The 57,671-nt window shown below is 70.6% G+C and carries 42 protein-coding genes, 1 tRNA gene and 3 rRNA genes (1 of these 46 only partly in view); 26 read left to right on the forward strand and 20 right to left on the reverse strand.

From position 1 onward, the window contains the following. The first annotated feature begins 39 nt into the window (after window positions 1-39). The 9 genes from BS80_RS05700 to rrf all read left to right on the forward strand — a co-directional run bounded on the left by BS80_RS05700 (window position 40) and on the right by rrf (window position 12,071). Window positions 40-1,392: a M16 family metallopeptidase gene (locus tag BS80_RS05700; protein WP_232246374.1), complete on the forward strand. Its 1,353-nt coding sequence runs from the start codon at window positions 40-42 to the stop codon at window positions 1,390-1,392. Between the two features lie 11 nt (window positions 1,393-1,403). Next, window positions 1,404-2,150 carry a 4-hydroxy-tetrahydrodipicolinate reductase gene (dapB, locus tag BS80_RS05705; protein ID WP_035794067.1) on the forward strand — a complete coding sequence of 249 codons (747 nt, stop codon included), beginning with the start codon at window positions 1,404-1,406 and terminating at the stop codon, window positions 2,148-2,150. Continuing rightward, on the forward strand, window positions 2,150-2,620 hold the full coding sequence (locus BS80_RS05710) for a tetratricopeptide repeat protein (protein ID WP_035794068.1): 471 nt from the start codon (window positions 2,150-2,152) through the stop codon (window positions 2,618-2,620). Before dapB ends, BS80_RS05710 begins: the two co-directional genes overlap by 1 nt. Window positions 2,621-2,656: 36 nt before the next feature. Further along, complete coding sequence (gene thyX / locus BS80_RS05715; protein ID WP_051966133.1) at window positions 2,657-3,400, forward strand: FAD-dependent thymidylate synthase; 744 nt, start codon at window positions 2,657-2,659, stop codon at window positions 3,398-3,400. A 228-nt stretch (window positions 3,401-3,628) separates the two neighbouring features. Beyond that, on the forward strand, window positions 3,629-4,528 hold the full coding sequence (dapA, locus tag BS80_RS05720) for a 4-hydroxy-tetrahydrodipicolinate synthase (protein ID WP_035794069.1): 900 nt from the start codon (window positions 3,629-3,631) through the stop codon (window positions 4,526-4,528). Between the two features lie 205 nt (window positions 4,529-4,733). Continuing rightward, entirely contained in the window at window positions 4,734-6,419 is a 1,686-nt protein-coding gene (locus tag BS80_RS05725) for a ribonuclease J (RefSeq protein ID WP_035794070.1), read from the forward strand. A 524-nt stretch (window positions 6,420-6,943) separates the two neighbouring features. Continuing rightward, window positions 6,944-8,465, forward strand: a 16S ribosomal RNA gene (locus BS80_RS05730). A 284-nt stretch (window positions 8,466-8,749) separates the two neighbouring features. Further along, window positions 8,750-11,870, forward strand: a 23S ribosomal RNA gene (locus BS80_RS05735). 84 nt (window positions 11,871-11,954) lie between these two features. Further along, window positions 11,955-12,071 (forward strand): 5S ribosomal RNA (gene rrf / locus BS80_RS05740). The 16S, 23S and 5S rRNA genes sit together here, the layout of an rRNA operon. Before the next feature lie 83 nt (window positions 12,072-12,154). Here the strand turns inward: rrf and BS80_RS05745 are convergent. Continuing rightward, window positions 12,155-12,607: a GNAT family N-acetyltransferase gene (locus tag BS80_RS05745; RefSeq protein ID WP_035794071.1), complete on the reverse strand. Its 453-nt coding sequence runs from the start codon at window positions 12,605-12,607 to the stop codon at window positions 12,155-12,157. A gap of 27 nt (window positions 12,608-12,634) precedes the next feature. Next, window positions 12,635-13,426, reverse strand: coding sequence for a VOC family protein (locus BS80_RS05750; RefSeq protein ID WP_035794072.1), 792 nt, complete (start codon window positions 13,424-13,426; stop codon window positions 12,635-12,637). Between the two features lie 187 nt (window positions 13,427-13,613). Between BS80_RS05750 and recD2 the strand changes: the two genes are divergently transcribed. The 3 genes from recD2 to BS80_RS05765 all read left to right on the forward strand — a co-directional run bounded on the left by recD2 (window position 13,614) and on the right by BS80_RS05765 (window position 18,606). Beyond that, complete coding sequence (recD2, locus tag BS80_RS05755) at window positions 13,614-15,845, forward strand: SF1B family DNA helicase RecD2 (protein ID WP_051966134.1); 2,232 nt, start codon at window positions 13,614-13,616, stop codon at window positions 15,843-15,845. Window positions 15,846-16,087: 242 nt separating this feature from the next. Beyond that, window positions 16,088-17,392, forward strand: a complete 1,305-nt coding sequence (locus tag BS80_RS05760; protein ID WP_035794073.1) for a citrate synthase — start codon at window positions 16,088-16,090, stop codon at window positions 17,390-17,392. Window positions 17,393-17,886: 494 nt separating this feature from the next. Next, on the forward strand, window positions 17,887-18,606 hold the full coding sequence (locus tag BS80_RS05765; RefSeq protein ID WP_051966136.1) for an SDR family NAD(P)-dependent oxidoreductase: 720 nt from the start codon (window positions 17,887-17,889) through the stop codon (window positions 18,604-18,606). Between the two features lie 42 nt (window positions 18,607-18,648). Here the strand turns inward: BS80_RS05765 and BS80_RS05770 are convergent, their stop codons facing one another. Then, window positions 18,649-20,943: a heavy metal translocating P-type ATPase gene (locus tag BS80_RS05770; protein WP_035794075.1), complete on the reverse strand. Its 2,295-nt coding sequence runs from the start codon at window positions 20,941-20,943 to the stop codon at window positions 18,649-18,651. A 61-nt stretch (window positions 20,944-21,004) separates the two neighbouring features. After that, window positions 21,005-21,265 carry a heavy-metal-associated domain-containing protein gene (locus BS80_RS05775; protein WP_232246393.1) on the reverse strand — a complete coding sequence of 87 codons (261 nt, stop codon included), beginning with the start codon at window positions 21,263-21,265 and terminating at the stop codon, window positions 21,005-21,007. Between the two features lie 197 nt (window positions 21,266-21,462). Here BS80_RS05775 and BS80_RS05780 point away from each other — a divergent pair, with 197 nt between their 5' ends. Continuing rightward, entirely contained in the window at window positions 21,463-22,632 is a 1,170-nt protein-coding gene (locus BS80_RS05780; protein WP_051966138.1) for a PP2C family protein-serine/threonine phosphatase, read from the forward strand. A 13-nt stretch (window positions 22,633-22,645) separates the two neighbouring features. Here BS80_RS05780 and dhaL read toward each other — a convergent pair whose 3' ends face one another. Together dhaL and dhaK are read right to left on the reverse strand one after the other, a co-directional pair. Then, window positions 22,646-23,272 (reverse strand): dihydroxyacetone kinase subunit DhaL, encoded by a 627-nt coding sequence (dhaL, locus tag BS80_RS05785; protein ID WP_035794076.1) that lies wholly within the window; start codon window positions 23,270-23,272, stop codon window positions 22,646-22,648. Window positions 23,273-23,291: 19 nt separating this feature from the next. Next, entirely contained in the window at window positions 23,292-24,287 is a 996-nt protein-coding gene (gene dhaK, locus BS80_RS05790; RefSeq protein ID WP_035794077.1) for a dihydroxyacetone kinase subunit DhaK, read from the reverse strand. Window positions 24,288-24,407: 120 nt separating this feature from the next. On the opposite strand from dhaK, the gene dhaM reads away from it, so the two are divergent. Further along, a complete protein-coding gene (dhaM, locus tag BS80_RS05795) occupies window positions 24,408-24,800 on the forward strand; it encodes a dihydroxyacetone kinase phosphoryl donor subunit DhaM (RefSeq protein WP_035794078.1) in 393 nt (130 codons plus the stop codon). Between the two features lie 9 nt (window positions 24,801-24,809). Here the strand turns inward: dhaM and BS80_RS05800 are convergent, their stop codons facing one another. Continuing rightward, entirely contained in the window at window positions 24,810-26,522 is a 1,713-nt protein-coding gene (locus tag BS80_RS05800) for a bifunctional 3'-5' exonuclease/DNA polymerase (protein WP_051966140.1), read from the reverse strand. A 225-nt stretch (window positions 26,523-26,747) separates the two neighbouring features. Between BS80_RS05800 and BS80_RS05805 the strand changes: the two genes are divergently transcribed. Further along, entirely contained in the window at window positions 26,748-28,775 is a 2,028-nt protein-coding gene (locus BS80_RS05805) for a M3 family metallopeptidase (RefSeq protein ID WP_083974293.1), read from the forward strand. 94 nt (window positions 28,776-28,869) lie between these two features. On the opposite strand, the gene BS80_RS05810 is transcribed toward BS80_RS05805, so the two are convergent. Next, window positions 28,870-29,583: a G1 family glutamic endopeptidase gene (locus tag BS80_RS05810; protein ID WP_051966142.1), complete on the reverse strand. Its 714-nt coding sequence runs from the start codon at window positions 29,581-29,583 to the stop codon at window positions 28,870-28,872. 256 nt (window positions 29,584-29,839) lie between these two features. Here BS80_RS05810 and BS80_RS05815 point away from each other — a divergent pair, with 256 nt between their 5' ends. Then, window positions 29,840-30,808 (forward strand): LuxR C-terminal-related transcriptional regulator, encoded by a 969-nt coding sequence (locus BS80_RS05815; protein ID WP_035794080.1) that lies wholly within the window; start codon window positions 29,840-29,842, stop codon window positions 30,806-30,808. On the opposite strand, the gene BS80_RS05820 is transcribed toward BS80_RS05815, so the two are convergent. Both BS80_RS05820 and BS80_RS05825 read right to left on the reverse strand, forming a co-directional pair. After that, complete coding sequence (locus tag BS80_RS05820; RefSeq protein ID WP_035794668.1) at window positions 30,809-32,257, reverse strand: glycoside hydrolase family 5 protein; 1,449 nt, start codon at window positions 32,255-32,257, stop codon at window positions 30,809-30,811. It lies immediately after the preceding gene. Window positions 32,258-32,339: 82 nt separating this feature from the next. Next, window positions 32,340-32,993, reverse strand: a complete 654-nt coding sequence (locus tag BS80_RS05825) for a TetR family transcriptional regulator (RefSeq protein WP_051966144.1) — start codon at window positions 32,991-32,993, stop codon at window positions 32,340-32,342. 144 nt (window positions 32,994-33,137) lie between these two features. On the opposite strand from BS80_RS05825, the gene BS80_RS05830 reads away from it, so the two are divergent. Beyond that, the gene (locus BS80_RS05830) at window positions 33,138-34,376 is read left to right on the forward strand and encodes an acyl-CoA dehydrogenase family protein (RefSeq protein ID WP_035794081.1); all 1,239 of its coding nucleotides are present in this window, start codon (window positions 33,138-33,140) and stop codon (window positions 34,374-34,376) included. A 21-nt stretch (window positions 34,377-34,397) separates the two neighbouring features. Here BS80_RS05830 and BS80_RS05835 read toward each other — a convergent pair whose 3' ends face one another. Further along, window positions 34,398-34,592 (reverse strand): DUF1918 domain-containing protein, encoded by a 195-nt coding sequence (locus tag BS80_RS05835; protein WP_035794082.1) that lies wholly within the window; start codon window positions 34,590-34,592, stop codon window positions 34,398-34,400. A gap of 108 nt (window positions 34,593-34,700) precedes the next feature. Continuing rightward, entirely contained in the window at window positions 34,701-35,516 is an 816-nt protein-coding gene (locus tag BS80_RS05840; RefSeq protein ID WP_083974295.1) for an enoyl-CoA hydratase/isomerase family protein, read from the reverse strand. 118 nt (window positions 35,517-35,634) lie between these two features. On the opposite strand from BS80_RS05840, the gene BS80_RS05845 reads away from it, so the two are divergent. From BS80_RS05845 to BS80_RS05860, 4 genes are all read left to right on the forward strand, one after another. After that, entirely contained in the window at window positions 35,635-36,126 is a 492-nt protein-coding gene (locus BS80_RS05845; RefSeq protein WP_035794083.1) for an NUDIX domain-containing protein, read from the forward strand. 248 nt (window positions 36,127-36,374) lie between these two features. After that, window positions 36,375-37,217, forward strand: a complete 843-nt coding sequence (locus tag BS80_RS05850) for a nitrilase-related carbon-nitrogen hydrolase (protein ID WP_035794084.1) — start codon at window positions 36,375-36,377, stop codon at window positions 37,215-37,217. A 37-nt stretch (window positions 37,218-37,254) separates the two neighbouring features. Then, the gene (gene hydA / locus BS80_RS05855) at window positions 37,255-38,664 is read left to right on the forward strand and encodes a dihydropyrimidinase (RefSeq protein ID WP_035794085.1); all 1,410 of its coding nucleotides are present in this window, start codon (window positions 37,255-37,257) and stop codon (window positions 38,662-38,664) included. Window positions 38,665-38,693: 29 nt separating this feature from the next. Further along, entirely contained in the window at window positions 38,694-39,710 is a 1,017-nt protein-coding gene (locus tag BS80_RS05860) for a TIGR03842 family LLM class F420-dependent oxidoreductase (RefSeq protein WP_035794086.1), read from the forward strand. A gap of 744 nt (window positions 39,711-40,454) precedes the next feature. Here BS80_RS05860 and BS80_RS05865 read toward each other — a convergent pair. Further along, window positions 40,455-40,527 (reverse strand) — tRNA-Arg (locus BS80_RS05865). Window positions 40,528-41,146: 619 nt separating this feature from the next. Between BS80_RS05865 and BS80_RS43445 the strand changes: the two genes are divergently transcribed. The 5 genes from BS80_RS43445 to BS80_RS05890 all read left to right on the forward strand — a co-directional run bounded on the left by BS80_RS43445 (window position 41,147) and on the right by BS80_RS05890 (window position 47,147). Then, complete coding sequence (locus BS80_RS43445) at window positions 41,147-42,181, forward strand: single-stranded DNA-binding protein (protein WP_063771907.1); 1,035 nt, start codon at window positions 41,147-41,149, stop codon at window positions 42,179-42,181. Window positions 42,182-42,542: 361 nt separating this feature from the next. Next, a complete protein-coding gene (locus tag BS80_RS05875; protein WP_051966147.1) occupies window positions 42,543-43,760 on the forward strand; it encodes a thioester domain-containing protein in 1,218 nt (405 codons plus the stop codon). A 326-nt stretch (window positions 43,761-44,086) separates the two neighbouring features. Further along, complete coding sequence (gene ettA / locus BS80_RS05880) at window positions 44,087-45,751, forward strand: energy-dependent translational throttle protein EttA (RefSeq protein ID WP_035794087.1); 1,665 nt, start codon at window positions 44,087-44,089, stop codon at window positions 45,749-45,751. Between the two features lie 147 nt (window positions 45,752-45,898). Beyond that, window positions 45,899-46,342: an acyl-CoA thioesterase gene (locus BS80_RS05885; protein WP_035794088.1), complete on the forward strand. Its 444-nt coding sequence runs from the start codon at window positions 45,899-45,901 to the stop codon at window positions 46,340-46,342. 94 nt (window positions 46,343-46,436) lie between these two features. After that, window positions 46,437-47,147 carry a hypothetical protein gene (locus BS80_RS05890; RefSeq protein ID WP_035794089.1) on the forward strand — a complete coding sequence of 237 codons (711 nt, stop codon included), beginning with the start codon at window positions 46,437-46,439 and terminating at the stop codon, window positions 47,145-47,147. A 17-nt stretch (window positions 47,148-47,164) separates the two neighbouring features. Here BS80_RS05890 and BS80_RS05895 read toward each other — a convergent pair whose 3' ends face one another. The 7 genes from BS80_RS05895 to BS80_RS05925 all read right to left on the reverse strand — a co-directional run. After that, window positions 47,165-48,160: an ABC transporter ATP-binding protein gene (locus tag BS80_RS05895; protein WP_408607346.1), complete on the reverse strand. Its 996-nt coding sequence runs from the start codon at window positions 48,158-48,160 to the stop codon at window positions 47,165-47,167. After that, window positions 48,157-51,126: an FtsX-like permease family protein gene (locus BS80_RS05900; protein ID WP_035794090.1), complete on the reverse strand. Its 2,970-nt coding sequence runs from the start codon at window positions 51,124-51,126 to the stop codon at window positions 48,157-48,159. Before BS80_RS05900 ends, BS80_RS05895 begins: the two co-directional genes overlap by 4 nt. Continuing rightward, entirely contained in the window at window positions 51,123-54,467 is a 3,345-nt protein-coding gene (locus BS80_RS05905; RefSeq protein WP_035794091.1) for an FtsX-like permease family protein, read from the reverse strand. Before BS80_RS05905 ends, BS80_RS05900 begins: the two co-directional genes overlap by 4 nt. 194 nt (window positions 54,468-54,661) lie before the next feature. Continuing rightward, window positions 54,662-55,066: a globin gene (locus BS80_RS05910; protein WP_035794092.1), complete on the reverse strand. Its 405-nt coding sequence runs from the start codon at window positions 55,064-55,066 to the stop codon at window positions 54,662-54,664. Window positions 55,067-55,145: 79 nt separating this feature from the next. Continuing rightward, complete coding sequence (locus BS80_RS05915) at window positions 55,146-56,249, reverse strand: ABC transporter permease (protein ID WP_051966149.1); 1,104 nt, start codon at window positions 56,247-56,249, stop codon at window positions 55,146-55,148. Further along, the gene (locus tag BS80_RS05920) at window positions 56,246-57,097 is read right to left on the reverse strand and encodes an ABC transporter ATP-binding protein (RefSeq protein ID WP_332262157.1); all 852 of its coding nucleotides are present in this window, start codon (window positions 57,095-57,097) and stop codon (window positions 56,246-56,248) included. The genes BS80_RS05915 and BS80_RS05920 overlap by 4 nt, the downstream gene beginning before the upstream one ends. A gap of 96 nt (window positions 57,098-57,193) precedes the next feature. Continuing rightward, window positions 57,194-57,671, reverse strand: partial view of a magnesium transporter CorA family protein gene (locus BS80_RS05925; RefSeq protein WP_035794094.1) — the 3' portion only. 497 nt of this gene lie beyond the right edge of the window; 478 of the gene's 975 nt are visible here — the last part of the coding sequence; its start codon lies beyond the right edge, outside the window; it ends in the stop codon at window positions 57,194-57,196.

Raw genomic sequence — 57,671 nt, forward strand, 5'->3', positions numbered from 1 at the left:
GCCGCACCCTGTTGTGTCTTTGTTGTGAGAGGAACACTCGTGCCCCAGGCCTCGGCGGCGAAGCAGCGCCCCGGCACCACCCGGACCCTGCTCAAGGGCGTCGACGGCGCCGGCGTCGTGCGCCGCACCGTCCTCCCCGGCGGCCTTCGGGTCGTCACCGAGACCCTGCCGACGGTGCGCTCCGCGACCTTCGGCGTCTGGGTCGGCGTCGGCTCCCGGGACGAGACCCCGGTCCTGAACGGAGCGACCCACTACCTGGAGCACCTGCTCTTCAAGGGCACCGAGCGGCGCAGCGCGCTGGAGATCTCGGCCGCCCTGGACGCGGTCGGCGGCGAGATGAACGCCTTCACCGCCAAGGAGAACACCTGCTACTACGCGCGGGTGCTCGACACCGACCTGCCGCTGGCCATCGACGTGGTCTGCGACATGCTCACCGGCTCGCTGATCCGCACCGAGGACGTTGAGGCCGAGCGCGGCGTCATCCTCGAGGAGATGGCGATGGCCGAGGACGACCCGGGCGACGTGGTGCACGACCTCTTCGCCAAGGTGATCTACGGCTCCGCGCCGCTCGGCCGGCCGATCCTGGGCACCCAGGAGACCGTCAAGGGCCTGAGCCGTGAGCAGATCGCCGGCTTCTTCAAGCGCCGCTACAAGCCCGAGCACCTGGTGGTCGCGGCCGCGGGGAACCTGGACCACAAGAAGGTCGTCAAGCAGGTCGAGGAGGCCTTCGCGGCGGTCCTGGCCAAGTCCGAGGCCCTGCCCGTCGAACCCCGGCGGGGTGTCAAGGCGGTCCGCACGGCCGGCCAGGTCGAGGTGCTCAACCGTCAGACCGAGCAGGCCCACCTGGTCCTCGGCGTCCCGGGCGTGCCGCGGCACGACGAGCGGCGCTGGGCGCTGGGCGTGCTCAACGCGGCGCTCGGTGGCGGGATGAGCTCGCGGCTCTTCCAGGAGGTCCGGGAGAAGCGCGGGCTGGCCTACTCGGTCTACTCGTACTCCTCCTCGTACTCCGACAGCGGCCTGTTCGGCATCTACGCGGGCTGCCAGCCCAAGCGGGTCGAGGAGGTGCTGCGGATCTGCCGCGAGGAGCTCGCCAAGGTCGTCGCGGACGGCATCACCGAGGAGGAGCTGACCCGGGCGATCGGCCAGATCTCCGGTTCCACCGTGCTCGGCATGGAGGACACCGGCTCGCTGATGAACCGGATCGGCAAGGCCGAGCTCAGCTACGGCCACCACCTCTCGGTGGACGAGATGCTGGGGAAGATCGCCGGCGTCACCCTGGAGGACGTCCAGGCGGTCGCCCGTGATGTGCTGGGAGCCCACCGGCCCTCGCTCGCGCTGATCGGCCCGATCGCCGACAAGCGGGCTGCCAAGCTCGTCGACCTGCTGGCCTGAAAGGATCTTCCATGACTCTGCGCGTCGCCGTCATTGGCGCCTCCGGGCGGATCGGCTCCGAGGCGGTCAAGGCCGTCGAGGCCGCCCCCGACCTGGAACTGGTCGCGGCTCTCGGCCGGAACTCCGAGCTGTCGTCGCTGGTCGACTCCGGCGCCCAGGTGGTCGTCGAACTGACCCACCCCGACGCGGTGATGCGGAACCTGGAGTACTGCACCGCGAACGGCATCCACTCGGTGGTCGGCACCACCGGCTGGACGCCCGAGCGGCTGGAGCTGCTGAACGGCTGGCTGGCCGCGGCGCCCGGCGTCGGTGTGCTGATCGCGCCGAACTTCTCCATCGGCGCCGTGCTCACGATGCGCTTCGCCCAGCAGGCGGCCAGGTTCTTCGAGACCGTCGAGGTCGTCGAGCTGCACCACAACCGCAAGGCCGACGCCCCGTCCGGCACCGCGACGCGCACCGCGCAGCTGATCGCCGCCGCCCGTGACGCGGCCGGCCTGGGCCGCCAGGACGACCCGACCACGCACGGCCTGCCCGGCGCGCGCGGCGCGGACGTGGACGGGGTGCCGGTGCACTCGGTGCGGCTGCGCGGGCTGCTGGCCCACCAGGAGGTGCTCTTCGGCGACGCCGGGGAGACCCTGACGATCCGGCACGACTCGCTGCACCACAGCAGCTTCATGCCGGGCATCCTGCTCGGCGTGCGCACGGTCGGTCAGACCCCCGGCCTGACCTTCGGCCTCGAACACTTCCTGGACCTGTGATGACCTCCCGTACCGGGTTCTTCGTGCTGGCCGCTGTGCTGCTGCTGACCTCCCTGGTCTGCGTCGGCGAGGGGATCCAGCTGATCGCCACCGGCAAGCTGCTCGGCATCGGCATCGGGATCTGCGCGTTCGTCATCCCGGCCATCGGGGTGTGGTTCCTGCGCCAGACCGTCCGGTTCGGGCGGACCACGGAGGCGATGTCGCGCGAGCTGGAGGCCGAGGGCGGCCTGCCGGTGGACGAGTTGCGGCGCACCCAGGGCGGCCGGATCGACCGGGACTCGGCCGACGAGGTCTTCGCCCGTCGTCAGGCCGAGGCCGAGGAGCAGCCCGGCGACTGGCGGGTCTGGTTCCGGCTCGCGGTGGCCTACGCCGATGCGGGGGACACCCCGCGGGCCCGCAAGACCATGCACCACGCCATCAAGCTGCGCGCCGACGCGTCCCCGGCCGGGTCCCCGGTCCGGGTCCCCTAGGCTGTCCGCGCAGATGGTTCGAAAGAGGAGTAGCGAGTGACCGACGAAGTGGCACAGGCCCTGCAGCCTGCGACGTTCCGCAGCGATGTGACGGTGGAGCTGGTCCGCAGCGCCGCCGGCGACTCGGACGTGGTCTGGGCGGCCCGGGTCTCGACCGCGGGGGAGCTGTCCCTCGACGCGCTCCAGCAGGACCCGGAGAAGTCCAAGGGTCTGATCAACTTCCTGATGCGCGACCGGCACGGGACGCCCTTCGAGCACAACTCGATGACCTTCTTCATCAGCGCGCCGATCTTCGTCTTCCGCGAGTTCCAGCGCCACCGCGCCGGCTGGTCCTACAACGAGGAGAGCGGGCGCTACCGCGAGCTCGCACCGGTCTTCTACGTCCCCGGCGAGGAGCGCAAGCTCGTCCAGCAGGGCCGTCCGGGCAAGTACGAGTTCCACGCGGGCACACCCGAGCAGCACAAGGTCGTCTCGCAGGCGATGGAGCGTGCCTATCACCAGGCGTACCAGGCCTACCAGGAGATGCTGGCCGAGGGGGTCGCCCGCGAGGTCGCCCGCGCGGTGCTGCCGGTGGGGCTCTTCTCCTCCATGTACGCGACCTGCAACGCGCGTTCGCTGATGCACTTCCTCTCGCTGCGCACCAAGGACGAGCGCGCGACGACGCCGTCCTTCCCGCAGCGCGAGATCGAGATGGTGGCCGAGCAGATGGAGGCCCAGTGGGCCGAGCTCATGCCGCTCACCCATGCGGCCTTCAACGCCCATGGCCGGGTCGCACCCTGACCTGGGCTGATAGGCAGATGGACGTACCGGTCCGGCGGCTCTGGATTGCGGCCCTCAGGGGCGCTCCCTAGGCTCAGGACACGGATTCCGGTGCTGCTTGAACCCCCGAGCAGGTAGCACCGGAATCCTATGGCGCGTCCCGAGCCGGCCCCTGGTGCGGCAGGCCCACTGTCCGAACGGTGGACCGGCCCGACCTCCTCCCCGCCGCCTACGAGTATTTTTGGACCCATGGCTCCGACCAGCACCCCAGAAACCCCTTTCGGCCGGGTCCTGACCGCGATGGTGACCCCGTTCACCGTCGACGGCGGTCTCGACCTCGAAGGCGCGCAGCGCCTCGCCGCCCACCTCGTCGATGCCGGCAACGACGGCCTGGTGCTCAACGGCACCACCGGCGAGTCGCCGACCACCACTGACGCCGAGAAAGCGCAGCTGGTCCGAGCCGTGGTGGAGGCGGTCGGCGACCGCGCCCACGTCGTCGCCGGGGTCGGGACCAACGACACCGCGCACAGCACCGAGCTGGCCCGGCAGGCCGAGGCGGCCGGCGCACACGGCCTCCTGGTCGTCACGCCGTACTACAGCAAGCCCCCGCAGGAGGGCCTCTACCGGCACAGCGTCAGCATCGCGGACGCCACCGAGCTGCCCGTCATGCTGTACGACATCCCGGGGCGCAGCGGGGTGGCGCTCAGCCACGAGACGCTGGTCCGGCTCGGTGAGCACCCGCGGATCGTCGCCAACAAGGACGCCAAGGGCGACCTCGGCGCCGCCGCCTGGGCGATCGCCCGCTCGAACCTCGCCTGGTACTCCGGCGACGACATCCTGAACCTGCCGCTGCTCTCGGTCGGCGCTGCCGGTACCGTCAGCGTGGTCGCCCACGTGGTGGCCGGCGAGCTGCGCGCGATGGTCGAGGCCTTCGTCGCGGGCGACGTCGGCCGGGCGACCGCCATCCACCAGAGCCTCCTCCCGGTCTTCACCGGTATGTTCAGGACCCAGGGCCTTATCCTCACCAAGGCCGCGCTCGCCCTCCAGGGGCTGCCCGCCGGCCCGGTGCGGCTTCCGCTGGTCGACGCCACGGCTGAGGAGATTGCCCAATTGAAGGAGGATCTCGCCGCAGGCGGGGTACACCTGTAGCAGACACAAACGTGCGCGCCCCGGCTCGCCGGACCCCCTGTCCACCAGGGGGCCTGCCGCTGGACCGGACCAAAGGCGCGAGGCACAGCAGACCACCCGCTCGGTGACGAGCGGACCGACCTGGTAGGTACCTAGCGAAGCCGCACGCCATATGTCATCAGGGGAGGCTCCCCGGGCATATGGCGTGCTGCGTGAGGAGAGTCTTTTGAGCCACCCGCATCCCGAACTCGGCGCGCCCCCGGTCCTCGCGCCGAACGCCCTCCGTGTCACCCCGCTCGGCGGTCTCGGTGAGATCGGCCGCAACATGACGGTGCTCGAGTACGCCGGCCGGCTGCTCATCATCGACTGTGGCGTCCTCTTCCCCGAGGACGAGCAGCCCGGCGTCGACCTGATCCTGCCGGACTTCTCCTCGATCCGGGATCGCCTCGACAAGATCGACGGCATCATCCTGACCCACGGTCACGAGGACCACATCGGGGCCGTGCCGTACCTGCTCCGGGAGAACCCGGACATCCCGCTGATCGGCTCCAAGCTGACCCTGGCCCTGATCGAGGCCAAGCTCGCCGAGCACCGGATCCGGCCCTATGTCCTTGAGGTCGTGGAGGGCGAGCGGGAGCAGATCGGCCCGTTCAACTGCGAGTTCATCGCGGTCAACCACTCCATCCCGGACGCGCTCGCGGTCGCCGTGCGCACGCCCGCCGGCATGGTCGTGGCCACCGGTGACTTCAAGATGGACCAGCTGCCGCTGGACGGCCGGCTGACCGACCTGCCGGCCTTCGCCAGGCTGGCGGAGGAGGGCATCGACCTCCTGCTGGTGGACTCCACCAACGCCGAGGTCCCCGGCTTCATCCCGCACGAGCGGGACATCTCCGCCGCGCTGCGCACGGTCTTCGCCGGTGCGCAGAAGCGCATCATCGTGGCCTCGTTCGCCAGCCACGTGCACCGCATCCAGCAGGTGCTGGACGCCGCGCACGAGAACCGGCGCAAGGTCGCCTTCGTGGGCCGCTCGATGGTCCGCAACATGGGCATCGCGCGCGACCTGGGCTACCTCAAGGTGCCGGGCAACCTGATCGTCGACGTGAAGACGCTGGACGACCTGCCGGACAAGGACGTCGTCCTGGTCTGCACCGGCTCGCAGGGCGAGCCGATGGCGGCCCTGTCGCGGATGGCGAACCGGGACCACCAGATCCGGATCGTCGAGGGCGACACCGTGATCATGGCCTCCTCGCTGATCCCCGGCAACGAGACCGCGATCTACCGCGTCATCAACGGCCTGACCCGCTGGGGCGCCAACGTCGTCCACAAGGGCAACGCCAAGGTGCACGTCTCCGGGCACGCCTCGGCGGGCGAGCTGCTGTACTTCTTCAACATCTGCCGGCCGAAGAACCTGATGCCGGTGCACGGCGAGTGGCGCCACCTGCGGGCCTGCGCGGACCTGGGCATCAAGACCGGTGTCCCGAAGAACCGCACGGTGATCGCCGAGGACGGCGTGGTCGTCGACCTGGTCGACGGTGTCGCGAAGATCGTCGGCAAGGTCCAGGCCGGTTACGTGTACGTCGACGGCTCGTCCGTCGGCGACATCACCGAGGCCTCGCTGAAGGACCGTCGGATCCTCGGCGAGGAGGGCTTCATCTCGGTCTTCGTGGTCGTCGACTCGTCCAGCGGGAAGATCGTGAACGGGCCGACCATCCAGGCCCGTGGCTCCGGCATCGACGACAACGCCTTCGGGCCGGTCGTGCAGAAGCTGGAGGAGGCGCTGCGCAAGTCCGCCGACAACGGCGTGCTGGAGCCGCGCCAGGTGCAGCAGCTGGTGCGCCGTACGGTCGGCAAGTGGGTGGCGGACAACTACCGCCGCCGCCCGATGATCCTGCCGGTCGTCGTCGAGGTCTGACGGACCTGGTGAGCGGTGCCGCGTGGGCCCCGGGCTGTTGCCCGGGGCCCACCCGTTTGACTCCGGCCGTTCAGGTGCGTAGTGTTCTCCGAGTTGCCCCGACTGCCTGGAGCGGTGCGGCGACAAACCCCCGAATATCTGACGAGTGGTTCCGCATGCCCTTTTCGAAGGAATATGCGAAACACAAACTCTGCTAGAGTCTGGGACAGCGGAAAGCCGAAAGGCCGAAAGCAAAGCGAGTCGGAAAAGGTACTCAACCGGATCTGATAAGCTGGAAACACGAAAGAGCGAAACACTCGGAGAGCCTGCGAGAGCGGCTTGAAGACAGTGTCCGTTCCTTGAGAACTCAACAGCGTGCCAAAAGTCAACGCCAGATATGTTGACATCCCCGGCCTCGGTCTTTGATCGGGGTTGGAGATTCCTTTTGAAGTAAGACACAGCGAGGACGCAGTGCACGTAGCCACCCTATTCCGGTGGTTGTCGTGCCGCTCAACGCGGGTGTTGAGCCCGATTACGGGCAGACATTCACGGAGAGTTTGATCCTGGCTCAGGACGAACGCTGGCGGCGTGCTTAACACATGCAAGTCGAACGATGAAGCCTTCGGGTGGATTAGTGGCGAACGGGTGAGTAACACGTGGGAAATCTGCCCTGCACTCTGGGACAAGCCTTGGAAACGAGGTCTAATACCGGATATGACCTGTCCTCGCATGGGGGTGGGTGGAAAGCTCCGGCGGTGCAGGATGATCCCGCGGCCTATCAGCTTGTTGGTGGGGTAATGGCCTACCAAGGCGACGACGGGTAGCCGGCCTGAGAGGGCGACCGGCCACACTGGGACTGAGACACGGCCCAGACTCCTACGGGAGGCAGCAGTGGGGAATATTGCACAATGGGCGAAAGCCTGATGCAGCGACGCCGCGTGAGGGATGAAGGCCTTCGGGTCGTAAACCTCTTTCAGCAGGGAAGAAGCGCAAGTGACGGTACCTGCAGAAGAAGCACCGGCTAACTACGTGCCAGCAGCCGCGGTAATACGTAGGGTGCGAGCGTTGTCCGGAATTATTGGGCGTAAAGAGCTCGTAGGCGGCTTGTCACGTCGGATGTGAAAGCCCGGGGCTTAACCCCGGGTCTGCATTCGATACGGGCAGGCTAGAGTGTGGTAGGGGAGATCGGAATTCCTGGTGTAGCGGTGAAATGCGCAGATATCAGGAGGAACACCGGTGGCGAAGGCGGATCTCTGGGCCATTACTGACGCTGAGGAGCGAAAGCGTGGGGAGCGAACAGGATTAGATACCCTGGTAGTCCACGCCGTAAACGGTGGGAACTAGGTGTTGGCGACATTCCACGTCGTCGGTGCCGCAGCTAACGCATTAAGTTCCCCGCCTGGGGAGTACGGCCGCAAGGCTAAAACTCAAAGGAATTGACGGGGGCCCGCACAAGCAGCGGAGCATGTGGCTTAATTCGACGCAACGCGAAGAACCTTACCAAGGCTTGACATATACCGGAAACGGCCAGAGATGGTCGCCCCCTTGTGGTCGGTATACAGGTGGTGCATGGTTGTCGTCAGCTCGTGTCGTGAGATGTTGGGTTAAGTCCCGCAACGAGCGCAACCCTTGTTCTGTGTTGCCAGCATGCCTTTCGGGGTGATGGGGACTCACAGGAGACTGCCGGGGTCAACTCGGAGGAAGGTGGGGACGACGTCAAATCATCATGCCCCTTATGTCTTGGGCTGCACACGTGCTACAATGGTCGGTACAAAGGGCTGCGATGCCGCGAGGCGGAGCGAATCCCAAAAAGCCGGCCTCAGTTCGGATTGGGGTCTGCAACTCGACCCCATGAAGTTGGAGTTGCTAGTAATCGCAGATCAGCATGCTGCGGTGAATACGTTCCCGGGCCTTGTACACACCGCCCGTCACGTCACGAAAGTCGGTAACACCCGAAGCCGGTGGCCTAACCCGTAAGGGGAGGAGCCGTCGAAGGTGGGACCAGCGATTGGGACGAAGTCGTAACAAGGTAGCCGTACCGGAAGGTGCGGCTGGATCACCTCCTTTCTAAGGAGCACATAGCCAGACCTGGGCGAATGTCCCGGGTTGGTTGCTCATGGGTGGAACGTTGACTATTCGGCACACACGGTTGGTTGTTACCAGTACTGCACTTCGGTGCGTGGAACGTTTCAGCGGGTCGGGTGTGTCGGGCACGTTGTTGGGTCCTGAGGGAACGGCCGTATGGCTGGTACCTCTGGAGCCGGTCCCACGGACATTGCCTCATTCTTGGGGTTGTGTAGGTGGGTGTCTGGTCGTTGTTTGAGAACTGCACAGTGGACGCGAGCATCTGTGGCCAAGTTTTTAAGGGCGCACGGTGGATGCCTTGGCACTAGGAACCGATGAAGGACGTGGGAGGCCACGATAGTCCCCGGGGAGCCGTCAACCAGGCTTTGATCCGGGGGTTTCCGAATGGGGAAACCCGGCAGTCGTCATGGGCTGTCACCCATACCTGAACACATAGGGTATGTGGAGGGAACGAGGGGAAGTGAAACATCTCAGTACCCTCAGGAAGAGAAAACAACCGTGATTCCGGGAGTAGTGGCGAGCGAAACCGGATGAGGCTAAACCGTATTGGTGTGATACCCGGCAGGGGTTGCCAATGCGGGGTCGTGGGAAAGTTCTTCAGTCGTCTGCCGGCGGCTGGGTGAGTCAGAAACCGTATGGGTAGTCGAAGGACATGCGAAAGGTCCGGCGTAGAGGGTAAGACCCCCGTAGACGAAATCTGTACGGCTCACTTGAGCTTCTCCCAAGTAGCACGGAGCCCGAGAAATTCCGTGTGAATCTGGCGGGACCACCCGCTAAGCCTAAATATTCCCTAGTGACCGATAGCGGATAGTACCGTGAGGGAATGGTGAAAAGTACCGCGGGAGCGGAGTGAAATAGTACCTGAAACCGTGTGCCTACAAGCCGTGGGAGCGTCGGACACCAGCTTGCTGTGTGTCTCGTGACTGCGTGCCTTTTGAAGAATGAGCCTGCGAGTTTGCGGTGTGTAGCGAGGTTAACCCGTGTGGGGTAGCCGTAGCGAAAGCGAGTCCGAATAGGGCGGTTGAGTTGCATGCCCAAGACCCGAAGCGGAGTGATCTAGCCATGGGCAGGTTGAAGCGGAGGTAAGACTTCGTGGAGGACCGAACCCACCAGGGTTGAAAACCTGGGGGATGACCTGTGGTTAGGGGTGAAAGGCCAATCAAACTCCGTGATAGCTGGTTCTCCCCGAAATGCATTTAGGTGCAGCGTCACGTGTTTCTTGCCGGAGGTAGAGCACTGGATAGGCGATGGGCCTCACCGGGTTACTGACCTTAGCCAAACTCCGAATGCCGGTAAGTGAGAGCGTGGCAGTGAGACTGTGGGGGATAAGCTCCATGGTCGAGAGGGAAACAGCCCAGAACACCGACTAAGGTCCCTAAGCGTGTGCTAAGTGGGAAAGGATGTGGAGTCGCACAGACAACCAGGAGGTTGGCTTAGAAGCAGCCATCCTTGAAAGAGTGCGTAATAGCTCACTGGTCAAGTGATTCCGCGCCGACAATGTAGCGGGGCTCAAGCACACCACCGAAGTCGTGTCATTGCAGCAATACTCCCAACGGGGGCTGTGATGGGTAGGGGAGCGTCGTGTGCCGGGTGAAGCAGCGGAGGAATCCAGTTGTGGACGGTTCACGAGTGAGAATGCAGGCATGAGTAGCGATACAAGAGTGGGAAACTCTTGCGCCGATTGACCAAGGGTTCCTGGGTCAAGCTGATCTGCCCAGGGTAAGTCGGGACCTAAGGCGAGGCCGACAGGCGTAGTCGATGGACAACGGGTTGATATTCCCGTACCCGCTTTGAAGCGCCAACGTCGAACCTCTGAATGCTAAAGCCGCGAAGCCGGCCTGGAGTCTTCGGACGAAGGGACGTGGTGGAGCCGCTGACCCAACAGGGTAGTAGGTGAGCGATGGGGTGACGCAGGAAGGTAGTCCAGCCCGGGCGGTGGTTGTCCCGGGGTAAGGGTGTAGGCCGAGTGATAGGCAAATCCGTCACTCATTGAGGCTGAGACCTGATGCCGAGCCGATTGTGGTGAAGTGGATGATCCTATGCTGTCGAGAAAAGCCTCTAGCGAGTTTCATGGCGGCCCGTACCCCAAACCGACTCAGGTGGTCAGGTAGAGAATACCGAGGCGTTCGGGTGAACTATGGTTAAGGAACTCGGCAAAATGCCCCCGTAACTTCGGGAGAAGGGGGGCCACGCCTGGTGATGGAATTTACTTCCTGAGCTGGGGGTGGCCGCAGAGACCAGCGAGAAGCGACTGTTTACTAAAAACACAGGTCCGTGCGAAGCCGTAAGGCGATGTATACGGACTGACGCCTGCCCGGTGCTGGAACGTTAAGGGGACCGGTTAGTCTAGTTTCGACTAGGCGAAGCTGAGAACTTAAGCGCCAGTAAACGGCGGTGGTAACTATAACCATCCTAAGGTAGCGAAATTCCTTGTCGGGTAAGTTCCGACCTGCACGAATGGCGTAACGACTTCTCGACTGTCTCAACCATAGGCCCGGTGAAATTGCATTACGAGTAAAGATGCTCGTTTCGCGCAGCAGGACGGAAAGACCCCGGGACCTTTACTATAGCTTGATATTGGTGTTCGGTTCGGCTTGTGTAGGATAGGTGGGAGACTTTGAAGCGGCAACGCCAGTTGTCGTGGAGTCGACGTTGAAATACCACTCTGGTCGTGCTGGATGTCTAACCTAGGTCCGTGATCCGGATCAGGGACAGTGTCTGGTGGGTAGTTTAACTGGGGCGGTTGCCTCCTAAAGAGTAACGGAGGCGCCCAAAGGTTCCCTCAGCCTGGTTGGCAATCAGGTGTTGAGTGTAAGTGCACAAGGGAGCTTGACTGTGAGACCGACGGGTCGAGCAGGTGCGAAAGCAGGGACTAGTGATCCGGCGGTGGCTTGTGGAAGCGCCGTCGCTCAACGGATAAAAGGTACCCCGGGGATAACAGGCTGATCTTCCCCAAGAGTCCATATCGACGGGATGGTTTGGCACCTCGATGTCGGCTCGTCGCATCCTGGGGCTGGAGTAGGTCCCAAGGGTTGGGCTGTTCGCCCATTAAAGCGGTACGCGAGCTGGGTTTAGAACGTCGTGAGACAGTTCGGTCCCTATCCGCTGTGCGCGTAGGAATATTGAGAAGGGCTGTCCCTAGTACGAGAGGACCGGGACGGACGAACCTCTGGTGTGCCAGTTGTCCTGCCAAGGGCATGGCTGGTTGGCTACGTTCGGGAGGGATAACCGCTGAAAGCATCTAAGCGGGAAGCCTGCTTCGAGATGAGTATTCCCACCTCCTTGAGAGGGTAAGGCTCCCAGTAGACGACTGGGTTGATAGGCCGGATGTGGAAGCCCAGTAATGGGTGGAGCTGACCGGTACTAATAGGCCGAGGGCTTGTCCTCAGTTGCTCGCGTCCACTGTGTTGTTCTGAAACAACGACCCCACCCCGTGGCCATGGGGTGGTGCGGTTGACAGTTTCATAGTGTTTCGGTGGTCATAGCGTGAGGGAAACGCCCGGTTACATTCCGAACCCGGAAGCTAAGCCTCACAGCGCCGATGGTACTGCAGGGGGGACCCTGTGGGAGAGTAGGACGCCGCCGAACAATCATTCCAGATAACCCCCATCCGAGAAATCGGATGGGGGTTATCTGCGTTTCCGGCTGGGTTTGGAGCAGTGTGAAGCAGCTCAGAGCTGGAGCTTGAAGCCGATGTGCGATCCGGTGAAGCCCAGTCGCTCGTAGAAGCGGTGGGCGTCGACCCGGCTCGCGTCCGAGGTCAGCTGCACCAGGTCGGCTCCCAGGGAGCGGGACTCCTCGACGGCCCAGGTGATGAGCCGGCTGCCCAGGCCGTTGCCGCGCTCGTCGCTGTGGATGCGGACCGCCTCGATGATCGTCCGGGTCGCACCGCGGCGGGAGAGCCCGTGGATGACGCTGAGTTGGAGGGTGCCGACCACCCGGCCGTCCCGGACTGCCACAGTCGGGTGCTGGTGGGGGTCGGCGGCCATGCGTTCGAAGGCCGCGTAGTAGGGCGCCAGATCGTCGGGGGACTCGCGGCCGACACCCAGGGGGTCGGCCGCGAGCAGGGCCACGATCGCCGGGACGTCGTGCGGTGTGGCCGGACGGATCACAAGATCGTTCATGGGCTCAGCTTAGGAGCTGCCGGAAACTCATTCCCCGGGAGCGGCACTGGTGATGATCGAGAAGGCGGCACCGTGCGGGTCGGCGAGTTGGGCGAACCGGCCGACGCCGGGGGCGTCGTAGGCGGGGGCCCGGACGGCGCCGCCGAGTTCGGTGGCCCGGGCGATGGTGGCGTCGACGTCGGCGACCTCGAAGTACGGCAGCCAGTGCGAGCCGGTGCCGGCCGCGGTGCGCTCCGGCAGCAGTACGGCGATGCCGCCCTGGCTGGCGTCCGTACCGCCGCCGACCGGGGTGACCACGGTGTAGGTGAAGTCGCCGAACGGCACGTCCTGTTCCTGCCAGCCGAAGACCGTGCGGTAGAACGGCTTGGCGGCGGCCGGGTCGCTGGTGTGCAGTTCCGTCCAGCAGAGCGTGCCGACCTCGGTGACGGCGTCCAGGCCCGCCGTCTCGCCGGGCTGCCAGACGGCGAACTCGGCGCCGGTCGGGTCGGTGTAGCCGGCCATCCGGCCGTTGGCGAAGACGTCGAACGGCCCGAACCGGACCGTCCCGCCGGCCTGTTCGACGAGTTTGTTGGTCTGGTCGGCGTCAGCGGTGTGGAAGTACAGCGTCCAGGCGCTCCGCGCGCCCTCCTCGCTCAGCGGGCCGATCGCGGCGACCGTCCGGCCGTTGTGCTGGAGGAAGCCGTAGCCGCCGGAGTTGGGGCCGGCAGAGGCGAACGTCCAGCCGAAGAGGCCGCCGTAGAAGGCCTGGGAGGCCGCGCTGTCGGGGCTGCCGAGGTCGAGCCAGTTCGGGGTGCCGGGAATGTACGTGGTCGTCAGCATGGTCGTTCCGCTCCTTTGCGGGCCCGGCTGCCGCACCGGCGGCCACGGGCAGGACGAAGTGTTCCCTCTGCCACTTCAGCCTGGCACCAGGCGCTGACAAGTGCGCTTCGACGGGCTCGGCCCGGGTTGTCGCCGCGGGACGGTACGGTGCGTAGCGGAAGCTCACGAGTACCGCAAGGGGGTCCGGATGGGTGCGCAGCCGGTGCAGGAGGCGGCTCCGCGGCAGCTCGCCCAGGTGGAGGGCGTACTGGAGCGGATCACCTACGCCAACGAGGAGACCGGCTACACGGTGGCCCGGGTCGACACCGGCCGTGGCGCCAACGACCTGCTGACGGTGGTCGGCGCCCTGCTGGGGGCCCAGCCCGGCGAGTCGCTGCGACTGCACGGGCGGTGGGCCTCGCACCAGCAGTACGGCAAGCAGTTCGTCGTGGAGAACTACACCACCGTGCTGCCGGCCACGATCCAGGGCATCCAGCGCTACCTGGGCTCGGGCCTGATCAAGGGGATCGGCCCGCGCTTCGCGGAGCGGATCGTGGAGAAGTTCGGCGCCGACACCCTGGACGTGATCGAGCAGGACCCGAAGCGGTTGATCGAGGTGCCGGGGCTGGGGCCCAAGCGGACCAAGATGATCGCGGCGGCCTGGGAGGAGCAGAAGGCGATCAAGGAGGTGATGGTCTTCCTCCAGGGGGTCGGCGTCTCCACCTCGCTCGCGGTGCGGATCTACAAGAAGTACGGCGACAGTTCGATCGGCGTGGTGAAGAACGAGCCGTACCGGCTGGCGTCCGACGTCTGGGGCATCGGCTTCCTCACCGCGGACCGGATCGCGCAGGCCGTCGGGATCCCGCACGACAGCCCGGAGCGGGTCAAGGCGGGCCTGCAGTACGCGCTGTCGCAGTCCAGCGACCAGGGGCACTGCTACCTCCCGGAGGAGCGGCTGATCGCCGACGGGGTGAAGCTGCTCCAGGTGGACGTCGGTCTGGTGATCGACTGCCTGGCCGCCCTGGTGGCGGAGGAGGGCGTGGTCCGCGAGAGCCTGCCCGGCGAGGGCGGGGAGCGGATCACCGCGGTCTACCTGGTGCCGTTCCACCGGGCCGAGATCTCGCTCTCCAACCAGGTGTTGCGCTTGCTGCGCGCGGACACCGACCGGATGCCCGGCTTCGCCGACGTGGACTGGCCCAAGGCGCTCGGCTGGCTGGCCCGGCAGACCGGGGCCGAGCTGGCGCCGGAGCAGCAGGAGTCGGTGCGCCTCGCGCTGACCCAGAAGGTCGCGGTGCTGACCGGCGGGCCGGGCTGCGGCAAGTCGTTCACCGTGAAGTCCATCGTGACGCTGGCGCTGGCCAAGCGGGCCAAGGTGCTGCTGGCCGCGCCGACCGGGCGGGCCGCCAAGCGACTGGCGGAGCTGACGGGCTGTGAGGCCTCCACCGTGCACCGGCTGTTGGAGCTGCGGCCGGGCGGCGACGCGGCCTACGACCGGGACCGTCCGCTGGACGCCGACCTGGTGGTGGTCGACGAGGCCTCGATGCTCGACCTGATCCTCGCCAACAAGCTGGTCAAGGCGGTGGCGCCGGGCGCGCACCTGCTCTTCGTGGGGGACGTGGACCAGCTGCCCTCGGTCGGTGCCGGGGAGGTGCTGCGCGACCTGCTGGCGGACGGCGGCCCGATCCCGTCCGTGCGGCTGACCCGGATCTTCCGGCAGGCGCAGCAGTCCGGCGTGGTGACCAACGCGCACCGGATCAACGAGGGCCTGCCGCCGATCACCGAGGGCCTGCCGGACTTCTTCCTGTTCGTCGAGGACGACACCGAGCGGGCGGCCGGCCTGGTGGTGGACGTGGTGGCGCGCCGGATCCCGCAGAAGTTCCGGCTCGACCCGCGCCGCGACGTCCAGGTGCTGGCCCCGATGCACCGCGGTCCGGCCGGCGCGGGCAATCTCAACACGCTGTTGCAGGCCGCGGTGACCCCCGGCCGGGAGGGGCTGCCCGAGCGGCGGTTCGGCGGGCGCACCTTCCGGGTCGGCGACAAGGTCACCCAGATCCGCAACAACTACGAGAAGGGGCAGAACGGCGTCTTCAACGGCACCGTCGGCGTGGTCACCGCGCTGAGCGTCGAGGAGCAGAAGCTCACCGTGCTCACCGACGAGGACGAGGAGGTGCCCTACGACTTCGACGAGCTGGACGAGCTCGCCCACGCGTACGCCGTCACCATCCACCGTTCGCAGGGCAGTGAGTACCCGGCGGTGGTGATTCCCGTCACTACGTCGGCCTGGACCATGCTCCAGCGCAACCTGCTCTACACCGCCGTCACCCGGGCCAAGAAGCTCGTCGTCCTGGTCGGGTCCCGCAAAGCCCTTGGCCAGGCGGTCCGTACGGTCAGTGCCGGCCGGCGGCACTCCGCGCTGGACCATCGGCTGGCCACCGGCTGAGCCCCGCGGGGGCCCCGGAGTCTCGGCGCGGGCTCCGGGCTCCGGCGAGGGTATCTTGACGTGAAGAAATTGATGGACCAGCCTAGTCTTGACGCGATCTTGTCCGGTTCGTAGCGGCTGTGGCGTCAGCTTTTGTAGAACAAGGCTCTTTCGGGCCACCCCGGGTGCGCGACCGTCCTCCGGATGGGGGAGGGTGGAAGCAGTCAGGGCACCTTGGAAGAGGATTCATTTCGTTGGTGAGGATGAGCGTGAGCGAGAACAGTCAGGACGCAGTAGTACTGCGGTACCAGGGCGGCGAGTACGAGTACCCCGTCGTCGAGAGCACTGCGGGCAACGCCGGTTTCGACATCTCGAAGCTGCTGCCGCAGACCGGCCTGGTCACCCTGGACAACGGCTTCGGCAACACCGCCGCCTACAAGTCCGCGATCACCTTCGTGGACGGCGACAACGGCATCCTGCGCTACCGCGGCTACCCGATCGAGCAGCTGGCCAACCAGGGCAGCTTCATCGAGACCGCCTATCTCCTGATCAACGGTGAGCTGCCGTCCGCCGACCAGCTGGCGGTCTTCAGCAACGAGATCACCCAGCACACCCTGCTGCACGAGGACGTCAAGCGCTTCTACCAGGGCTTCCCGCGGGACGCCCACCCGATGGCGATGCTCTCCTCGGTGGTCGGCGCGCTGTCGACCTTCTACCAGGACAGCCACAACCCGTTCGACGCCGGCCAGCGCCACCTGTCGACCGTCCGGCTGCTCGCCAAGCTGCCGACCATCGCGGCCTACGCGTACAAGAAGTCGGTCGGCCAGCCGTTCGTCTACCCGCGCAACGACCTCAGCTACGTCGAGAACTTCCTGCGGATGACCTTCGCGGTCCCCGCGCAGGACTACGAGCTCAACCCGGTGGTCGTCGACGCGCTGGACAAGCTGTTCATCCTGCACGCGGACCACGAGCAGAACTGCTCGACCTCCACCGTGCGCCTGGTCGGCTCCAGCCACGCGAACCAGTTCGCCTCGATCTCGGCCGGTATCTCCGCGCTCTGGGGCCCGCTGCACGGCGGCGCCAACCAGGCGGTGCTGGAGATGCTGGAGCAGATCCAGCAGGACGGCGGCGACGTCGACGCCTTCATCCGCAAGGTGAAGAACCGCGAGGACGGCGTGAAGCTCATGGGCTTCGGTCACCGCGTGTACAAGAGCTTCGACCCGCGTGCCCAGCTGGTCAAGGGCCTGGCGCACGACGTGCTCGCGCAGCTCGGCCAGTCCGACGAGCTGCTGGAGATCGCGCTCAAGCTCGAGGCGCACGCGCTCAACGACGACTTCTTCATCTCGCGCAAGCTGTACCCGAACGTGGACTTCTACACGGGTCTGATCTACCGCGCCATGGGCTTCCCGACCAGCATGTTCACCGTGCTGTTCGCGATCGGCCGGCTGCCGGGCTGGATCGCCCACTGGCACGAGATGATCAACGACCCGGGCAGCCGGATCGGCCGTCCGCGCCAGATCTACACCGGCACCGCGATTCGCGACTACGTCGCCCTGGGCGAGCGCTGACCGCTCCCGTCCCGAACCGAAGGGCCCCGCTGCGACCGCAGCGGGGCCCTTCGGCGTACCGGCCGTAGCCGGCGCCGTGTTGCGGCGCACGACGCCCAGGGAGTCGGTGCTGCCGGGGAAGGCCGCTCAAAGCATCCCCGACCACACCGGTCCCCGGCGCCGTGCGCGAGGCCGTCCGTGGGGACGGCCGTCCCGGGGCCCGCCGGAGCCCCGTCGGCGGCGTTCACTGCGAGCGTGCGGGCCCCGGAGGGGGGTGGGCCGCACTGTTGCCGTTCCGCAGTTCTCTGCCGCACTTCACAAGGTAAGACGTATTGGGGTCGGCAAAGTTACGTTTGGACAGTGTGAGTTGGCTCTCGCTACGTTCCGTATACGGATGGGTAGCCCGTCCATACCACATCCCCCGACCGGATCCACGTCACCCTCCCCGTAACTCTCGCAACCCAGCGTGATAGGAATCGTGTCATTCCGGTACGGACAGGGCGGGAGATGTGCAGATGGCCAGAAACGTTGTCGTCACCGGCGGTGGCACCGGCATCGGCTTCGAGATCGCCCGGCGGTTCGCCGAGGCGGGCGACCGGGTGGTGATCGTCGGCCGCCGCCGCGCGGTCCTGGACACCGCCGCCGCGAGCCTGGGCGGGTCCGTCACGCCACTGGTCTGCGACCTGGCCGACCCGGACGCCGTGGAGGCCGCGCTGGGGACGCTGCCGAGCCGGATCGACGTCCTGGTGAACAACGCGGGCAGCCGCGAGACCGGCTTCGTCGCCGGGCCGCACGCGTTGCTGGCCCGCTGGCGCGGCGACTTCGAGCGGAACGTGCTGACCGCCGTCCTGATCACCGAGTCGGTCCGGGACCGGCTCACCCAGGGCACCGGCCGGGTGGTCACGATCAGCTCGATCGCGGCGCTGCGCGGCGCGGGCTCGTACGGGGCCGCCAAGGCCTCGCTGCACGCCTGGAACAACTTCCTGGCCGCCCAGGTCGGCCCGTCCGGGATCACCGCCAACATCGTGGCCCCGGGCACCGTGGCGGGCACCGAGTTCTTCGGACCCCGGCTGGACGAGGCGGAGGTCTCCCGGCGGGCCGCCCGCACCCTGCTCGGCCGGATCGGCGAGACCGGCGAGGTCGCCGCGGCGGTCTTCTTCCTCGCCTCGGCGGAGGCCGGCTTCATCACCGGCGAGATCCTGCACTGCAACGGCGGCGAACTGCTGGGGCGTTAGGGCCTGTACGGGCCTTGGTCCAGCGGTCCGCCGCCGTCGGGGTCAGGCGGCGAAGCGGCGCAGGCGCAGGCTGTTGCTGACCACGAAGACCGAGGAGAAGGCCATCGCGGCCCCGGCCACCACCGGGTTGAGCAGGCCGGCGGCGGCCAGCGGGATGGCCGCCACGTTGTAGGCGAAGGCCCAGAACAGGTTGCCCTTGATGGTGGACAGGGTCCGGCGGGAGAGCCGGATGGCCTGGGCCGCCGACCGCAGGTCGCCGCGGACCAGGGTCAGGTCGCCGGCCTCGATGGCGGCGTCCGAGCCGGTGCCCATGGCCAGGCCCAGATCCGCCTGGGCGAGCGCGGCGGCGTCGTTCACGCCGTCCCCGACCATCGCCACCGAGCGGCCCTCGGCCTGGAGGCGCCGCACGGTGGCCACCTTGTCCTCGGGCAGCACCTCGGCGATCACGTCGGCCGCCTCGATGCCGACCTCGGCGGCGACCGCCTCGGCCACCGCGCGGTTGTCGCCGGTCAGCAGGACCGGACGCAGGCCCAGCGCCCGCAGCTCGCGGACCGCCTCGGCACTGGTGGGCCGGACGGTGTCGGCCACCACCAGGACCGCGCGGGCGGCGCCGTCCCAGCCGACCGCGATCGCGGTGCGGCCGGCCGCCTCGGCGGCGGCCTTGGCCTCGGCGAGCGCCGGGGGCAGCGGCTGCGACCGCTCGGCCAGCAGCTCGGCACGCCCGGCGATCACCGCGTGACCGTCCACCACGCCCCGCACACCGCGGCCGGGCAGGTTCTCGAAGTCCTCGACCGGCGGCAGGGCGCCGGCCTGCTCGGTGGCCGCCGCGGCCGCTATGGCCGCCGCGATCGGGTGCTCGGAGGCATGTTCCAGCGCGCCGGCCAGCCGCAACGCCTCGGCCCGCGACACGCCCTCGGCGGTGTGCACGGCGGCCAGCGACATCCGGCCGGTGGTGACGGTGCCGGTCTTGTCCAGCACCACGGTGTCCACCCGCCGGGTGGTCTCCAGTACCTCGGGTCCCTTGATCAGGATGCCCAGCTGCGCGCCACGACCGGTCCCGACCATCAGCGCGGTCGGTGTCGCCAGGCCGAGCGCGCACGGGCAGGCGATGATCAGCACGGCGACGGCGGCGGTGAAGGCCTCGGTGGGGCTGCTGGTGACCAGCAGCCAGCCGACCAGGGTGCCCAGCGCTATCAGGATCACCACCGGGACGAAGACCGTGGAGATCCGGTCCGCGAGCCGCTGCGCGGCGGCCTTGCCGTTCTGCGCCTCCTCGACCAGCTTGGCCATCCGGGCCAGCTGGGTGTCCGCGCCGACCCGGCGGGCCTCGACGACCAGCCGGCCGCCGGCGTTCACGGTGGCGCCGGTGACGTGGTCGCCCACTGTCACCTCGACCGGGACGGACTCACCGGTCAGCATCGAGGCGTCCACGGCGGAGGTGCCCTCGACGACCACGCCGTCGGTGGCGATCTTCTCACCGGGGCGCACCACGAAGCGGCTGCCGAGGGTCAGCCGCCCGATCGGGATCCGCACCTCCACTTCGTCCTGGAGCACCGCCACATCCTTGGCGCCCAGGTCGAGCAGCGCGTGCAGGGCGGCGCCGGCCCGCCGCTTGGAACGGGCCTCCAGCCAGCGGCCGAGCAGGATCAGCGTGGTGACGGCGGCAGCGGTTTCCAGGTACAGGGCGGAGGAGGTGTCCTGGCCGCCCACCGCGAGGGTGAACTCGTGCCGCATCCCGGGCATCCCGGCGGTGCCGAGGAACAGCGCCCAGACCGACCAGCCGAAGGCGGCCAGGGTGCCCAGCGAGACCAGGGTGTCCATGGTGGCCGCGCCGTGCTTGAGGTTGGTCCAGGCGGCCCGGTGGAACGGCCAGCCGGCGTAGGCGACGACCGGGCCGGTCAGCGCGAAGGCCAGCCACTGCCAGTCGTTGAACTGCAGCGCGGGCACCATCGAGAGCAGCACCACCGGGACGGTGAGCGCGGCGCTCAGCCGGAGCCGGTCGCGCAGCGGGTCGGGCGCCGACGACGACTGCGGGTTCTGGTGCGCGTCGCTCGCGCCGGCGTCGGCGGGCTCGGCCGGTGCGGGCGGCGGCGGGGGCAGTTCCGCGGTGTAGCCGGTGCGTTCGACCGTGGCGATCAGGTCGGACACGTTCACCGCCGGACCGAAGTCGACCCGGGCCTTCTCGGTCGCGTAGTTGACGGTCGCCTCGACGCCGTCCATCCGGTTGAGTTTCTTCTCGATCCGCGCCGCACAGGAGGCGCAGGTCATCCCGCCGATCGAGAGCTCGATCCGGTCCCGCACGATCGGGCCGTCTATGCCCGGGGAAAGTGTGCTCATCAGTTCCACTCCTTGGGGGAGAGCGTACGGGGGCGGCTGCGGCGCCGCCCCCGTACCGGGCTCAGGCTGACCGGCCCACCAGTTCGTAGCCCGCCTCGTCGATCGCGGCGCGCAGTGCGCTCTCGTCCAACGGTGACTGGGAGGAGACCGTCACGGTGCCGGCCTTGGCGTCGGCGGCGACCTGGGTGACGCCGGCGATCGTGGCGATCTCGCTGCTCACCGACTTCTCGCAGTGGCCGCAGCTCATGCCGGTGACGGTGTAGGTGGTGATGTTGGACATCGGGGCCTCCGAGGGGTCGAGGGGTGCGGCGCGCACCTGCATGGTCAAGAACACGATACCCCCCAGGGGTATTCCGAAGGTGGGGGGTGTGGAGGTGGATCGGGTGATGGCACCGTCCGCTAGCAGACAGTAGCCGGACGGGTACCGTCAGTCCGACGCGCCGCTCCCGGGTGGCGACAACGGGTGGCGCGGCGCCGAATGGAGGGCAGGCCCGATGGATTGTCCGTAATGTTCCCCTCGTGTCCCGTCTCCGCCGCGTTGTCACCGCGCTCGCGCCCGAGGCGTCCGGGCTGCCTCGCACACGGCGCCGACGGGCGCTGCTCGCCGTCGACCTGCGGGACGTCCCGCTGCGTCGCAGGATGGCGCCGGCGGTCCTGACCATCCTGATCGTCACGGTGGTGGACCTGGCGATCGGTCAGCAGCGCTATCTGGCACCGCTGATGATCGTCGTGCCGTCGATCGCCGCGCTCACGCTGTCGGCGGCCGAGGTGCTGATGGTCTGCACGGTGGGACTGGGCGCCCTGATCGGGCTCAACCACTACGACCACGTCACCGATCCGCAGGACCGGCGGTTCCTGTTCGGCTCGATGATCACCTACGTCTCGCTGACCCTGTTCAGCGCGTACGTGGCGCGGGTCCGGATGCGGCGCGCGGCGGCCTTCGCCGCGGTCAGCTCGGTGGCCGAGGCGGCCCAACGGGCGCTGCTGCGCCAGCCGGGACCCGAGGTGGGGCAGGTGCGGCTCTCGGCCCGCTACGCCTCGGCGGCCGACGAGGCGCGGATCGGCGGCGACCTCTACGCGGCGCTGGACACCGAGTCGGGAACCAGGGTGCTGATCGGGGACGTCCGGGGCAAGGGCCTGGAGGCGGTCCAGACGGCGGCGGTGGTGCTCGGCGCGTTCCGCGAGGCGGCCTACGACGAGGCCGGGCTGCGCGGGGTGGCGGCGCGGATCGAGGCCAGCGTGGAGCGTCATGTGCCGGACGGCGAGTTCACCACCGCGCTGTTCGTCGAGTTCCGCAGCTCCGGGGTGGTCGAGCTGCTGCAGTACGGGCACGTGCCGCCGCTGCGGGTGCGCGAGGACGGTCTGACCACGGTCCTGGAGGCGCCCGACCCGTGGGTGCCGCTCGGCCTCGGGCGCCTCGCGCCAGGACAGCCGCAGAGCTGGGACCAGCCGTTCGAGGTGGGCGACGTGATGGTGCTCTGCACCGACGGGGTGGTCGAGGCCCGGCACCGGGTGGGTGGCGCGTTCTATCCGCTGGAGGAACGGGTCGGCGCGCTGGTGGCCGGCTGCGGCGGCTCGGGCGCCGACCTGGACGCGGCGCTGGCGCGGCTCTACGCGGACCTGTTGCAGCACACGGGTGGCGAGCTGCGGGACGACGCGCTGCTGTTGCTGCTCAGCCGCACGCAGTGAATCCGCCGGGCTCTCAGGCGCCGGCGGTCCGGGCCAACGCGCGGAAGAGCAGCGCGGTGGAGGTGGCGCCCGGGTCCTGGTGGCCGATGCTGCGCGGGCCCAGGTAGGAGGCGCGGCCCTTGCGGGCCTCCAGCGGGACGGTGTCGCGGGCGCCCCGCTCGGCGGCCTCGGCGGCCAGCGCGGCCGCCTCGCGCAGACTGAAGCCGTCGAAGGCGGCCCGCTCCAGCGCGGCCACCGCCGGTTCGAAGGCGTCGACCATGGTCTTGTCGCCGGGGACCGCGCCGCCGAGCCGCTGGATGGTGGACAGGCCCGCGCGCAGGGCGGCGGCCAGGTCGGTGATGTCGGCCTTCGGCGTGGGCAGCGCGGCACCGGTGGTGCGCAGGGCGCTGCCGTAGAGCGGGCCGCAGGCGCCGCCGACGGTGGAGATCAGGGTCGTGCCGGCCTTGCCGAGCACCGCGCCCACCGGGGTGTCCGGCGGCAGCGCGTCCACGGCGGCCAGGACGGCGGTGAAGCCGCGCCGCAGGTTGCTGCCGTGGTCGCCGTCGCCGATCGCGGAGTCCAGCGCGGTCAGTTCCGGCTCGTGCTGCTCGACGGCCGCGGCGGTGGCGTGCAGCCAGCCGAGTGCGAGTGCGGTGTCCACCGCGGGCTCCTTCACGGTTTCAGGGCCGGCGCAGCGCCGGGGTGCTGGCCGGGGCGTCCCAGAGTTCCAACAGCCGGGCGTCGGCCTTGGTGAGGGTGAGCGAGAATCCGGCCATGTCCAGGCTGGTCACGTAGTTGCCGACCAGGCTGCGGGCGATCCGGATGCCGCGTTCGGCCAGGAGCGCGCTCACCTCGCCGAAGACGATGTAGAGCTCCAGCAGCGGGGTCGCACCCAGGCCGTTGACCAGCACGATCGTCTCGTCGCCGGCGGTCAGGGTGTGCTCGGCCAGGATGGCGTCCACCACCTCGGCCGCCAGCTCCCGGGCCGCCCGCATGGGCGCGCGGCGGCGCCCGGGCTCGCCGTGGATGCCGACGCCGAGCTCGACCTCGTCCTGCGGGAGGTCGAAGCCGGGGCGGCCCGCGGCCGGGACGGTGGCGGGCGACAGCGCCACCGCGAACGACCGGGAGGCGGCGTTGGCCAGCTGGCCGGCCGCGGCGACCTCGGCGGCCGTCCCGCCGCCCTCGGCCACCGCACCGGCCGCCTTCTCGACCACGACCGTCGCGCCGGTGCCGCGGCGGCCGGCCGTCCAGGTGGAGTCCTTGACGGCGACGTCGTCGTTCACCAGGACGGTGCGGACCTCGATGCCGTCCTCGGCGGCGAGCTCGGCGGCGAGTTGGAAGTTCAGCACGTCGCCGGTGTAGTTCTTCACCACGAAGACCACCCCGGCGCCGCCGTCGGTCGCCCTGATCGCGGCGAGGAGTTGGTCGGGCACGGGGGAGGTGAAGACCTCACCCGGGCAGGCGGCGTCCAGCATGCCGGGGCCGACGAAGCCCGCGTGCAGGGGTTCGTGGCCGGAGCCGCCGCCGGAGATCACGGCGACCTTGCCGGGGCGTGGCCCGCCCGCCCGAAGGATCACCCTGGCGGCTCGGTCCACCGTCAATTCCGGGTGGGCGGCGGCGATTCCGGCCAGGGCGTCGTCCAGAACGGACTCCGGGCTGTTGATGAGCTTCTTCATGGCTGCGTCTCCGGTGGGGGCGGGTCGAACCGGGCTCGCCATCGACGCTAACCCACTGCGACTGCTTTCCCCAGGTGTTTCGGCCGGGCCCGGCGCGCCGGTGCGTTCTACCCTGGCGGCATGACGGCATCGGTGGGAATCGTCCTGGTCTCGCACAGCGCGCTGCTGGCGGCCGGGGTGCGCGAACTGGCCGGGCAACTGGGCGGCGGGAAGGTCGTGGTGGCCGTCGCGGGCGGGACCGCGGACGGCGGCATCGGCACCAGCTACGACCTGGTGCTGGCCGCGGTGCGGGAGGCCGACGGCGGTGCCGGCGTGCTGGTGCTGCCCGACCTCGGCAGCTCGGTGCTGACCGCGCGGACCGCGCTGGAGGATCTCGGGCGCGACGAAGTCGTCCTGGTGGACGCCCCGTTCGTGGAGGGGGCGGTGGCGGCGGTGGTGACCGCCTCGACCGGGGCCGCCCTGGCCGAGGTGCGCGCGGCGGCGCAGGACGCCCGGAACGTGGCGAAATTCTGAGGGCCCGCGCTACTTGGCGTCCGCGTAGCACTCCACCACGGCGCTGCTCATCGGGAACTGCACGGGGGTGTCGCCGAAGACCAGCCGGCTGGCCTCCAGCGCGGCCTCGGCCACTGCGGCGGCGGCCTCGTCCGCCAGGTTGACCGGGGTGTGCACCACCACCTCGTCGTGCTGGAAGAAGACCAGGTGCGGCCGGTCGGCGGGGCCGGCGTCCAGCGCGAGGAGTCTTCGGCGCAGCGCGGCGAGCAGGGCCAGCGCCCAGTCCGCGGCGCTGGCCTGGATGACGAAGTTGCGGGTGAACCGGCCTCGGGCGCGAGCCGAGCGCCCGGCCGGGTCGGCGGCGTCGGCGCCGGGGGCGAGCGACTCGGTGAGGTCCAGCCAGGCGGCGGACGGCGGCGGGCAGGTGCGGCCGAGCCGGGAGTGCACGATCCCGCCGTCCTCGCCGGTGCGGGCGGCCGCCTCCACATAGCCCATGGCGGCCGGGTAGCGCTGGCGGAGGGTGGCCAGCAGCGGGCCGATGTCGCCGCTGGTCTGCCCGTACATCGCGCCGAGCAGACCGAGCTTGGCCTTGTCCCGGTCGCCACGGAAGGCGGAGGCGGCCAGCGCCTCGTAGAGGTCGCCGCCGGCCGCCGTACGGATCAGGCCGACGTCGCCGGAGAGCGCGGCGAGCACCCGCGGTTCGAGCTGGGCCGCGTCGGCCACCACCAGCTCCCAGCCCGGGTCGGCGACCACCGCCCGGCGCAGGATCCGCGGGATCTGCAGCGCTCCGCCGCCCCGGCTGGCCCAGCGGCCGGAGACCACGCCGCCGACCACGTACTCGGGGCGGAACCGGCCGCCGCGCGCCCAGGCGTCCTGCCAGGCCCAGCCGTGCGCGGCGTGGATCCGGGCGAGCTCCTTGTAGCGGATCATCAGCTCGGCGGCCGGGTGATCGACCTGGCGCAGCTCCCAGGACCGGGTGGAGGGCAGCTGGATGCCCTGGTCGGCGAAGGCGCGCAGCACCTGGCTGTGCGAGTCCGGGTTGAACGGGCGCCCGCCGAGCGCCTGTTGCAGCTGGGTGGCCAGCTCGGCGAGCTTGGCGGGCTGGGTGCCGGGGATGTGCGGGCGCGGGCCGAGCAGCTCGGAGAGCAGCGCGTCGTGCACCTCGGTGCGCCAGGGCAGGCCGTCCTGCTGCATCTCGGCGGCGACCAGGGCGCCAGCCGACTCGGCGGCGACCAGCAGGCGGAACCGGGACCGCTCGGCGTCGCCCTCGATCGCCCGCAGCCGGCGCTGCTGGTCGGCGTGGACGGCCAGAACGGCCTCCAGCGGGTCGGTGCCGGGCGGCAGTTGCAGCCGGTCGGGGGCGAAGAGGGTGTCCTGGACCTCGGCGCCGCCGCTGTCGGGCAGGTCGGGCGGCACCGGCAGGCCGTGCAGCCGGGCCCAGCCGGCGCCGAGCGAGCGGGGATCGCCGAAGCGGCCCTCGTGGGCCAGCAGCAGGGCCTCGACCAGGCGCAGGTCGTGGCAGCGGCCCAGCCGGTGCGCCAGCGCGGGCAGCAGCGGGTGGTAGGCGGACTCGGTGGCGGCCCAGACCCAGCGCGGGTGCTCGGCCGACTCCAGCTCGGCCACCGGGCGGGCCAGCTCGGCGACGGTGATGGGGGAGCCGACGGCCGTGCCGTCGTCGGTGAGCCGTTGCAGGCGGCCGCCGGGGCCGTGGGCATCCGGGACAAGGGCGATCCGGGGCGCCATGGCGGCCTCCTCTCTGGCTGGGTCGGTGCGGTCGGTGCGGATGCTGCCGGTCGGTGCGACGTTAGCGGGTGGGACTGACAGTGGCCGCCAGGCCCGCCAGCAGCGCGTCCGGCCGGCCTGGGCTGTCCCTGGGATCCGGGCTGTCCCTGGGATCCGGGCCGCCCGGCGACCCCGGCTGCCCTCGGGGCCCTCGTCTGCCGCGATGACGACGCGTAAGGTCTGCGGGTGACGAAAAATCCCTTCCTCGCTCCCAGTCCACTGCCCTACCAGCTGCCGGACTTCGCGGAGATCCGTGAGGAGCACTACCGGCCGGCCCTCGAACAGGGCATGGACGAGCAGCTGGCGGAGATCGCCGCGATCACCGGGAACCCCGAGCCGGCGAGCTTCGAGAACACCGTGGTCGCGCTGGAACGCTCGGGCAGCCTGCTGCGGCGGGTGCTGCCGGTGTTCGACAACCACAACGCCGCGCTCACCAACCCGGCCGTGCAGGCCCTGGACGCCGAGTTCCGGCCCCGGCTGGCCGCGCACAGCGACGCCGTCCACCTCGACCGGGCGCTCTTCGAGCGGATCGACGCGGTGTACGGTCAGCGCGCGGAGCTGGGCCTCGACCCCGAGTCGCTGCGCCTGGTGGAGCGCCATCACAACCGGTTCGTCCGGGCCGGGGCGCAGCTTCCGGCCGCCGACCAGCAGCGGCTGCGCGAGCTGAACGCGGAGATCGCCGCCGCCGCCGGCACTTTCGAGCGCAACGTCTTCGAGGCGACCGCGGCCGACGCCCTGGTGCTGGACAGCGCCGGGGAGTTGGCCGGACTCACGGCCGGCGCGATCGCCGCCGCCGCCGCGAGCGGCGAGGAGTTGGGCCACCCGGGCAAGTACGTGCTGAGCCTGAAGAACTTCTCCGCCCAGCCCGAGCTGGCCTTTCTGACCGACCGCGAGGTGCGCCGCCGGCTGATGGCCGCCTCGCTCGGGCGTGCCGAGCGGACCAACGGTCCGGTCGCCATCCGGCTGGCGGGTCTGCGGGCCGAGCGGGCCGCCCTGTTCGGCCACCCCAGCCACGCCGCGTACGTGGTCGCGGACGAGACGGCGGGGACCGTCGAGGCGGTCGACGCGCTGCTGGCCCGGCTGGTCCCGCCGGCCGTCGCCAACGCCGAGCGCGAGGCCGAGCAGCTGATCCGGGCCGCCGCGGCGGACGGCGTCACCGACTTCGGGGCGCACGACTGGGCGTACTACGCCGAGCGGGTCCGCCAGGCCGAGTACGACCTGGACGCGACGGCGCTGCGCCCCTACTACGAGCTCGAACGGGTGCTGCGGGACGGGGTGTTCCACGCCGCCGGGCAGGTCTACGGACTGACCTTCACCGAGCGCGAGGACCTGGTCGGCTACCACCCGGAGACCCGGGTCTTCGAGGTCTTCGAGGAGGACGGCAGCCCGCTGGGCCTCTACCTGGCCGACCTGCACGCCCGGTCCTCCAAGCGCGGTGGCGCCTGGATGGACGAACTGGTCCAGCAGTCAGGGCTGTTCGACCGCCGACCGGTGGTCTACAACAACCTCAACATCGCGCACGCCGCGCCCGGTGAGCCGGTGCTCCTGACCGGCGACGAAGTCACCACGCTGTTCCACGAGTTCGGCCACGCGCTGCACGGGCTCTTCTCGGACGTCCGCTACCCGCTGCTGGCCGGCACGTCGGTGCCGCGGGACTTCGTGGAGTTCCCCTCGCAGGTCAACGAGATGTGGGCGAGCTGGCCGCAGACCCGGGCCAACTTCGCCAGGCACCACCTGACCGGCGAGCCGCTCCCCGCCGAGCTGCTCGAACGGCTGGCGGCGGCCGAGAACTTCGGCCAGGGCTTCAAGACCGTCGAGTACCTCGCGGCGGCCCTGCTGGACTGGGCCTGGCACTCCGTCCCGGCCGGCACGGTGATCACCGACGCCGTCGAGTTCGAGGCCCGGGCGCTGAAGGAGGCGGGCCTCGCGGTCGCCGCGATCCCGCCGCGCTACCGGTCGACGTACTTCAACCACATCTTCACCAACGACTACAGCGCGGCCTACTACGCCTACATCTGGTCCGAGGTGCTGGACGCCGACTCGGTGGAGTGGTTCCGCGGCAACGGGCGGACCGTCCGGGAGAGCGGCGAGATCTTCCGGCGCGAACTCCTGGCCCGGGGCGGCAGCGTGGACGCGATGGACGCGTTCCGCGCGGTCGTCGGGCGCGACCCCGACACCGCGCCGCTGCTGGCCCGGCGGGGGCTGGCCGGGTAGCGGCAGCCGTAGCGAGCTGGTGCACCGGTGCGCCGCGGGTCGGTTCCCGCGGCGCACCGGGCAGTTCAGTGGGGTGTCAGCCCGACGGCGATGATCAGCCGGGGATGATCGAGAACGATCCGTTCTGCAGGGCCGTCTCGGTGTAGGGGCCGCTGTCCATGGACATCGGGCCGTAGTTGTCGAAGACCTGGCCGTTGACCCTGATGTTGGAGAAGCTCAGGTTGTCCCAGGACGGGTAGCTCTGGGTCGGCGACTCGATGACCGCCTCCGCGCTGACGTTCTGGGCGGAGCTCAGGCGCTGGGTGGTGGTCCTCGTCCAGCCCTTGGTGGTGTCGGTCAGCTTGAGCGTGTAGCTGCCCCGGCTGGCGCTGGTCACGCTGGCGGTGAAGCTGTCGCCGGCACTCACCGCGTTGTTGAAGTAGACCGGCGCGGCCGGGTACATCTCGTACCAGGCGGAGTAGACCGGGCTGCCGCTGGAGCAGTCCGCCTGCACACCGGTCTGCTCGACGGTCTGCGAGCCGTATCCGTCGATGCCGATCCAGGGCGCGAACAGGTCGTTGTAGGTGTTGCACTGGACCTGCGGCATCGTCCAGGAGCCGGTGATGCTGGTGAAGTTGCGGCCCTGGGCGACGTAGCCGCCCCAGGTGCTGTCGCCCGAGAAGTTGTGGGCGGGGTTGCCGTAGTGGTGGGCTGTTCCGAAGCTCGTCGCGGTGGCAGCGGTCGCCGGTGCCGCGATGGCCGCGCCGGAGAGGGCGAGCAGGGCGGCGAGCCCTGCGCGGGCGGCCCGGACGGTACGGAGGCTGGACATGGGGGTCTCCTCGCGTGGGGGTACGTGGATGTGGCCCGCGGCGCACCGCCGGGTGGGGGGCCGGCGGAGTACCTGAGCGATGCCGATCAGCCTGCGGTCAGCGGGTGACCTACAGGAAGGTGGTGGGCTGGGCCGGAACGCGACATGGCGGAAACATGTCATTCGATCAAGCTCTTGATTTCCGGCCTGAGGTGCACCACAGTCGGGTGGCGGGCCGGAACATGACGGCAGCCTCGACAGCGGGGAGTGGTGCCGGGTGGCGGAGCAGTGGACCGCACGGTTCGGCGGCCTGGGACTCGCCGCCGACGAGGAACTCGTCTACCTGCACCTGCTCGGGACCACGGCCGGTACCGCGCAGCAGGTCGGCGCCGCACTCGGACTGGGCACCGAACGCGCGCTGGCGGCGCTGGCGGCGTTGGCCGTCCACGGACTGGTGGAACGGCCGGGCGGCGACGGCACCCTGTGGAGCGCGGCGGCGCCGGACGTGGCGCTGGAGGAGCTGCTGCTGCGCCGCGAGGTCGAACTGCGGCGCACCCGCGGCCGGATCAACGAGCTGATGCGCACCTACCGCCGCTCCCGGCCCGGTTCGCAGGCCGGCGAACTGGTAGAGATCATCAGCGGCCGGGACTCCGTCGCGGAGCTCTGGCGCAGCCTTCAGCTCGGCGTCCGCGGCCAGTTGCGGGTGATGGACAAACCTCCGTACATCCGGCGCTCCGACCCGGAGCTCGAACTCGCCATGCTGGCCCGTGGGGTGCGGCTGATGACGGTCTACGAGAGCCGGGTGCTGCGCGAGCCGTCCCGGCTGGCCGAGATCTACCCCGTCATGGAGGCCGGTGAACTGGCCCGGGTGCTGCCCGAACTCCCGTTGAAACTTGCGTTGGTGGACGATCGCTGGGCGCTGCTGCCGGTCAGTTCGGGCACCGAGCTGGAGAGCGTGCTGCTGGTCCGTCCGTCCTCGCTGCTGGACGCCCTGGCCGGGCTCTTCGAGCTGTACTGGTCGCGCGCGATGCGGATGCCCGCGCCGGAGTCCGCCGAGCTGCCGCAGGACCGCCACCGCCAGCTGCTCGCGCTGCTGGCCGCCGGGCTGACGGACGAGAGCATCGCCCGCCAGATGGGCGTCTCCACCCGGACCGTGCAGCGCTGGGTGCGTGAGCTGATGGACCGGTTCGGCGCCCGCACCAGGTTCCAGGCGGGCATCCAGGCGGCCCGTGCCGACCTGCTGTAGTCAACTGGTGCTCGGGACGGTGACCGTGAGGGTGACCGGGGTGCCGGGCCGGGCGCGCGGGAGCAGCACGCGGGCGTGGCCCGGGCGACCGGTGTCGATCACCGCCACGGGTGTGCCGGTCACCCGCACCCGGGCCCCCGCCGGGATCGCCAGCTCGCTCCAACCGCCCGGCCCGGTGAGGAAGTCCAGGCGGTAGGTGGTGCCGTCGAAGGAGTCGGCGAGCGGCCGGCCGGCCAGCGCGGTCGGGTACGGCGCGAAGGCCGGGCCGTCGCCCGGCGCCGGCCGGCCGTCGGTCCCCAACGCGCAGTAACCGCCGTTCCCTTGGCACCAGTACCACATGGTCCAGCCGGTCGCGAAGCCGGACATCGCCGCGACCTGGTCGCGGACCAGCTCGGTGTTGCCCGGGGTCCGGGAGTTCGGCGGTCCCCACTCGCCGACCAGGACGGGCAGCCGGTGGGCGCGCGGGTAGCCGGTGATGGCGGCGGTGTAGGCGGTGATGAAGCCGTCGGAGGGGTTCCAGTCGGCGCCGTTCTCGACCGCGGTGTCGTAGAAGTGCGGCGCGTAGCCGAGCCGGGGTGCGCCCGGGCGCGGGTCGGTGAAGCCGGGCAGCTGGGTCGGCACCCCCTGGCCGACCAGGACGGTGGGCTCGACGAAGAGCCAACTGCGGTCGTCCACCGCGCGGATGGCGCTGATCAGTCGCCCGTACATGGCGGCGAGCCGGCCCTGTTCGAGGGCGCCGGAGGAGGCGGCCAGCACGCTCGGATCGGTGGGATCGCCGTCGATCGGGCCGAACGGCTCGTTGAACAGGTCGTAGCCCAGCAGTGAGCGGTGGCCGCGCAGTTCGGCGGCGATCCTGGTGTAGAACTCGGCCTGCCAGCGCCGCAGATCGCTGTCGTCGTAGAGGTGCCGGAAGGCGGCCTGGACGGACGGCTGGAAGTACCCGGCGAACCAGTCGTTCGGGTCGGGGACGAACGGCAGCCCGTCGTCCCGGGTGGCCCAGGGCGGGATGCCGCGGTCGCCGCCGCCGAACTCGGGTCCGTAGACGTCCTGGTGGAAGTCGATGACAGCGAGCAGGCCGTAGTGGTCGGCCCAGGAGAGGAGTTGGCGCAGCTTGCCGAGTTCGGCGGCGTCGTACCGGCCGCGGGCGGGCTCCAGCCGGTTCCAGGAGATCGCGACCCGCAGCAGGGTGAAGCCGTGCGCGGCGATCGAGCGGACGTCGGCCTCGGTGGTCTCGTCGTACTTGTCCACGTTGAAGCCGCGCAGTTGCAGGGTGCGGCCGGACTGGTCGGTGAAGAGCGTGGCGCCGTTCGGGGTGGTCGTCGTGCCAGTGGGGAACTCGGCTTGAGCGGAGGGGAGTTGACTGAGTGCTTGGAGTGGTGCGGCGGCGCCGACGGTGAGCACGGCGGCGACGGTCAGCGACAGGGCGGCGGCGGTTCGACGGACGCGCACGGGCACCTCGCACAGGGCTTGGCGGTGGGGGAGCGCCGATCCTGCCGGATCGTCAGGAGCCGCACAAGGGTCCCGGCGGCGGCTACGTCGCCGGCGGGATGGGTGCGGCCGGTGCGGGTGCCGGGGTGGGTGCGGGCAGGGTGGCCGCCGGGAGCGGTGCGGCGGCGGCGAGCCGGCCCCAGAGCAGATCGGCCAGCGCCTGCACCATCCGCGGCCGCGGGCAGGGCCGTTGCTCCAGCCACCAGTCCCCGGCCGCCAGCACCATCCCGGTGATGGCCCGGCCCCAGGTCTCGGAGAGCAGCGGCGCGTCCGGGCCGAGGTCGACCTGGGCAGTCACCGCGCGGGTGATCTCGTCGGCGATCTGCCGCATCGCGGGCGCCAGCGCGTTGCCGACGCCGGTCGGGTCGCCCGCCTCGGGGTGGGTGAGCAGCTGGTAGACCTGCGGCCGGGATTCGATGCCCGCGAGGTAGGTGTCCAGGACGAGTTCGACCCGCTCGCGGCGTTCCAGCGGCTCGGCCAGCGCGGCGCGCATGGCGTCCAGCAGGCCCGAGGTGTGCCGCTCGGTGAGGGCCTGGAAGAGGCCGTTGCGGTCGCCGAAGTGCCGGTACAGGATCGGCTTGGTGATGCCCGCCTCGGCGGCGATGGCGTTCATGCTCGCCCCCGGGCCGTCCCGGCGGACCACTCGGTCTGCGGCATTGAGCAGCTGCTCTCTGCGCGGTTCCTCCAGGGCTGCCACCCGGCCCCTCCCTCTTCGCGTGTGCTCGTTGACATCCGTTACCTATGAGTAGCAGACTCCCACCGATGTTACCCGAGGTAACACCTGGCGGCGCGACCCTGATCCCCGCGACCCGATCTCCCACCCCTGACCCCTGGAGGCACCGTGAGCCCCTTCTCCCTGGAGCTCGGCGAGGACCAGCTCGCCGTCCGCGATTGGCTGCACGGCTTCGCGGCCGATGTGATGCGCCCGGCCGCCGCGGAGTGGGACGAGCGCGAGGAGACCCCCTGGCCGATCATCCAGGAGGCCGCCAAGATCGGCATCTACTCGCTGGACTTCTACGCCCAGCAGTACTTCGACCCCTCCGGCGTCGGCATACCCGTCGCCATGGAGGAGCTCTTCTGGGGCGACGCCGGCCTGGGCCTGGCCATCGTCGGCACCACGCTGGCCGCCGTCGCGGTCCTCGCCAACGGCACCGACGAGCAGATCGGCACCTGGGCCCCGCAGATGTTCGGGACCCCCGACGACGTCAAGGTGGCGGCCTTCTGCTCCTCCGAGCCCGACGCCGGTTCGGACGTCTCGGCGCTGCGCACCCGTGCCGTCTACGACGAGGCCAAGGACGAGTGGGTGCTCAACGGCACCAAGACCTGGGCCACCAACGGCGGAATCGCCGCCGTCCACGTGGTCGTCGCCACCGTCGACCCGGCGCTCGGCGCGCGCGGCCAGGCCTCGTTCGTGGTCCCGCCGGCCACCCAGGGGCTCTCCCAGGGGCAGAAGTTCAAGAAGCACGGCATCCGCGCCTCGCACACCGCCGAGGTGGTCCTCGACAACGTCCGGGTGCCGGGGCACTGCCTGCTGGGCGGCAAGGAGAGGCTCGACGAGCGGCTCGCCCGGGCGCGTGAGCGGGCGGCGGGCGCCGCCAAGGCGGGCTCGGGAGCCGGGAAGAACGCGGCGATGGCCACTTTCGAGGCCTCCCGCCCGGCCGTCGGAGCGCAGGCCATCGGCATCGCGCGGGCCGCCTACGAGGTCGCGCTCGACTACGCGAAGACCCGGGTGCAGTTCGGCCGTCCGATCATCGACAACCAGGGCGTCGCGTTCACCCTGGCGGACATGCGGACCCGGATCGACGCGGCCCGGCTGCTGGTCTGGCGCGCCTCCTGGATGGCCGCCAACCAGCAGCCGTTCACCGCTGCCGAGGGGTCGATGTCCAAGCTCTACGCGGGTGAGACGGCCAAGTGGGTCACCGCGCAGGCGATGCAGATCCTGGGCGGCAACGGGTTCACCCGCGAGTACCCGGTGGAGCGGATGCACCGGGACAGTGCGATCTACACCATCTTCGAGGGGACCAGCGAGATCCAGCGGCTGGTCATCGCCCGGACCATCTCGGGCCTGCCGATCCGCTGAGCGGGTCGGCGCGCGGCACGGTCAACCCCTCTCGCCGGGGTGCTCGACGGTGCTGTCGGGGCCGGGGAAGACCAGTGACTCGTGCCCGTCGTCGAACCTGACCAGGTACGGCGGCTCGCCGTCCTGGCCGTGCACCTCGATGATCTCGCCCGTGCGGTCGACGATCCCGACCGCCCTGCTGTGGATGTGCAACCGGTCGCCCACTGTTGCCTGCATTCCCGGGACTCCTTGCTGGTGAGGGGACAGCTCCTGGATGCATCTCACCAGAGAGCCGCCGGGTGCACGCCTTGCGTTACTCCGTACGGCAGGGGCGGCCGGGGCAGGTCAGAAGCGGGGTTCACGGCGCTCCAGGAAGGCCGCCAGCCCCTCCCGGACGTCCGGGGTCCGGCGGGAGCGGTGCTCCCACTCGGCGAGGGCGGCTGCCGGGTCGTCCGCCTCCAGCGCCGCCTTCGCGGCGCCGATCGTCTGCGGTGAGCGCCGGGCCAGCAGCTGGGCGAACTCCAGGGCACGGGTGTCCAGTTGGTCGGCGGGGTGGACTTCCTCCAGCAGGCCGAACAGCTCGGCCCGCCGGGCGCTCACCAACTCGCCCGAGAACAGCAGGTACTTGGCCCGGGCCGGTCCGACCAGCCGGGCCAGCCGGGTGGTCGGCACAGCCGGGTAGACCACCCCGAGCTTGGCCGGGGTGATCCCGAACCTGGCGTTCTCCGCGCCGAACCGCAGGTCGCAGGCGACCGCCAACTGGCAGCCCCCGCCCACGCAGGAGCCGTGCACCACGGCCAGCGTCGGATGCGGGAAGGCGGCCAACGCCTGCTCGGCCGCCACGTTCTGTGCGTGGTACGCGTCCGCCGTCGCGCTGTCGCCGTACACCTCGGACAGCTCGACGATGTCGGCGCCGGCGCTGAACGTCCGTTCCGCGCCGGTGAGCAGCAGGGCGCGCACCCCTGGGTGCTCGGCGAGCCCGCGCAGGACGTTCGGCAGCGCCCGCCACATCGCCAGCGTGACGGCGTTGCGCCGCTCGGGCCGGTCGATCACGAGGACGGCGACTCCGTCGCCCCGCGCGGTGTCGGGGAGGTAGGCCTGCAGGCCGGTGACCTCGGAGGGGAGCGCGCTGCGGCCGGTGAGCAGGATCTGGTCGGTCATGGCCCCACTCTGCCAGGTCGCCGTTTCCCCACCGGCGGCGCCGCAGGCTCGTGGTTGAATGCCCGCGGCGCGCCGTGCCGCCGACCGTGTGGAGAGCCAGTCAAGGAGTCGACCGACCATGGCCCAAGAGCCGTTGCTGCCCCGCGACCAGTGGCTGGCCTCGCTGCCGCGCTCGTACACCGCCGCCGGGACGCTGCTCTCCGACGAGGCCGGTCGCATCCTGGTCCTCAAGCCCAACTACCGCCCCGGCTGGCAGTTCGCGGGCGGCACGGTGGACCCGGGTGAGGACGCCTACGAGTGCGCCCGGCGCGAGCTGCTGGAGGAGACCGGGCTGCGGATCGAGCCGGGCCGCCTGCTGGTGGTCTCCTGGGCCCACCCGTCCGCCGAACTCGACCACCCGGCCGTCCACTTCATCTTCGACGCCGGGACGGTCCCGGTCGGCACGCCGATCGACCTTCAGGAGGAGGAGCTGGAGGAGTACCGCTGGGTGGAGCCCGCGGAGGCGATGGTGCTGCTCGGCCCGGCCCGCGAACTGCGCCTGCGGGCGGCGCTGGCCGCGCGCGAGGACGGCGAGGTGCGGATCGTCGCCTCCACCGTCTCCGGCATCTGACGGCCCGGACGGCCCGGTCGGCGCGGGCAGCCCGGACGGGCCCGCTCGGCCCGTCCCGCCACCCGACCCCGTCGAACCTCTTCGGTCACTGTGGTCACTCCGGTCACCTGGCGAAACTCTGCCACTCCGGCGTGCTACCGCGTGGCGCTGCGAACTCGCACACTGGGGCTCCTAGTCTCAGCCCCAGGGCAGCGGCGACCTCGTTCGCGATGCCCTGGCTTCGCCGCGCCGACCGAGGAGACGTGCCCATGAGTCGAGTAGTACGCGCAGCCCTCTTCCAGACCGCATGGACGGGCGACGCGGAGTCGATGATCGCGGCCCACGAGCGCGCGGCCCGGGCCGCCGCGGCCGACGGCGCGCAGATCATCGGCTTCCAGGAGGTGTTCAACGCCCCGTACTTCTGCCAGGTGCAGGAGCCCGAGCACTACCGCTGGGCGGAGTCCGTGCCGGACGGTCCGACGGTCACCCGGATGCAGGCGCTGGCACGGGAGTTGAACCTGGTGATGGTGGTGCCGGTCTTCGAGATCGAGCGGCAGGGGTTCTACTACAACACCGCAGCGGTGATCGACGCGGACGGCTCGTACCTGGGCAAGTACCGCAAGCACCACATCCCGCAGGTCAAGGGCTTCTGGGAGAAGTACTACTTCAAGCCCGGCAACCTGGGCTGGCCGGTCTTCGACACCGCGGTCGGCCGGGTCGGCGTCTACATCTGCTACGACCGGCACTTCCCCGAGGGCTGGCGGGCGCTCGGCCTGGCCGGCGCCGAGATCGTCTACAACCCGTCCGCCACCAGTCGCGGACTGTCGGCCTACCTCTGGCAGTTGGAGCAGCCGGCCGCCGCCGTCGCCAACGAGTACTTCGTGGCCGCGATCAACCGGGTGGGCGTCGAGGAGTACGGCGACAACGACTTCTACGGCACCTCCTACTTCGTCGACCCGCGCGGGCAGTTCGTCGGCGAACCGGCCTCCGACAAGGACGAGGAGCTGGTCGTGCGCGACCTCGACCTCGGGCTGATCGAGGAAGTGCGCCAGCAGTGGGCGTTCTACCGCGACCGCCGTCCGGATGCCTACGGACCGCTCACCGAGGCCTGACCGGAACTGCGCGGAACCGAGGAAGCGAGGAACTCCCATGACCCGTACGGTGATTCGCAACGGTCTGGTGATCACGGCCGCCGAGGAGAGCGCGGCGGACGTGCTGATCGAGGGCGAGCAGGTGGTCGCTCTCGCCAGCACCGGCAGCACCGTCGCCGCCGCCTGGACCGCGGACCGGGTGATCGACGCGACCGGCCACTACGTGATCCCCGGCGGCGTGGACGCGCACACCCACATGGAGCTGCCGTTCGGCGGCACCGCCGCCTCGGACACCTTCGAGACCGGCACCCGCGCCGCCGCCTGGGGCGGCACCACCACCATCGTCGACTTCGCCGTCCAGAGCGTCGGCGCCGCCCTGCGCGAGGGCCTGGACGCCTGGCACGCCAAGGCCGAGGGCCGCTGCGCGATCGACTACGCGTTCCACATGATCATGTCGGATGTCACCGAGAACAGCCTGAAGGAGATGGACCTCCTCGTCGCGGAGGGCGTGACCTCGTTCAAGCTGTTCATGGCCTACCCCGGCGTCTTCTACAGTGACGACGGCCGCATCCTGCGGGCCATGCAGCGCAGCGCCGGGAACGGCGGCCTGATCATGATGCACGCCGAGAACGGCATCGCCATCGACGTCCTGGTCGAACAGGCCCTCGCCGCCGGACACACCGACCCCCGCTACCACGGCGAGGTGCGCCGTGAGCTGCTGGAGGCCGAGGCGACCCACCGGGCGGTCAAGCTGGCCCAGGTCGCCGGCGCCCCGCTGTACGTCGTGCACGTCTCCGCCGCCTCGGCACTCGCCGAGCTCGCCGCCGCCCGGAGCCAGGGCCTGGACGTCTTCGGCGAGACCTGCCCGCAGTACCTCTTCCTCTCCACCGACAACCTGGCCGAACGCGGCGCCGACGGCTTCGAGGGCGCCAAGTACGTCTGCTCGACCCCGCTGCGCCCGCGCGAGCACCAGGCGGCGCTCTGGCGCGGCCTGCGCACCAACGAGCTGCAGGTGGTCTCCACCGACCACTGCCCGTTCTGCTTCGCCGGGCAGAAGGAACTCGGCCGCGGCGACTTCTCGAAGATCCCCAACGGCCTTCCGGGCGTGGAGAACCGGATGGACCTGCTGCACCAGGCCGTCCTGGACGGCCACCTCTCGCGCCGCCGCTGGATCGAGATCGCCTGCGCCGCCCCCGCGCGGATGTTCGGCCTCTACCCGCGCAAGGGCACCATCGCGCCCGGCGCCGACGCCGACATCGTGGTCTACGACCCGCAGGCCCGGCAGACCCTTTCCGCCGCCACCCACCACATGAACGTCGACTACTCCGCCTACGAGGGCCGCACCGTCACCGGCCGCGCGCGCACGGTGCTCTCGCGCGGGTCCGTGCTCGTCGACGACGGCAGCTACCTCGGACGCCCCGGCCACGGCCGCTACCAGCCGCGCGCCACCTGCCAGTTCCTCAGCTGACCGAACCAGACGCCTGAAAGGTGCACGCCGTGGACATCGGCCTCGTGCTCCAGACCGACCCGCCCGCCGAGTTGCTCGTCGAACGGATGATCCGCGCCGAGCGGGCGGGTTTCACCCACGGCTGGACCTTCGACTCCGCCGTGCTCTGGCAGGAGCCGTTCGTCATCTACAGCCAGATCCTGGCCCGCACCGAGCGCCTGCGGGTCGGCCCGATGGTCACCAACCCCGCCACCCGCACCTGGGAGGTGACCGCGTCGCTCTTCGCCACGCTCAACGACATGTTCGGCAACCGCACCGTCTGCGGCATCGGGCGCGGCGACTCCGCGATGCGGGTCGCCGGACGCCCGCCCGCCACGCTGGCCCGGCTCGGCGAGGCCATCCACGTCGTCAAGGAGCTGGCCGAGGGGCGCGAAGCCGAACTGGACGGCACCGCGCTGCAGATCCCCTGGGTGCGGCCCGGCGCCGAACTGCCCATCTGGATGGCCGCCTACGGCCCCAAGGCACTCGCCATGGCCGGCCGCCAGGCGGACGGCTTCATCCTCCAACTCGCCGACCCCTACCTGACCGAGTGGATGGTCAAGGCGGTCCGCAAGGCCGCCGCCGAGGCCGGCCGCGAACCCGACGCGGTCACCGTCTGCGTCGCCGCCCCCGCGTACGTCACCGCCGACGACTCGCCGCAGGCCCTGGCGCACGCCCGCGAGCAGTGCCGCTGGTTCGGCGGCATGGTCGGCAACCACGTCGCCGACCTGGTCAGCCGCTACGGCGAGCACTCCGGCCTGGTGCCCGAGGCCCTCACCGCCTACATCAAGGACCGCCACGGCTACGACTACAGCCACCACGGCCGCGCCGGAAACCCCGACACCGCCTTCGTCCCCGACGAGATCATCGACCGCTTCTGCCTGATCGGCCCACCCGCCGCCCACCGCGCCAAACTCGCCCAACTGCGCGACCTCGGCGTCGACCAGTTCGCCGTCTACGCCATGCACGACGCCGTCGAGCCCACCATCGACGCCTACGGCAAGGACGTCATCCCCCGCCTACCCTGACCCGCCCGGCCGGCCTCGCCCGGTGGGTGCCCCCGACAGGATTCGAACCTGCGGCCCAGCGCTGAGGAATGCGGGCCGACGCCGGGGGCACGGCATCTCAGATCAGGCGCGATCCTCGGTACCGCGTCTCCTACCCGCCAGTCCTCCATGCGGTGCGTCCCAGAAACTATGAACCTGGTGACGGCGAGAGCGCGGGCCTTGGCGTGGTCCATACGGGATCATGAGCGGAAGTCGCCTGGGTTGTCCACATGGCCAGCACGTCGCGGACCTTGCCCGCCATGGCCGGCCCGATCCCCGCGTCCTCTCCTCGTTGGGCGACGGTACGGGGGCGTCCGCCCGGAGGAGGCCGTCGGGCTTCGGGTAGGGGGCGAGACCCGTCTTCTTGACGCCTGGGGCGAGTTGCTGGCTCACACAGCGACCCCGGGGGTGGGCGCGCGCTGGGCGAACTCCGGGAAGGTCCATGACCAGCGGCACTTGAAGGGGTAGGCGGAGTGCCGGCGGCGGATCGAGTCCGCGCTCGGCTGGGAGGCGGGCGGCGTGGACGGGTTGCTCGTATCGGAAAACGCGACGCCAATGCGACGCAAACAGTCGGAAACGCCCGCTACGGAACGCACTCAACCGGACACTAAAACGTTCAACGATGCCTGAGTGGTTGAACCACTGGCTCGGGGCCAATGGCTCCGGCAGGCCCCTGAAGTGCGAAAACGGCCCATCGATCGGGTTTCGATCGGTGGGCCGTGGCGGTGCCCCCGGCAGGACTCGAACCTGCGGCCAAGTGCTTAGAAGGCACCTGCTCTATCCGCTGAGCTACGGGGGCGGGGCGGGCGTGGGGCCCGGGGGCTTCCCGTGCCTATTCCCATGGGGATGGGTTGGGGTTGGTGGGACCCTCGACCTGTCGGGGACAGGATAAGGGTGCGCCGCTGCCTCTCTTGGCTTTTTCGCCGGTGCAGTGGGTGTGTCGGCCACGAGAGAGCGGTCTGATAATCGCAGGTAGAGGGTCTGAGCGCAGCGCTCCGGGGTGTCTTGGTGCCGGACGTTGTGCAGTCGTTACGGCGCTGTCTCCTCACCCGTTATGGACTTGGGGCGCCGGTTGCGGGGTGTGCTGGGAAGGTGACGGGGGAGGGGTGTCGGGTGGGGGTGGGATTTCGGTTCGTCCGGTCGGATGACGTGGACAGAACGTCTTCGAAGCCACTCGTTCAGGGGGTGCGCCAGTGGTGACAGGGGAAGTGGTGGGGAAAAGTTGTCATGCACGCTGAATGTGCGCTGGGCCATTGGTGAGAGTCCGGGCATTTTATCGGGCAAGGAAAGGGAAAAGGTTATCCACATCCCCCAGTTTATCCACAGGAATAAATAAACTCTGGCGCGGTTGGGTGGGCGGGTGGATCCTCACTTCTGACGGCCCGAAAGGCAGCGTGAGAGGGAAGTGAGGGAGTGTCATGAATGAGACCTTGGTGACGATGATCGGCAATGTGGCGTCCACGGTGACCTACGTGCAGACGGCCGGCGGGGTGCCGATGGCCAACTTCCGGCTGGCCGCCACCGAGCGGCGCTATGACCGCAACCGCGGCGATTGGGTCGACGGGGAGACCCACTGGGTGACGGTTGTCGCGTGGCGCTGGCTGGCGACGAATGTGGTGAGTTCCTTGGGGAAAGGCGATCCGGTGGTGGTCAGCGGCCGGCTGCGGGTCAGGGAGTGGGACGACGGCGGCAAGCGGCGGTCCGTGGTGGAGATCGACGCGCGGGTCGTGGGCCATGACCTCGGCCGCGGCACGTCGGCGTTCCGCTGGGCGGTGCGCGGGAGGCCGGAGCTGGTGGGCGCGAACTCGGGTGCGGCGGCGGGTGCGGGTGCGGGATCGGGTGCGGAATCGGGCGATGGGTCGGGTGCGGGGAGATCTGAGGCGGCGCGCGGTGGCGGCCCGGGGACGGTCGGCGTCGTCGACCCGTGGAGTGCCGGTGTCGGCGGCAAGGCTGACGCAGGGTCAGCCGGGTGGCCGATGGCGGTTCGCGGCGCCGGACGGTTCGCCGACGAAGCGCAGCCGAGGCAAGGCGCTCTGCCGGTGGGGGAGGCGGTGCCGGATTGGATCGTGGCCGCGGTGCGGGCGCGCCGGGCGGCCGACGAGGCCGGTGCGGGCGGCGCGGCAGCGGCCGGCGGGCCGGGAGGTGCCGCAGGCGGAGGCGGAGTCGGGGGCGCGGGTGGAGAGGTAGGGGTAGGAGGGGTGGGCGAGGTGGTCAAGGGTGGGGGGAGTAGGGGTGGTGGAGGTGGTGATGCGTCAGGAGGGGGAGCGGTGGAGGAGCCATCCGGGCAGGCGGCCTCGCCGGGGAGGGTGACGCGTCCGGCGCGGACCGCGCGCCCGGCCAAGGCGGCGTCCGGTCGGCGTCCGCGCGGCGCGGGGGAGCCGACCCGGCAGGCTGTCCAGGCGCCCGGGTCAGCCGCGGATTGTGTGGAAGAGGAAGAGGTGATCACTGTTTGATCACTGCCTGATCGCCAGCTGATCGTCGACCGTGCGTCAACTGGGCAGACCAGGGCACTTCTTGGTGCAGCCAGCGCATTGGGCGCCGGATAGTCGATAAAGTGACGAAAATCTGGCGGCCCGTCAGCTCTTGGTACGGACCGCTCGCTTGATAACAATCCTGATACGGAATCGTCCCCGTTTGACACGGAGGTTTGCATGCCTCCCGCAATCAATATGATGCGTCTGGTTCACATAAGTGCAGCAGCGCCACACGGAGCGCGAAAATGCGCGGCGGGCCGTCAGGGCGCGGCCCTGCCCGGAGGGGTATCAGTCAATGTTCCACATGCAACGGCGGGGAATCTCCCGCATAGCCACTGTCATGCTCGCGTCCGGCGTGGCGGTCGGTAGCGGCCTGGCCATGGCGGGTGCGGCCGTCGCGGACAGCGGCACCGGCACCGGCTCCGGTGCGGTCGCCACTCTCCACGAGCCCGAGCTGATTCCGGGTCAGAGTGGCCCGATCAGCATCAACGGGGACAAGGGCGACACTGCCGGCGGTCTGATCCAGCTCGACACGGATCCCGGCAAGTTCCTCGAGACGTACTGCATCGACCTCACCCACGAGACGAAGCCGCACGCGAAGTACCAGGAGGCTGACTGGAAGGCCACCTCCCTGGACACCAACCCGAACAAGGGCAAGGTCCTCTGGATCCTCCAGAACTCCTACCCCCACGTCAGCGACCTGAGCGCCCTCGCCAAGGAGGCCGGCGCCGAGAGCCTCGACTCCGGTCAGGCGGCGGCGGCCACCCAGGCGGCGATCTGGCACTTCTCCGACGGCGTGGACGCGTCCCCGCTGGACCCGAAGGCCAAGCTCCTGACGACCTACCTCATCGGCCACGCGGTCGACGAGACCGAGCCGGCGCCGTCGCTCACGCTGACGCCGGGCACGGTCAGCGGCACCGCCGGTGTGGGCCTCGGCCCGATCACCGTCAACAGCAGTGGCGGCCAGGTCGACGTCGCGCTGGACGCGGCGTCCGCCAAGACCGGCGTCGTCCTGACGGACAAGTCCGGCACCGTGCTCAGCGGCTCGGACGGCAAGCTCCTCAAGCCCGCGAAGTCGAACGACCAGCTCTTCGTGAAGGCGCCGGCCGCCGCTGCCGCGGGCAAGGCCACGGTCAACGCGTCGAGCACCACCGCGGTCGAGCTCGGCCGGGCCTTCATCAGCCTGAACTACACCCCGAGCAACCACAGCCAGACCCTGATCCTGGCCGGTAGCTCGACCGAGACGGTCCAGGCCACGGCCAGCGCGAGCTGGACCGCGGTCGTCACGCCGACCTCGCCGAGCCCGACGCCGTCGGCCACCAAGCCGTCGTCCACCCCCAGTGCGAGCGCCCCGGCGACGCCCAGCAGCTCCCCGAGCCGCTCGGCCGCTCCGGTCCCGTCCGCCAGCTCCACCCCCGCCGCGGGCGGTCTCGCCTTCACCGGTGGTGGCAGCCAGGCTCCGATGATCGCCGGTATCGCCGGTGCGCTGGTGCTGGCCGGCGGTGGCGCGGTGTTCGCGATGCGTCGCCGTGGTCGCCACGGTCGCACCGCGGCCTGATCACTCAGGGATCGACCGGTCGTGACCGGTCGTGACCGGTCAGTGGCGATCCACCAGCGGTGATCGATCGCTGGACAGAGCAGGACGGGTTGCGCGGCCTCCAGAGGCCGTGCAACCCGGCAAGTCGGCGGCCCGGACCGCTCCACTCCCTGAGTGGGGCGCTCCGGGCCGCCGTCGTACCACCGCAGTTGGGGCCGCCGGGCGGTGCGATGCGGGGTGGCGGGCAGGGCGGGGGTTCGGTAGGGGAGCCCCGGTGCGGCACAATGGAACGCTGCAAGCCTGAATACTCCTCGACTTACTCCTCGACGACGCCGGAGCGATCTCACGTGGCGGAATTCATCTACACCATGCGCAAGGTGCGCAAGGCACACGGCGACAAGGTCATCCTTGACGACGTGACGCTCAACTTCCTCCCCGGAGCGAAGATCGGCGTTGTCGGCCCCAACGGCGCCGGTAAGTCCACCGTGCTCAAGATGATGGCCGGCCTGGAGCAGCCCTCCAACGGCGAGGCCTACCTCTCGCCCGGCTACAGCGTCGGCATGCTCCTCCAGGAGCCCCCGCTCGACGAGTCCAAGACGGTCCTGGAGAACGTCCAGGACGGCGTCAAGGAGGTCAAGGGCCAGCTCGACCGGTTCAACGAGATCGCCGAGCTGATGGCGACCGACTACTCCGACGCGCTGCTGGACGAGATGGGCGTGCTCCAGGAGAAGCTGGACCACGCGAACGCCTGGGACCTCGACGCCCAGCTGGAGCAGGCCATGGACGCGCTGGGCTGCCCGCCCGGTGACTGGCCGGTGACCAAGCTCTCCGGTGGTGAGCGTCGCCGCGTCGCGCTGTGCAAGCTGCTGCTCGAGGCCCCCGACCTGCTGCTCCTCGACGAGCCCACCAACCACCTCGACGCCGAGTCGGTGAACTGGTTGGAGCAGCACCTGGCCAAGTACACCGGCACCGTTGTCGCCGTCACCCACGACCGGTACTTCCTGGACCACGTCGCGGAGTGGATCCTGGAGATCGACCGCGGGCGCACCTACCCGTACGAGGGCAACTACTCCACGTACCTGGAGACCAAGCAGGCGCGTCTCAAGGTCGAGGGCCAGAAGGACCAGAAGCGCGCCAAGCGCCTCAAGGAAGAGCTTGAGTGGGTCCGGTCCAACGCCAAGGGCCGCCAGGTCAAGTCGAAGGCCCGTCTCGCGCGCTACGAGGAGATGGCGGCCGAGGCGGACAAGATGCGGAAGCTGGACTTCGAGGAGATCCAGATCCCGCCGGGCCCGCGCCTGGGCAGCATCGTCGTCGAGGTCAACAACCTCACCAAGGCCTTCGGCGACAAGATCCTGATCGACGACCTCAGCTTCACCCTCCCGCGCAACGGCATCGTCGGCGTGATCGGCCCCAACGGCGCCGGCAAGACCACGCTGTTCAAGATGCTGCTGGGCGAGGAGGCTCCGGACGGCGGCAGCATCAAGGTCGGCGAGACGGTCAAGACCAGCTACGTCGACCAGAGCCGCGCCAACATCGACCCGCAGAAGTCGCTGTGGGCCGTGGTCTCCGACGAGCTCGACTGGATCAACGTCGGCCAGGTCGAGATGCCCTCGCGCGCCTACGTCTCGGCGTTCGGCTTCAAGGGTCCGGACCAGCAGAAGCGGGCCGGCATCCTGTCCGGCGGTGAGCGCAACCGCCTCAACCTGGCGCTCACCCTCAAGCAGGGCGGCAACCTGCTGCTCCTCGACGAGCCCACCAACGACCTCGACGTCGAGACGCTCTCCTCGCTGGAGAACGCTCTGCTGGAGTTCCCGGGCTGCGCCGTGGTGATCTCCCACGACCGGTGGTTCCTGGACCGGGTGACCACCCACATCCTCGCCTACGAGGGTGAGAGCAAGTGGTTCTGGTTCGAGGGCAACTTCGAGTCGTACGAGAAGAACAAGATCGAGCGGCTGGGTGTCGACGCGGCTCGCCCGCACCGCGCGACCTACAAGAAGCTGACCCGCGGCTGATCGGCTGACCCAGCCGGTCAACGGTGCGGACGGCGAGTGCCGTCCGAGCGGCAACGGCCCGGCAGGGCGCCCCACCAGGCGGCCTGCCGGGCCGACGCCCGTCACGCCTGGTAGTGAAAACCAGGGGGAAAGAGAAGGAGAACTGTCGTGGCACGCCACATCTATGCCTGCCCGATGCGGTGGTCCGACATGGACGCCTTCGGTCACGTCAACAACGTGGTCTTCCTGCGCTACCTGGAGGAAGCCCGGATCGACTTCATGTTCACCCAGGCCGCCGAGGCCGGGGCGGGCGAGTTCGCCGGCGGCTCGGTGGTCGCCCGGCACGAGATCGACTACAAGCTGCCGCTGGTGCACCGGCCCACGCCGGTGACCATCGAGACCTGGGTGACCAGGATCGGTGGTGCCTCGGTGACCGTCGCCTACGAGGTGAAGGACACCGACGAGGACGGCGTCGAGCGGGTGTACGTGCGGGCGTCCAGCGTGGTCGTGCCCTACGACCTGGCGGCCGGCCGGCCGCGGCGGATCAGCCCGGTGGAGCGCGAGTTCCTGGGCCGGTTCCTGGTGAGCGAGGAGCTCCGCACGGCTGCCTGAGCCGGTGGTCCTCCGCCGCCGTGTCGTCCTGTCGTGTCGTCCTGTCGTGTCGCCCCGCTGTCCCTGTCGTCGCACCGAACGAAGTGAGCGCCCTGTGACCAGCCCTGCCGCACTCGCCCTAGCGGACCCCGCGGAGGCGGCCGACCTCGCCGCCTTCCTGGGGCGTCTGCTGCGCTTCGACCGTGCGGCGGCCGTCCGGCTCCAGGCGGTCCCCGGGGACGCGGGCGAGGCGCAGCAGGGCGCCGGCGTGCTGGCGGTGTTCGGGCGGCTGCCGCTCGGCACGGCCGGGGCGGTCGCGGTGCGCACCGCCCGGCTGGCCTCCCTCACGGCGGCGGCCGATCTCACGGTCTCGGCCGGCCAGTTGCTGGAGGGAGTGGACGAGGACGGCGGCACGGTCGCGGTGCCCACGTCCGTCACCGGTCCGGCGTGGGCCGGCCTGCTCCCGCCGCGGACCGGCTGGAAGCCGCTCGGCGAGCTGGCCGCCGATCAGATCTTCCCTCAACTGATGTCTGGTGTGCGGGAGTTCAAGGAGCGCAGCGCGGCCGTCCCGGAGCAGCACCGCAGTCGCGCGGTGCTCGACGAGCTGGCCGACGAGATCTGGGCGCGCCCGCTGGACGCCGTGCCCGCGCTGCCGTTGCGGGCGGCCCACGCGGCGTACGTGATCGGGTTCCTGCACCCCGGCGTGCCGCTCTCCGCGCATCGCGCCGGGGGCTGGCTGCGGCTGAACGCACCGCACGGCTCCGTCGCGGTGCGCGCCGCGGCGGCCCCGGGCGCGGGCCTGGGCCTGACGCCCCTGATGGCCTAACGGCTACCGCAGCCGCGCTACGGCCGCTGGGCCCGCTGCTCGTTGTGCGGGTGGACGGTGATGTGGTCGCTGCCGAGGTTGAGCGCGACGCGGTGCTCGATGCCGAGGGCGTCGAGGAACTCCCGGGGCAGCTGGACGCGCCCGCTGCGGTCGAGCATGGCGTACTCGGTGTGGCTGGTGCTCTGCGCGCCGTCCTCGCCGGTGTGGGTGTGGCGCAGGATCTCGGTGCTGGTGCGCCCGTCGCGGATCGCGACGGTGCGCCGCACCTCGCCGGCCACCATCGGGTCGTGCGTGACGATGACGATGGTGACGCCGAGCTCCCGGTTGACGGTGCGGAACGCCTGGAAGATCGCGTCGGCGGTCTCGCTGTCGAGCTCGCCGGTCGGCTCGTCGGCGAGGAGCAGCGCCGGGTTGTTGGCCATCGCGACGGCGATCGCCACCCGCTGCTGCTCACCGCCGGAGAGCTGGGCGGGCCTGCGGTGGGCGAGGTGGGCGATCCCGAGGGTCTCCAGCAGCTCGTTGGTGCGGGTGCCGCGCCGCTTGCTGAGACCGGGGCTGAAACGCGTGCCGTTGAGCTGCATCGGCAGGGTGACGTTCTGCGCGGCCGTCAGGAAGGGCATCAGGTTGCGGGCGGTCTGCTGCCAGACGAATCCGATGGTGCGGCGCCGGTAGTCGAGCCGCTGGCGCGAGGTCAGGTGCAGCAGGTCGTTGCCGTCCACGGTGGCGGAGCCGGCCGTCGGGGTGTCCAGGCCGGCCAGGATGTTGAGCAGGGTGGACTTGCCGCTGCCGGAGGCGCCGACCAGGGCGACCAGGTCGCCCTGGGTGACCGTCAGGTCCAGGCCCTGGAGTGCCTGGACCTCGACGCTGTCGGTGCTGAAGATGCGGACCAGGCGGTCGCAGGTGATGACGGCGTCGTGGCTGTGCTCGGGGACGTGCCGGGAGGCCTGGGCGCGCCGCTGGAGTTCCTGGTACGTGGGCTCATGGCCCACCGTGCTGTGGTCGGTGTCGCTCACTGGTGTTCACCTGCTCTCAGTTCGGTGTTGATCTGCCGCCGCCCGGAGATCGCGGTCTCCACGCACACCACCAGAACGGCCAGCGCGGCCAGTCCCGCCGCCTGTTGGAGCACCGGGAGCACCGCCGGGTGCAGGGCGCCGGCCACGGTGGTGCCCTCCATCGCCGACAGGTCGATCGACCCGCCGAGCAGCGGCACGGTCAGGAAGGCGATCGCCGCCCCGGCCAGCGCCGCGATCAGGGCCTGCGGCAGGGCCTCGATCAGGATCAGTGCCAGGCCCTGCCGGGGTCGCAGGCCCATGGTGCGCAACCGGGCCAGCAGCGCGGCCCGTTCGGGTGCCGCGCGGAGCAGGGTGAGCAGCAGGGACAGCACGGTGAAGCCGGCCGCGCCGCCCACCGAACCCCAGAACAGCCGGGTGGCCGCGCGTTCCAGCGGGTCGGCGCTCAGCAGCCGGGCGTAGCTGGCGCGGGTGAGGATGGAGTACGAGGAGTCCGCGAACGCCTTGTCCGCCGACGGGGTGCCGGGCGTGCCCGCCGGGGCGGTGCCGCCGGCCGGTCCGGCCGCCGTCGGGTCCGTCGCGGGGGCCGGCCGGCCCGCGTCGAGCTTGCCGAGCAGAGCCCGCAGCGGTCCGGCCTCCAGGCCGTCACCGGTTCCGAACCAGGTGGTCGGGTTGTCCCACAGCGGTTTGGCGTTCGGCAGCTGGCGCACGACGGCCGGGCCGGAGATCAGCAGGATCGGCTGTCCGCCGCCGCCGTCCGGCAGGGCCGGCGTACCGTCCACCGTGCCGACCACCTTCAGGCTCAGCCGGCCGTACGGAACCGGGAGTTCGGCGAAGTTCAGGCCGTCGCCCAGGCGCGCGGCCAGGCTCGGGCTGGCGAGTGCGGCCACCGGGTCGCCGGGCGCGGAGCCCGCGTCGGAGAACACCGCCGGGTCGAACCGTCCGATGCCGATGTGCTGGGCCAGCGCCGCGTAGGACGTCGGGTCGATGATCACCATGGTCACCCCCGCGCTCGGGCCGACCGGGGCGATCAGGTCCACCACCGCGGCGGTTCCGCCGCGCACACCGGGCAGTGCGGCAGCCGCCGCGGCGAAGCCCGAGGGCAGCCCGTCCGGCCGCACCGCGTTCACCTGGGCGTCCCCGCCGACGAGTTGACGCACCCCCGCGATGCGCCCGGCGTCGGCCGAGGCGAGCACGGTGACGCCGAAGCCGGCCGTGGTGACTGCCAGCAGCAGCGCCAGCAGCGGAAGGACGGTCGGGGTGCGACGGCCGCCGCCCGAGCCGCGAGCGATCCGGGCCAGGCCGATGAACCCGATCGCCCCGGGCCGGCGCCGTGCCCAGCGTGCGGCCGGTGCGAGCAGCAGGGGGAACAGCCGGGCCAGCACGAGCGCCCCGACCAGGGCCAGCAGCAGCGGAGCCGCGCTCAGCAGCAGGTCCAGGCTGGTGCCGGGCGCGGCCGCGCCGCGCCGGCGCACCGCCAGTACGGCCGCCGTGGCCACGACCAGCACCACCGTCTCGGCGATCACCCGCCGTGGATCCCCGAGCCGCAGCCGGGAACGCCCGGAACGGCCGGGCCGGGCGCCGCCGCCCGCACCGCGCCGCAGCCGGCCGGCCCAGAGCAGGCCGACCGCGCGCAGCGGAAAGGCCAGCAGCGCCAGCAGGCCGACCGCGCCGCCGGCCAGCACCGCTGCCGTCCATCGCTGGGTCGGCAGCAGCCGCAGGGCCAGCGCGGTGCCCGCCACCGCGGCCGGCAGCACCGCCACCGCGCTCTCCCCCAGGAGCCGGGCGCCGATGCCGCGCAGCGAGCCACCACGGGCCCGGGCGAGCGAGAGCTCGGCCCGTCGCCGGTCGGCGGCCAGCCCGGCGGCCAGCAGCAGGACCACCAGGGCGACGGCGCCCGCGCCCAGCGGACCGATCGCGTAGAGCGCCGCCGCGGCCGACTGCTCCTGCTGCGCCTGCGTCAGCAGTCCGGGCAGCATCGAGGTGAGACGCAGCTCGGGGACGCCGGACTGCTGCGGCAGGGCGTCCGCCCGGGCGCCGTCCAGCGCCGAGGAGACCACCGACTGTGCCTGGCCGAGCCGGTGCGCGGGCAGGCTGTGCGGGTCGGCCGAGATCTGCCAGAACAGCTCCGCGTCACCCTGCCAGAAGGTCAGCAGCGGGAGCTCGGACGCACCGACCAGCGCGGTCGCGGTCCAGTAGGGGCTGGGCAGGTCGGGTGGGTGGGACTTCATCCGCAGGCAGGGGCCGGTCAGACAGGCCGTGGCGCTCCAGAAGTCGCTCGCGGCGTCGGTGGGCTGGAAGATCCCGACCACCACGGCGTGCACGATGGGCGCGCCGACGTCCATCGACGGGCTCTGCGAGGCGGTGCTGAGGTCGGCGCCCACGGTGACGCCGAACCGGTCGGCCGTCTCCTTGGACAGCGCGATCTGGTAGCGCGTGGAGTAGCCGTAGGCGTTGACGGTCGGTGGGTCGGTCGGCAGGGTCCCGGCGATCAGGTGGACCTGGTCGGCCTGCCCCTGCAGGTAGGCCAGGCTCAGTTCGGGCGCGATCCCGCCGGGGCGCGGCAGGGCGGCGTCGGTCAGCGACCGGGCGCCCGTGGTGCGCCCGCCGACGGCGTCCGCGGAGGCCGGGGCCGGGCGCAGCGGGGCGCTGAGGTCGGCGCGGATCGCCTGCGCGCCGGCGGTGAGGCGGGCGTCGTTGTAGTAGGCACGCAGCCGGCCGGGGTCCGGGTCACCCGCGTGGGGCATGGTCGTGCGGCCCACCAGGCTGCGCGGGAGCGGGCCCGCGTTGCTCAGCAGCCCGTCGACCGCCCGGTCCGCGTCGCGGTCCAGCGTCCGGGGGAGCGCGGCGGCCAGGAAGGCGGTGCCGAGGACCAGGACGGCCAGCAGTAGCGCGGCGGCCCGGCTGGTGCGCAGCCGCGTGCGTACCCAGGGGGCCGCGGTGCGCGCGGATGGCTTCAGCGGGTTCATGTGTCCTCCGAGTAGCGCAACCGGGCGGCGGTGTCGGCCGCGCGGGTCGGCTTGAGCACGGCCCGCAGGGTCAGCAGGACCGGCAGCGCGGCGACCGCGAGCAGGAGCAGGGCGACCTGGCCGGGCGGCAGCTGCACCAGGACCGCGGGAACCGGCCGGTGCGCGGTCGGGGTGAGCACCACGAGCGGGACCACCAAGCGCACCAGCAGCACCCCGAGCCCCGCGCCGACGCCCAGCCCGAGCAGGATCACCAGCGTCTGTTCGGCGGCGGTGATCCTGGCCAGCCGGCGCTGCGGGGTGCCGAGCGCGCGCAGCACCGCGAACTCCGCGGCGCGTTCGCCGGCCGTGCCGGCCGCCCCGGCGGCGAAGCCGATCGCGGCGAGGGTGGCGGCGATCACGCTGAGGGCGAGCAGGGCGCCCTGCGGTGCCGCGCCCAGCGGGTCGGTCCGCAGCGCCGCGACCTGCTCGGCGTCGACCTGGAACACCGTGGAGGTGCTGCCCGACCGCAGCGCGGCGGCGGCCCGGGCCGGCCGTGGGTCGGTGGGGCTGTCGCCGGGCAGCCACCACTCGGTCGCGGTGAACGCCGGCTGGCGGGCGGCGGTGAGGATCCGGTCGATCGAGGCGAGGTCGGCCAGCAGCCCGGCGCCGGTGCCGCCGGGCTCCTCGCCGTTCAGGGTGGGCAGACCGCGGACGGCGGCGACCAGGTGGAACCGCAGGGTGCTGAGGCCGAACTGGACGGGCACGATCTGGCCGACCGCTGTCCCGGTGGCGCGCAGGTAGTCCTCGGTGGCGACGGCGTCCAGGGTGCTCGGGACGGGCAGCGGGCCGCCGTCCGGGCCGGCGGCGCCGATCACCGCAGTGCCGCTCTGGTCGCCCACGCCGGCGCTGTAGTGCAGGCTCACCGGGGCCTGCGCGCTGATCTGGTCCAGATGGGCGGCGGTGTCGGCCTCGTCCACGCGGCTGCTCGACGGGCCGACGCAGTGCACCGACCACCGCAGGTCGGCGGTCGGGGTGGCGGTGCCGGCCGGCCCGGTCGGCGTGTCCGCGGTGGCGATCCGGCGCAGGGTCAGGTCCAGGCTGAACGCGCTGCGGTCCTGCTCCTGGTAGCTGGTCTCGGCCCCGGTCAGGGTGAGCGGGTAGGCGGCGGCGCCCAGCGGCAGGCCGAGGAGGGGACCGAGGTCGACCGAGACCGTCGCGTCGCCGTTGTGCGGCAGGGCCGGGACCGCCACGTCGTACGGCACCCCGAAGCGGTCGCGCAGCTCCAGCCGCAGGGACGGACCCGGCGCGGGGGTGTCGTCCTGCGAGGATCCCCGATCGAACGGGCTGTCCGACTCGGTGATCCGCACCGAGACGTCCAGGTCGATCCGGACCGGCCGGCCCGGCAGGACGATCCCGCCGGCCGTCGCAGCGGGCGTCGGCGTGGCCAGCGGCCCGAACAGCTGGGCCGGGGTGCGGCCCTGCGTCAGGTCCGGGCGGACCCGGACGTACCGGGCGGCCTGGGCGCTGTCCAGCGCGAGCAGCGTGCCGATCTTGCCGTTCTTCAACGGCAGTTGCTGCCGCGAGACCGGGAGCACCCGATCGCCGCCGGGCAGCGCGCCGAGCACGCCGCCCTGGCCGAGCGAGGGGAGTTCGGTGCTGGTCACTCGCAGGCCGCCGGCCGTCGCGCTGTCGGCCTGGTCGCGCTGTGAGCGGTTCCAGGTGGCGCCCTGACCTATCGCCAGCATGCCCATCGAGACGGCGAGTACCAGCAGCAGCGCCGGGCCGGACTGCCGCGCGGGCCGGCGGGCGAACTGCCAGCCGGCCAGCGCGGCGGCCAGCCCGCGGCCCCGGCCGGCCAGCCGTTCGCCGATCCGGGCCAGCGGCGGCAGCACCCGCAGCACCAGCAGGGTGCCCGCGCAGAGCACCAGGGTGGGGGCACTGACCAGCACCGGGTCGATGCCGAGCCGGCCACCGGCGTCGGCGGAGAGCCCGCCGCCGCTGTAGTGGGCGAGTTGGAGGTAGGCGAGGACGGCCAGCGCGATCAGCGCCAGGTCGGCGCCGGAGCGGGCCAGCCCGGAGACCAGCGCCTGGCGCCGGCCCGCCCGCCGCAGCGCGACCGAGGCGGCCGCCCGCAGCGCGGTGGGCGCCAGCACCGCGACCACGCAGCAGCAGCCGACGGCCAGTGACACGATCCAGTCGCGCAGCGCCAGGCCGTTGCCGAGCCGCACCCCGGCGCCGGCCAGCGGGCCGTACGAGCAGAGCAGGCCGAACAGCGGCGGGGTGAGCAGCGGTCCGAACAGGACGGCGGGCAGCGCGAGCAGGGCGGCCTCGGCGGCGCTCAGCGCGACCATCCTGCGCCGGGCCGCGCCGCGTGCGGTGAGCAGCGCGTTCTCGGCCTGCTGACGTTCGCTCAGCAGCCGGGTGACCAGCAGCAGCGCGGCGCCGGCCAGGACCACCAGTTGCAGCGCGCCGATCAGCAGGGTGGAGCGGGCCACCAGCAGGCCGGAGCGCAGGTCGTCCAGGGCCTGCGGCAGCGCGCTGGTGGCCTGCAGGCCGAAGTCGGCCTGGGCGTCGGCGGTTCCGGTGGCGACCCGGGCGCGCAGCGCGTCCAGGTCGGCGGTCCCGATCCGGCTGAAGTCCGCGGTGATCAGCCAGTGCAGGTCGTGCTGGGTGGCGGCGCCGCCGGTGAAGGCGCTGTCGTCGGCGAGCAGCGGGCCGTAGTCGGTGAAGCCGCTGACCTGGAGGCCGTGGCCGCCGAGCGGGTCCAGCTGCCAGTACGGGTCGCCGTCGTCCAGCGGGCGGTAGCTGCCGGTGACGGTGACGGCCAGGTCGGCGCCGCTGTAGCGGTCGGTGAGGTGCAGGGTGGCCGGCAGCGTCTGGGGCTTCAGGCCGAGCCGGGCCAGCGCGATGTCGGGGACGGCGACCTGGGTCGGCGCGCCGTTGCCCGCGGCGTGCGCGGGCAGGCGCCCGGAGGTCAGCCGGACGTGTGCGGGGTCCAGCGAGGCGAGGATGGTGAGGTCGGGGAAGTCGGTGGCCGGGCCGGTGGTGGGCGGCAGTGCGTACGGGTTGCTGACGGCGAGTTCGGTGACCGGGGCGGCATGGCTGCCGAAGAGCTCGGTGGCCAGCTGGTGTGCCTTGTGGTCGGCGTCCGCCCGCCCGCCGAGCGGCACTGTCGCGCTCGCCAGGACGGCCGCCCGCCCCCGGTCGCCGGTGGACAGCGCCCGCCGCAGACCGGCGTCGCCGACACCGCTGTCGAAGGCGCTGAGCGCGCTGAGCACTCCCGCCGTCAGCAGGACGGTGAGCAACGCGGCACCCGCCAGGGCCAGTCGACTGCGCAGTCTGCGCAGGACGAAGCCGCCCATCGCGTCAGTCCCCTCCCCGTAGCCGTGCCGGCGCGCGGAGGTTCGCAGAACCGCAGCCCGACCGGGCTCCGCCGTGCGGGACATGCGCACCGGATATCGGGCGATGCTCTCAGAGCGCGAACGTGGCTGGAAGAGGCTGGTTTGAAGAGTGTCCCAAAGGGCACTTCCCGCCCGAGGGCGTCACCGATCGGCGACTACCCGGCGGAGTTGACCATCGACGCTGCGGCATAGGTGAGGTAGTCCCAGAGCTGCCGCTCGGCCTCCGGAGCGAGCGCCAACTCGTCCACCGCGACCCGCATGTGGTGCAGCCAGGCGTCGTGCGCGGCCTGGTCGACCCGGAACGGCGCGTGCCGCATCCGCAGCCGCGGGTGGCCGCGCTGCTCGCTGTACGTGCGCGGGCCGCCCCAGTACTGCATCAGGAACAGCGTGAGCCGCTCCTCGGCCGGACCGAGGTCCTCCTCCGGGTACATCGGCCGCAACAGCTCGTCCTGGGCCACCCCCTGGTAGAAGCGGTGCACCAGCCGGCGGAAGACGCTCTCGCCGCCGACCGCCTCGAAGAAGCTCTCCTCTTGCACCGTTCCCGGCTGGATCTCGTTCACCCGACCATCGTCGCAGACGCCTGCGGGGCCGTACACCGGGACTTCCGACGTACGACCCCGCCCGCGTGCGACCCTGCCGCTACGCGTCGTCCCAGCTGAACAGACGCAGCGCGATGAGCGTCATCACGGCGGCGAAGGCGAGCAGCCCGCCCATCGCCGGCAGCGCGTCCGTCACCCCGCCGCCGCGGCTGAGCACCGACTGGGAGGCGGTGACCAGGTAGTGCAGCGGGAACACCTTGGACAGGCCCTGCAGCCAGCCCGGCGAGCCGTCCAGCGGGAAGAACGAGCCGGAGAGGAAGGACATCGGCAGGATGATCAGCTGGTTCATCCCGTTGGCCGCCTCCTCGGTCTTCGCGAAGGCGCCGGTGACCAGTCCGATCGACATGAAGGCGATGGTCGCGCAGAGCACCAGCGGCACCACCAGCCACCAGTCGCCGGTCAGCTTCAGCCCGAACACCGGGGTGGTGGCCACCGCGAGGAAGATCGCCGTCTGGGTCAGAGCGACCAGCAGGCTGACCGCCACCCGCGAGCCGACCACCGCCGCCACGCTCACCGGCGCCAGCCGCAGCCGCCGCAGCACCCGCTTCTTGCGCCAGTTCACCAGGGTGAGCGAGGCGCCGAAGATCGCACCGGTGGCGATCGCCCAGCCGAGCAGGCCGGGGGTGAGGAACTGGATCGGCTTGAGCGAGTTGTCCTCGACGGGCCTGGCCGTGAGCGTGTACTTCGCGTCCTGGTGGGTGGCGTCCTGGTTGGCCTGCTGGACGACGGAGTTCAGCACGGCCTGCACGCCGCCGGCCTTGACCTGGTCCGAGGAGCTGAAGTGCAGCACCGGCTGGCCGTCCGGGCCGTCCTCGACCAGCGCGTCCAGGGTGCCCTTGCGCACCTTCTCCAGGCCGGCCGCCTCGTCGGTGACCCGGGTGATGGTGAGCACCTTCTCCAGGTTCACCCGGTCCTGGCCCTGGACGCCGTCCAGCACCTGCACCGGTCCGAACTGGGCGACCTTGACGTGCGGGCTGGTGGCGCTCTTGAAGAGGAAGCCGAACATCACCAGGAAGATCAGCGGCATGAGCAGGACGAAGAAGAGCGCCATCCGGTCCCGGACGAACGCCACGATCATCACGCGCGACAGGTTGAGGAACGCGCTGGCCCGTTCCCTGCCGGCCTCGGGGGAGGGAGTGCTCATGCCCGGTACTCCCGTCCGGTCAGGTGGAGGAAGACGTCCTCCAGGGTGGCACCGCGCACTTCGAGGCCGCGCAGGGCGCCCTGCTCGGCCAGCACGGTGAGGATCGGTCCCGGAGCCCTGGTGGAGACCGAGAGCGAGACCCCGTTGTCCTCCAGGTTGGCGATCTCCGCGCCGCCCGCGGTGAACAGCTCGCGGGCCGCGTCGGCGCTCAGCTGGCCGGACTCGACGCTGACCCGCACGGTGTCGTCCAGGTCCCGGACCAGCGCGGCCGGTGCGCCGGTGCGCAGTACCTTGCCGTGGTCCATCACCGAGACGCGGTCGCAGAGGATCTCCGCCTCGTCCAGGTAATGGGTCGTCAGGACGACCGTGCGGCCCTCGGCGTTGATGTCCCGCAGCAGGTCCCAGAGGTTGCGGCGGGCCTGCGGGTCGAGGCCGGTGGTCGGCTCGTCCAGGAAGACCAGTTCGGGGTCGTGGGCCAGTGCGCAGGCGATCGAGAGCCGCTGCGCCTGGCCGCCGGACATCTTGTCGGTCAGGATGCCGGCGGAGTCGGTCAGCCCGACCCGCTCCAGCATCGCGTCCGCCCGCTTGGAGCCGACGCCGTAGAAGGAGGCGAAGGTGCGGATGGTCTCCCGCGCCGTCAGCTTGTCGAAGAACGCGGAGGCCTGGAACTGCACCCCGATGCGCGGCAGGAGTGCCTTGTTGCGCGGCCAGGGCGCCATTCCCAGCAATTCGACACGGCCCTCGTCGGGCTCGCGGATCCCCTCCAGGATTTCCAGTGTGGTGGTCTTGCCGGCGCCGTTGGGGCCGAGCAGACCGTAGAACTCGCCAGTCTCGACGGTGAGTGACACACCGTCGACAGCCTGGACATCCCCGTACCGCTTCCGGATCCCGTCAGCGGATATTGCAGTTGTCATAAGCCCAGACCTTAGAGGAGCCAGGGCCCGTCAGATCCAGTCCTTGCGCTTGAAGCTGACGTAAAGAATTGCGGAAATGACGACGGTGGCCCCCGTGGAGACGTAGAAGCCCCATTGCGCGCCGAAGCCCGGGTAGGGGACGTTCTGGCCGTAGAAGCCGGTGATCGCGGTGGGCACGGCGATGACCGAGGCCCAGCTGGTGACCTTCTTCATGATCAGGTTCATCCGGTTGCCCTGGACGGTGAGGTTGGTCTCCATGATCGAGGTGACCATGTCGCGCAGTGACTCGGTCCACTCGGTGGCGCGCAGGACGTGGTCGTAGATGTCCTGGTAGTAGGGCAGCAGCGGCTCGGCGACGATGTGCAGGTCGCGGCGGAGCAGGCTGTTCACCACCTCGCGCATCGGCAGGACGACCCGGCGCAGCCGCACCAGGCTCTTGCGCAGTTCGAACGAGCGGCGCTGGACCGACTCGATCTCCTTGCTGCTGTCCTCGAACAGCATGTCCTCG

This window comes from Kitasatospora mediocidica KCTC 9733, assembly GCF_000744225.1.
GTDB lineage: Bacteria > Actinomycetota > Actinomycetes > Streptomycetales > Streptomycetaceae > Kitasatospora > Kitasatospora mediocidica.

Excerpts from the sequence above, each read along its gene's own strand:
- dapB (WP_035794067.1), top strand. The coding sequence starts at position 1,404 with ATGACTCTGCGCGTCGCCGTCATTGGCGCCTCCGGGCGGATCGGCTCC.
- BS80_RS05710 (WP_035794068.1), top strand. The coding sequence starts at position 2,150 with ATGACCTCCCGTACCGGGTTCTTCGTGCTGGCCGCTGTGCTGCTGCTG.
- dapA (WP_035794069.1), top strand. The coding sequence starts at position 3,629 with ATGGCTCCGACCAGCACCCCAGAAACCCCTTTCGGCCGGGTCCTGACC.
- BS80_RS05745 (WP_035794071.1), bottom strand. The coding sequence starts at position 12,607 with ATGAACGATCTTGTGATCCGTCCGGCCACACCGCACGACGTCCCGGCG.
- BS80_RS05750 (WP_035794072.1), bottom strand. The coding sequence starts at position 13,426 with ATGCTGACGACCACGTACATTCCCGGCACCCCGAACTGGCTCGACCTC.
- recD2 (WP_051966134.1), top strand. The coding sequence starts at position 13,614 with ATGGGTGCGCAGCCGGTGCAGGAGGCGGCTCCGCGGCAGCTCGCCCAG.
- BS80_RS05760 (WP_035794073.1), top strand. The coding sequence starts at position 16,088 with ATGAGCGTGAGCGAGAACAGTCAGGACGCAGTAGTACTGCGGTACCAG.
- BS80_RS05765 (WP_051966136.1), top strand. The coding sequence starts at position 17,887 with ATGGCCAGAAACGTTGTCGTCACCGGCGGTGGCACCGGCATCGGCTTC.
- BS80_RS05770 (WP_035794075.1), bottom strand. The coding sequence starts at position 20,943 with ATGAGCACACTTTCCCCGGGCATAGACGGCCCGATCGTGCGGGACCGG.
- BS80_RS05775 (WP_232246393.1), bottom strand. The coding sequence starts at position 21,265 with ATGCAGGTGCGCGCCGCACCCCTCGACCCCTCGGAGGCCCCGATGTCC.
- dhaK (WP_035794077.1), bottom strand. The coding sequence starts at position 24,287 with ATGAAGAAGCTCATCAACAGCCCGGAGTCCGTTCTGGACGACGCCCTG.
- dhaM (WP_035794078.1), top strand. The coding sequence starts at position 24,408 with ATGACGGCATCGGTGGGAATCGTCCTGGTCTCGCACAGCGCGCTGCTG.
- BS80_RS05800 (WP_051966140.1), bottom strand. The coding sequence starts at position 26,522 with ATGGCGCCCCGGATCGCCCTTGTCCCGGATGCCCACGGCCCCGGCGGC.
- BS80_RS05810 (WP_051966142.1), bottom strand. The coding sequence starts at position 29,583 with ATGTCCAGCCTCCGTACCGTCCGGGCCGCCCGCGCAGGGCTCGCCGCC.
- BS80_RS05835 (WP_035794082.1), bottom strand. The coding sequence starts at position 34,592 with ATGCAGGCAACAGTGGGCGACCGGTTGCACATCCACAGCAGGGCGGTC.
- BS80_RS05840 (WP_083974295.1), bottom strand. The coding sequence starts at position 35,516 with ATGACCGACCAGATCCTGCTCACCGGCCGCAGCGCGCTCCCCTCCGAG.
- BS80_RS05845 (WP_035794083.1), top strand. The coding sequence starts at position 35,635 with ATGGCCCAAGAGCCGTTGCTGCCCCGCGACCAGTGGCTGGCCTCGCTG.
- BS80_RS05850 (WP_035794084.1), top strand. The coding sequence starts at position 36,375 with ATGAGTCGAGTAGTACGCGCAGCCCTCTTCCAGACCGCATGGACGGGC.
- hydA (WP_035794085.1), top strand. The coding sequence starts at position 37,255 with ATGACCCGTACGGTGATTCGCAACGGTCTGGTGATCACGGCCGCCGAG.
- BS80_RS43445 (WP_063771907.1), top strand. The coding sequence starts at position 41,147 with ATGAATGAGACCTTGGTGACGATGATCGGCAATGTGGCGTCCACGGTG.
- BS80_RS05875 (WP_051966147.1), top strand. The coding sequence starts at position 42,543 with ATGCTCGCGTCCGGCGTGGCGGTCGGTAGCGGCCTGGCCATGGCGGGT.
- BS80_RS05900 (WP_035794090.1), bottom strand. The coding sequence starts at position 51,126 with ATGAACCCGCTGAAGCCATCCGCGCGCACCGCGGCCCCCTGGGTACGC.
- BS80_RS05905 (WP_035794091.1), bottom strand. The coding sequence starts at position 54,467 with ATGGGCGGCTTCGTCCTGCGCAGACTGCGCAGTCGACTGGCCCTGGCG.
- BS80_RS05915 (WP_051966149.1), bottom strand. The coding sequence starts at position 56,249 with ATGAGCACTCCCTCCCCCGAGGCCGGCAGGGAACGGGCCAGCGCGTTC.